We start from the raw sequence: 53,925 nt of genomic DNA on the forward strand, positions 1-53,925 counted from the left end.
GGCCTGTCCAACACGGATGCGCGGATCGCCGAGGGTAAGTCGGTCACGCCGGCCTTCCTCTACGCCGTGCTCTTGTGGGGTGAGGTGCGCGACCAGGCTCACGGCTGGATCGCCCAGGGCTTCGACGACAACGAAGCCTGGCAACGCGCCGCCGTCCACGTGGTGGGCGAACAGTGCCAGCGCGTCGCCATTCCGCGCCGATTTACCTTCACGATGGAAGAAATCTGGTCGCTGCAGCCGCGTTTCGAACAGATCCATCGCAAGCGTGTTTTCCGCCTGATGTCGCACCCGCGTTTCCGTGCGGCGTTCGACTTCCTGCTCCTGCGCGCCCATGAATCCGAGCGCATGCGCGAGTTGGGTGAATGGTGGGCTCATGCCCAGCAGCTTCCACCGGAAATGCTCGCCGCCGCACTCGGTGGTGGTGGTGTTCCTGTCCACGAAGCCACCGTCGCATCGACGGCACCGGCGCGTAAGCGTCGTCGCCGGCGTAAGCCGGGTGGTCGTGGCAAGGGCGATTCGGGCGGCGCGTGATCGTTCGCGCGCTGATCGGACTGGGCGGCAATCTTGGCGCGGTGGGTGAGCGGCTCGATGCCGCGATAACCTCGCTGGATGCGCTGCCCGGCATAGCCGTCGTGGCGCGATCGCGGTTCTACCGCACGCCGCCCTGGGGTAACGTCGAGCAGCCGGACTTCGTCAACGCAGCCATCGCCGTCGACACGAGCCTGCCGGCGATCGAACTCCTCGATGCCTTGCTCGCCACCGAGCGCGCCTTCGGCCGTGTGCGCGACGGTGAGCGATGGGGGCCCCGAACACTGGACCTCGATCTGCTCGCCTATGGTGACGAGGTGATCGACGACGACCGCCTGACCGTGCCGCATCCGCGAATCGCCGAGCGGGCGTTCGTGCTGTTGCCTCTGGCTGACATTGCCGGCGACGTGGCGCTTCCCGGGGTGGGGCGCGTCAGCGCGCTGCTCGGGGCGATCGACACGAGCGGATGCACACTGCTTTCCTGAGCCTCGGTTGAGCTAGCGCTCGTCAAGGCGGACAATTCCGGTTTCACCCAACGAGGCGACACAGCGTGTACGTGGAAAAAACGAGCGCGCCGGCGCGTAAGCCGGTGACCGTGCCGGGCCTGAAGGCGATGAAAGCCGAAGGCCGGAAGATCGTGATGCTCACCGCCTACGACGCGAGTTTCGCTGCCCAACTGGAATCCGCCGGGGTCGATGTCGCCCTCGTGGGCGATTCGCTGGGCATGGTGGTACAGGGGCGTTCGAGCACCTTGCCTGTCACGGTCGACGACATGGTCTATCACACCGCCGCGACGGCACGCGGCCTGTCGGCGACGCTGCTGGTCGCCGACCTGCCGTTCATGAGCGACCGCGATGTGCCCACCGCCATGGAAGCCGCCGCGCGTCTGGTCGGGCAGGGCGGCGCCGCCATGGTCAAGATCGAGGGTGCCGGTCGCATCTGCGAGGTCATCTCCGCGCTGGCCGAGCGTGACATTCCGGTGTGCAGCCACCTTGGCCTCACGCCGCAGTCGGTGAACAAATTCGGCGGCTACAAGGTGCAGGGCAAGACGCAGGATGCCGCCGACAAGCTGTTCGCCGACGCGAAGGCCGTCGAGGCTGCCGGTGCCGATCTGCTGGTGCTCGAGTGCGTGCCTTCGGCCCTGGCCGCGCGTATCACCGCTGAGCTCTCCATTCCGGTGATCGGGATCGGCGCCGGTCTGGATTGCGATGGCCAGGTTCTGGTCGTGTACGACCTTCTCGGCCTGACACCGGGCAAGCGCCCGAAGTTTTCCAAGGATTTCCTCGCCGGACGCGACTCCATTCAGGCCGCTATCGGGGCCTACGTCGCGGACGTGCGTGAACAACGCTTTCCCGGCGCCGAACACAGTTTCAGCTGAGGTTTTCCACCATGCAGACCGTTACCGATGCCGCCGCACTCCGCGCCGCCGTACGTGGCTGGCGCAGTGCCGGCCAGAACGTCGGCTTCGTGCCGACCATGGGCAACCTGCACGCCGGGCATCACTCCCTGCTGAAGCTTGCCCGCGCCCGCGCCGACCGTGTCATTGCCAGCGTCTTCGTCAATCCGACCCAGTTCGGCCCGGGTGAGGACTTCGAGCGCTACCCGCGCACGCTGGCGCAGGACCAGGCGGGTCTCGCCGAAGCCGGGTGCGACATCCTGTTCGCACCCGACGTGTCGACCCTGTACCCGTTCGGTGCCGCTTCCAGCGTCAGCATCCACGTGCCCGACCTGACCGAAACCCTTGAGGGCGCTCATCGGCCGGGGCATTTCGATGGTGTCGCTACCGTCGTCGCCAAGCTGTTCAGCCTGGTCCAGCCGGATCTCGCCGTATTCGGCCAGAAGGATTTCCAGCAGCTGAAGGTGATCGAGCGGATGGTTCGCGACCTGTCGCTGCCGGTGAAAGTGATGTCGGGGCCGACCTTGCGCGACGAGGACGGGCTGGCCATGAGCTCGCGCAACCAGTATCTGTCTGCCCAGGAGCGTGCCCGCGCGCCGCAGATCTACTCGACTCTCCAGCAGACCCGTGAGCTATTCCGCCAGGGCCACAGCTGGCAGGCGCTGGAGCAGGCCGCCAAGGCCCGCCTCGAGCGCGGCGGCTTCGTCCCCGATTACCTGGCCATACGCCGGGCCGAGGACCTCGCCGAGCCGGGTCCGGACGAGCGCGAAGGCCTCGTGGCGCTGGTTGCCGCCCGCCTGGGTGCAACCCGGCTGATCGACAACCTGCCTTTCGACTGAATCCCTTCACGAACGGGGACTTGCGTTTCGAAGCGCTGTCCCCCATAAAGCGCACCGACAGAGGAAGCCCATGCGACGGAGCGGGCAACCCTCCGTTAGAATGGGCGTTTTTGTAACCGCCAAACTCCAGAGACCGCCATGCACCTCAACATGCTCAAGTGCAAGATCCACCGGGCCACGGTGACTCACGCCGAGCTGAACTACGAAGGTTCGATCGCCATCGACGGCAACCTGCTGGACGCCGCGGGTATCCGCGAGTACGAGCAGATCCACGCCTGGAACATCAGCAACGGCGAACGCTTCGTCACGTACGCGCTGCGTGCGGAAGAGGGCTCGGGCATCATCTCCGTGAACGGTAGCGCCGCGCGCCGCGTGTCCACGGGCGACCTGGTGATCATCGCCGCCTTCGTCGGCCTGTCCGAGGCAGAGATGGCCAAGTACCAGCCAGACCTGGTCTACGTCGATGCCAACAACCGCATCACGCATACGAATCATTCGATTCCGAAACAGGCTGCGTAAACAGCCTGCTTTGTGTGGGCCGGCTTTGTGTGGGAGCCGATTTATCGGCGAAAGGACTTGCGGCATCTCCGCTCCGTTGGCTTTTCGCCGCTGAAGCGGCTCCCACATTCCTCATTCGCCGCTGAAGCGGCTCCCACATTCCTCATATCCATACAATCCGCCTACGCTGCACTGCGGTAAGATCGGGGTTCCCCTATCCGTCGCCGCCAAGTGGAAGCCATGGAATCAAAGCACGACCGTCTGCCCTCGTTCGAGGAGCACGCCTCCCGTCTCGCCGCCACCAACCTCCGCGCCCTCGTCCAGGACGAAGCCCGCGGTGAACGTTTGCGCCGACGCATGGGCCCGATCCTTCTCGACGCATCCCGCCAGAAGCTCGACGTCGCGGCGCTCGATGCCGTCGGCGAGTACATCGAAAGCACCGGCTGGAAAGCCGCGCGCGATGCGATGTTCGAAGGCAAGCACATCAACACCTCCGAAGACCGCGCCGTGCTGCATACCGCGCTTCGCGGTGGTGCGTCCCGCAACCCGGCAGCGCCGGCCGATGTCCGCAAGGAAGTCGCCGACGCGCTCGACAAGATGGAAACCCTCGTCAACGCCGTGCACAAGGGCGAAGGCGAGTCGGTCGGCCTGATCGGTCGCGTTACCGACGTCGTCAACATCGGCATCGGTGGCTCGGATCTCGGTCCCCGCCTGGCCGTGCACGCGCTCGAGCAGTTCCACGTCGACGGCATCAACAGCCACTTCCTCACCAACGTCGACGGCCAGGCCGCGACCGACCTGATGAAGAAGCTCGATCCGTCACGCACGCTGGTCATCCTGGTGTCGAAGAGCTTCAACACCCAGGAAACCCTGCTCAACGGCGGCGTGTTCCGTAACTGGATCCTCAAGGCCGAGGGTGGCGACGAGGCGAAGGCTTCGAAGCATTTCATCGCCGTCAGCTCGAACGACGAAGCCGTGCACAAGTGGGGCGCCTCGCAGGTGCTCCCGATGTGGGACTACGTCGGTGGCCGTTATTCACTGTGGTCTGCCGTCGGTGCATCGATCGCGTTCGCCATCGGCATGAAGGGCTTCCGCGAGCTTCTCGCGGGCGCCGCCGAGACTGACGACCATTTCCGCAGTGCGGAGTGGAAGGACAACCTTCCGGTCCTCCTGGCCATTGCCGAGATATGGAATCGCAACATCCTCGGCACCACCAGCCGCGCGGTTATCCCGTATGTGGATTCGCTGGTCGACCTGCCGTCCTACCTCCAGCAGCTGGAGATGGAAAGCCTCGGCAAGCATGTGCATCCCAGTGATGGCAGCGAAGTGAAGCAGGCGAGCGTCCCCGTGGTCTGGGGCAGCATCGGCACCAATGCGCAGCACGCTTATTTCCAGGCGCTGCACCAGGGTACCGATGTCGTGCCGCTGGAATTCATTGGCCTGGTCAAACCGGCGCATCCGCTGCGCGAGAACCAGGACGTGCTGACGTCGAACCTGCTCGCGCAGGCCGCTGCTCTTTCGCTGGGCAAGACCTACGAAGAAGCGCTGGCCGAAGCGAAGACCGGCACGGATGAAGAGCGCCACGCACTGGCCAAGCAGCGCACGTTCAAGGGCGATCGTCCGAGCACCGTGTTCATGCTCGACTCGCTTACCCCGCATTCGCTGGGTGCGCTTATCGCGCTGTACGAGCACAAGGTGTTCCTGCTCGGCCACCTGTGGGGCATCAACGCGTTCGACCAGTGGGGCGTGGAGCTGGGCAAGGTCATTGCCAAGCAGATCTACCCCTCGCTGGCGAACGACAAGGACGCTGGCGACCTGTCGCAGTTTGACGGGGCGACGCGCGCGCTGATCACGGCGATTCGTTCGCGTCGCTGAGCACATCGTTGCTGAAACAAAAAAAACCGGCTCACGCCGGTTTTTTTTGTCCCACATTGAACAGCGAGAAGGTTTTCAGACCTCGAGGGTGGCCAGGTCGCCCTTGTCTTCCAGCCATTGCTTGCGATCGCCGGCGCGCTTCTTGGCGAGCAGCATGTCCATCAGCTTGGCGGTGCCGTCGTCGGCTTCGATCGTGAGCTGCACCAGGCGACGCGTATCCGGGTGAACGGTGGACTCGCGCAACTGCGCGGGGTTCATCTCGCCCAGGCCCTTGAAGCGCGTGACGCTCACCGCGCCCTTCATTTTCTCGCGCTCGACTTTCTCCAGCATCAGGCGCTTCTCTTCCTCGTCGAGGCAGTAGAAGACCTGCTTGCCCACGTCCACGCGGAACAGTGGCGGCATGGCGACGAATACATGGCCCTGGCTGACCAGGGTGGGGAAGTGGCGCAGGAATAGCGCCGACAACAGGGTGGCGATATGCAGGCCGTCGGAGTCCGCGTCGGCGAGGATGACCACCTTGCCGTAGCGCAGGCCGCTGAGGTCGTCCTTGCCGGGATCGCAGCCGATCGCAACCGCGAGATCGTGCACTTCCTGCGATGCGAGCACGGCGGTCGATTCGACCTCCCAGGTGTTGAGGATCTTGCCGCGAAGCGGAAGGATCGCCTGGAAGTCCTTGTCACGAGCCTGCTTGGCCGAGCCGCCTGCCGAATCGCCCTCGACAAGGAAGATTTCCGTGCGGGTTAGGTCGGTGGAGGCGCAGTCGGCGAGTTTGCCGGGCAGGGCAGGACCCGAGGTGATCTTCTTGCGGACCACCTGCTTGGCAGCCTTGAGGCGCGCGCTGGCGCGTTCGATGGCGAGCTGGGCGATCTTCTCACCCGTTTCCACGTGCTGGTTCAGCCACAGGCTGAAGGCGTCGTGCACCACGCCTTCGACAATGCCGGCGGCAGCGCGGGAGGACAGGCGTTCTTTGGTCTGGCCGGCAAACTGGGCGTCCTGCAGCTTTACGCTGAGCACGAAGGCCAGGCGTTCCCAGACATCTTCCGGGGCCAGCTTTACGCCCCGCGGCAGCAGGCTGCGCAGGTCGCAGAACTCGCGGATGGCGTTGGTGAGGCCGGAACGCAGGCCGTTCACATGCGTGCCGCCCTGCGCAGTGGGAATCAGGTTGACGTAGCTTTCCTGGACCAGGTCGCCCTCCGGCAGCCAGGCGAGGGCAACGTCGAGTGCATCGGTTTCGCGGGCGAAATGCTTAACGAACAGGCCCGATGGCAGCGCTTCCGCCCCCTGCAACTCACCGCGCAGGTAGTCGGGCAGGCCGTCTTCGAAGTACCACTCGGTGGTTTCGCCGGAGGCTTCATCGAGCAGGCGCACGGTGAGGCCCGCGCAGAGCACGGCCTTGGCGCGCAGCAGGTGCTTGAGCTTGGAGACGAGGATCTTCGGTGTATCGAAGTACTTCGCGTCCGGCCAGAAACGCAACGTGGTGCCGGTCTTCTTCTTCGGAACGGTGCCGATGACTTCGAGCTCGCTGGAGCGGTCGCCATTGGCGAAGCTCATGCGGTATTCCTGGCCGTCGCGACGGATGGTCACGTCAACCTTGTGCGATAGCGCGTTCACCACCGAGACACCGACGCCATGAAGACCGCCGGAGAAGGCGTAGTTCTTGTTCGAGAACTTCCCGCCCGCATGCAGGCGCGTGAGGATCAGCTCGATGCCTGGGACGCCTTCCTCGGGATGGATATCCACCGGCATGCCGCGACCGTCGTCCGTCACTTCCACCGAGCCGTCGTTGAAAACGGTGACGTCGATGGTTTTCGCGTGGCCGGCGAGGGCTTCGTCGACCGAGTTGTCGATGACTTCCTGCGCCAGGTGGTTCGGTCGCGAGGTATCGGTGTACATGCCAGGGCGGCGCTTGACCGGGTCAAGGCCGCTGAGGACTTCGATGTCTGCAGCGTTGTAACGAGTATTCATTAGGTATCGAGGCCGTTCGTAGCCGGGCAGGATGGGGTCAGGTCACGTGGATGGTCAAGCCTGAGGCTTCCGGATATCAGCGGACGAGACTACGGGCCGGATTTCTGTGGGAACCGCTTCAGCGGCTCCCACATGTATTTTCAGATGGGGGCGCAGTGCCATTCGAGCCACTCGCGGTCGGCGCCTTCGAGCAAGGGCGACAGGGCGGCGCGTACGGTGGCGTGGTAATCGTCCAGCCAGGCCCGCTCGGACGGTTCGAGAAGGCGGGGTTCGAGGCCCCGGCGGTCGAACGGGCACAGGGTCAGCGTCTCGAAGGCAAAGAAGTCGCCGAACTCGGTGCTGTCCGCCTGGGTGACCACGGCGAGGTTTTCGTGGCGGATGCCGTAGCGACCGGGCTTGTAGAGGCCGGGCTCGATCGAGGTGATCATGCCGGTTTCCAGCGGGACCAGTCCGACGCCCGCCCGTGGCGGCCGGATGCTGTGAGGGCCCTCGTGTACGTTGAGGAAATACCCCACGCCGTGACCCGTCCCGTGGCCGAAGTCCATCCCGGCCGCCCACAGGGGTGCCCGGGCCAGCGCGTCGAGCTGCGGACCGCTGGCCCCCTTGGGGAAGCGCGCGCGGGACAGGGCGATCATGCCCTTGAGTACCAGAGTCGAGTCGCGCCGTTGCTCATCGGTCACCGGCCCCAGGGCGAGCACGCGCGTGATATCGGTGGTGCCGCCGAGGTACTGGCCGCCCGAATCGACGAGCAGTAGTCCCTTGGCAGCCAGGGGGCTGAAGTGATCTTCGGTCGCCCGATAGTGCGGAAGGGCCCCATTGGCCTGGTAGGCCGCGATGGTCGAGAAGCTCTCGCCCACGAAGCCCGTTTGCGCGGCCCGCGCCTCGCGCACGATCGTGTCGACGTCCAGTTCGGTCAGTGGCTCCCCGGCAACGAGGCCTGCCTCGATGCGGCGGAAGGCATGCGCCAGCGCCGCGCCGTCACGCCGCATGACGTCACGAACGTGGTCGAGCTCTTCGGTGGTCTTGCGGGCCTTCTGCGCCGTGGAGGGGAGTGCGGCGCGAATTTGCCGCACGGCCGGAGGCAGGCCTTCAAGCACGGATACGACCACGCGGCCGGCATCCAGCATGAGCACGGCATCGTCCGGCAGGGCCGCGATGGCCGAGGCGGCCGTCCCATAGTCGGCAAGCGCGATGCCGTCCGCGATCAGCGCCCGTTTCACCTCGGAGGGCACCTTGGCGGCATCGATGAAGAGGGTGGCCTTGCCTTCGTCGATAAGCAGGTGGGCCAGGAAGACCGGGTTGTACTCGACATCGGCGCCGCGCAGGTTGGTCAGCCAGGCAATATCGTCGAGGCTGGAAAGAAAGTGGTGGGTAGCGGCGGCGCGCAGCATCGCCGTGCGCACATGGCGCAGTTTCTCGGCACGGTCCACCACCGCGAACGGCGCCGCGTGCACGAAGATCGAGGCGTCGGGGCGACCGGGCCGTTCGGGCCAGATGCTCGAAGGCAGGTCGAGGTCCGTACGAAGCGAGGCGCCCGCCGCGCCAAGGCGCTTGCCGAGGTTTTCGGCGCCGGTAACGTCGAGGCTGTCGCCTGCGACCGAAACCACATCCCCCGGGCTGAGCTGTTCCGCCAGCCACGCGATATGTTCGGGCGTGTGCGCCACCCTCAGTCGCATCAGGGGCAGGCCGCTACCGGCAAGTTCTTGTTCCGCCTGGGAGAAGTACCGTGAATCGGTCCACAAGCCGCCACCGGAGGCGGTCACGACCAGGGTGCCGGAGGATCCGGTGAAGCCGGACAGCCACTCGCGGGCCTGCCAGCGCGGCGGCAGGTACTCCGAAAGGTGGGGGTCGGCGCTGGGGACGACGACGGCGGCAACGCCTTCGCGGGCCATGACGGCGCGAAGGGCTTCGAGACGGGCGGGGATGGTCTGGGCGGTCATTGCCTGATGGTAAAACGACAGCTCCGATTCGTGTAAAATACCGGTTTCCAGCACTGGCTGCTCGCATGACTCCCCTGATTTTCGTCACCGGCGGTGTGGTGTCTTCCCTAGGGAAGGGCATCGCAGCGGCGTCGCTTGCCTCCATTCTCGAGGCGCGCGGTCTCTCCGTCACCATGATGAAGCTCGATCCATACATCAACGTGGATCCGGGCACCATGAGTCCCTTCCAGCACGGTGAGGTCTACGTCACCGACGACGGTGCCGAGACCGACCTGGATCTGGGCCACTACGAGCGCTTCGTCCGCACGCGTCTCACCGGCAAGAATTCGATCACCGCCGGCAAGATCTACGAGTCGGTCATCCGCAAGGAACGCCGCGGCGATTACCTCGGCGCGACCGTGCAGGTCATCCCGCACATCACCGACGAGATCAAGCACTCCATCCACGAAGCGACGCGCGGTTACGACGTGGCGCTGGTGGAAGTGGGCGGCACCGTGGGCGATATCGAATCGCTGCCCTTCCTCGAGGCCATCCGCCAGCTGCGTATCGAGCACGGCGCGGAAAAGTGCATGTTCGTGCACCTCACCCTGGTCCCGTATATCAAGGCCGCCGGCGAGATCAAGACCAAGCCGACCCAGCACTCGGTGAAGGAACTGCGCTCCATCGGTATCCAGGCCGATGTACTCCTGTGCCGTTGCGAAGAACCGCTTCCGGATGCCGAGCGCCATAAGATCGCGCTGTTCACCAACGTGCCGAAGAACGCCGTCATCAGCACCATCGATGTCGACGTCATCTACAAGCTGCCGATGTGGCTGCACGAGCAGGGCCTGGATGACCTCGTCATCAAGCGCCTTGGTCTGGACGCCGGCCCGGCCGATCTCTCCAGCTGGATCCGCACGGTAGAAGCCGTCGAGCACCCGCGTGACGAAGTCAACGTGGCCATCGTCGGCAAGTACGTCGAACACAAGGATGCCTACAAGTCGCTGGCGGAAGCGCTGCGTCATGGCGGCATCAATCAATCCGCGCGCGTTAACCTCAACTGGGTGGATTCCGAGGACGTGGAGGCGCGCGGCGCACGCACGGTGCTCGGCGACGCCGATGCCATCCTCGTTCCGGGCGGCTTCGGCAAGCGCGGCTTCGAGGGCAAGATCCTCGCCGCTCAGTTCGCCCGCGAAACCGGCATTCCGTATTTCGGCATCTGCTATGGCATGCATGCGGCGGTCGTCGAGTTCGCACGCAATACCGCCGGCCTCAAGCAGGCGGATTCGAGCGAAAACGATCGCAACACGCCGGATCCGGTCATCGCGTTGATCACGGAATGGACCACCGCCACCGGCGAAACCGAACAGCGCACCGAGCGTTCCGACCTCGGCGGCACCATGCGCCTGGGTGCGCAGGAATGCCGCCTCAAGGCCGGTACGCTGGCGCGCGAGCTCTACGGCGAAGACGTGGTGCGCGAGCGCCATCGTCATCGCTACGAATTCAACAACCGCTATCGCCAGTCGTTCGAAGACCTCGGCATGGTTATCTCCGGCAAGTCGATGGACGACCTGCTGGTCGAGATCGTCGAGCTGCCGCGCCACGTGCATCCGTGGTTCCTGGGTTGCCAGGCGCATCCGGAATTCACCTCCACGCCGCGCGAAGGCCATCCGCTCTTCATCGGCTTCGTTCGCGCGGCCCGCGAGTACAAGGCCGTCCGCGACGGCGAAAAACTCGCCATCCGTTCCGAGGAGTCCGCTGCATGAAGCTTTGTGGTTTCGAAGTCGGCCTCGACCAGCCGCTGTTCCTGATCGCCGGTCCCTGCGTCATCGAGTCGATGCAGCTCCAGCTCGACGTCGCCGGCAAGCTGAAGGAGATCACTGATCGTCTCGGCATCAACTTCATCTTCAAGTCGAGCTTCGACAAGGCCAACCGTTCCTCCGGTGGCAGCTTTCGTGGTCCCGGCCTCGAAGAGGGCCTCAAGGTTCTCGAGGCCGTCAAGAAGCAGATCGGCGTGCCGGTGATTACCGACGTGCACGAATACACGCCGATGAACGAAGTCGCTGCCGTCGTCGACGTGCTGCAGACCCCCGCCTTCCTCTGCCGCCAGACCGACTTCATCCAGAACGTCGCCAAGGCCGGCAAGCCGGTGAATATCAAGAAGGGCCAGTTCCTCGCACCGTGGGACATGAAGAACGTCGTGCAGAAGGCCTTCGATGTCGGCAATCACGACATCCTGGTCTGCGAGCGCGGCGCCAGCTTCGGCTACAACAACCTCGTGTCCGACATGCGTTCGCTCGCCGTCATGCGCGAGACGAACTGCCCGGTCGTCTTCGACGCTACCCATTCGGTGCAGTTGCCGGGCGGGCAGGGCACCAGCTCTGGTGGCCAGCGCGAATTCGTCCCGGTGCTGGCGCGCGCGGCGGTCGCCGTCGGTGTCTCCGGCCTGTTCGCCGAGACCCATCCCGACCCGTCCAAGGCCCTCAGCGACGGCCCGAACGCCTGGCCGCTCGACCAGATGGAAGAGCTGCTCGAGACCCTCATGGAGCTCGACGGCGCCGTGAAGCGTCGCGGATTCAAGAACCACGCTTGATCGTTCCTCCGGAACGGTATGATTGACGGTATAGCGGGACCGCAAAGGTCCCGGGGAGACGGGCTGGATGGTCGAGGACAACGGGATCCATGTCGCGGGCGAGTCTCGCCCGCGTGCGGCGCGCCTGCCGCAGTCGGGTCACGGCATCGCCTCGTTCGTCATTGCCCTGGTTTCCGGGCTCGTCGTCCTCGCCGGTATTTCGTTCGCTGCCCTGATGGTCGCCTCGGGCGACCCCGAGCAGCACATGGACGTGTTCGGCGCCGTCGGCCTCGTTCTCTGTGTCTTTCTCATCCTTGCCCTCGTCGGCCTGGTGCTGGGCATCGTCGCCCTGCGCCGGCAGGACCGCCGCCGCACGTTCGGCGCGATCGGGCTGGGACTCAATGCTTTCATCCTGATCGGTACCGTGGGGCTTGCGCTCCTCGGTACTTTCTTTCGTCATTCCAACTCGTAACGGGAAGCGCATGACCACCGATATCACCAAGATCCACGCCCGCGAAATCCTCGATTCCCGCGGTAACCCGACTCTCGAAGCCGAGATCACCCTGGCGGACGGTTCGTTCGGCCGCGCCGCAGTGCCGAGCGGCGCTTCCACCGGTACGCGTGAAGCCGTCGAACTGCGCGATGGCGACAAGAAGCGCTACGACGGCAAGGGCGTGACCAAAGCCGTCGGTAACGTCAACACCACGATCGCCAAGTCGCTCGTCGGTTTCGATGCCGCAGACCAGAAGGGCCTCGATGCGAAGCTGATCGCCCTCGACGGCACCGACAACAAGGGCAACCTGGGCGCCAATGCGCTGCTCGGCGTTTCCATGGCCGCTGCCCACGCCGTCGCCGCTTCGAAGAAGCAGGCTCTGTGGCAGTACCTGATGGTCGACGGTGGCGGCACGCTGCCGGTGCCGATGATGAACATCATCAACGGCGGTGCGCACGCGGATAACAACGTCGACGTGCAGGAGTTCATGGTGCTGCCGGTCGGCGCGCCCAACTTCGCCGAGGCACTGCGTTACGGCGCCGAGATCTTTCACGCGCTGAAGTCGGTGCTGAAGGGTCGTGGCCTGAACACCTCGGTCGGTGATGAGGGCGGCTTCGCGCCGAACCTGAAGTCGAACGTGGAAGCGCTCGACACGATTCTCGAAGCCGTGAACAAGGCCGGTTACAAGGTCGGCAGCGACATCCTGCTCGGTCTCGACGTCGCTAGCTCGGAGTTCTTCAAGAACGGCAAGTACGACCTCGAAGGCGAGGGCAAGGTGTTCACGCCCGAGCAGTGGGTCGACACGCTGGCGTCGTGGTCGAAGCAGTATCCCATCGTCACCATCGAAGACGGCATGGCCGAAGGCGACTGGGCCGGTTGGGCGCACCTGACCACGGCCATCGGCGAGGGCATCCAGCTGGTCGGCGACGATCTCTTCGTCACCAACCCGAAGATCTTCCAGGAAGGCATCGACAAGAAGATCGCCAACGCCATCCTGATCAAGGTCAACCAGATAGGCACGCTGTCCGAGACGCTCGAAGCGATCGCCATGGCGCATCGCGCGAAGTACGCGGCCATCGTCTCGCACCGTTCCGGTGAGACCGAAGACACCACGATTTCGGACATCGCCGTGGCGACCACCGCGACCCAGATCAAGACCGGTTCGCTGTGCCGCACGGATCGCGTGGCCAAGTACAACCAGCTGCTTCGTATCGAGGAAGCCCTTGGTTCGAAGGCTCGCTACGCCGGCCGGGATGCCTTCCCGAGCCTGTCCAAGCTGCCCGGCTGAGTCCTGCCTTGAGCAACGCGGCAATCCTGCGGTGGATCGGCCTGATCCTCGTCATCCTCCTCATCGCCCTGCAGCTGAAGCTGTGGGTCGGCGGTGGGGGGATGGCCGAGGTCGATTCGCTGCGCGCGTCGGTGCAGAAACAGACCGAGGAAAACGCCACTTTGCTTAAGCGCAACCAGGCGCTGGCCGCGGACGTGGAAGATCTCAAGCATGGTGAGCAGGCCACCGAGGCTCGTGCGCGCCAGGAGCTTGGCCTGATCAAGCCGAACGAGACCTTCTACCAGATCGTCGAGCCGGGAGCGGCGACCAGTGCGCCGCCGCCTCCGCCGCCCGTCGGTCCCGGCACCCAGTGATGGATGCCCTGTGGTGTGTGGTCCCCGCCGCCGGTCGAGGTGTCCGGGCCGGTGGTGACCGGCCGAAGCAGTACCAGCTATTGGCTGGCCGGCCTTTGCTCGATCACACGCTTGAACGCCTGGCAGCGCATCCGCGCATCGCCGGGCTGGTCGTCGTCATCGCGGCGGACGACCCCCATTTCTCTTCCGTCGACTCGATCGGCGGAAAACCTCTCATCGCCGCGATCGGCGGCGGTGAACGTAGCGATTCCGTGCTGGCCGGCGTGCTCGCCCTGCCGGCCGTGGTGTCGCCGGATCACTTCGTTTTGGTGCATGACGCGGCGCGGCCTTGCGTGCGTGCCGACGACATCACCCGCCTGATCGACATGGCGGGCGCGGGCGAGGGCGGCCTGCTGGGCGCGCCCTTGCGCGACACCCTCAAGCGGGCGGACGCGGCCTCTCACAGCACCGCCACCGAACCGCGCGAAGGGCGATGGCGGGCATTCACCCCACAGATGTTCCGGCGCGGCCCGCTGGCGCATGCACTCGCCCTTGCCGCCGCAGAAGGTATCGTCGTCAGTGACGAGGCCATGGCGATGGAGCGCACGGGTGTCCTGCCACGGCTGGTGGAAGGTTCGGAAGACAACATCAAGGTCACGACGCCGGCGGATTTCGCGCTCGCGGAGTTTTTGCTCGGGAGAACGCGGTAATGCGTATCGGACAGGGATTCGACGTCCACGCCTTCGGTGAAGGCGACCACGTGATGCTCGGCGGTGTCCGCGTGGCGCACTCGCAGGGCGTGCTTGCGCACTCGGACGGCGATGTCGTTTTGCACGCGCTCTGCGATGCGCTGCTTGGCGCCCTGGCGTTGGGCGACATCGGCAAGCACTTTCCGCCATCGGACGAGAAGTGGCGCGGAGCGGATAGTCGCAGCTTCGTGCGCGCGGTCGCCGACATGCTCGCCGAACGCGGTTATGCGCTCGGTAATGCCGACGTCACCGTTATCTGCGAATCGCCCAAGGTCGGTCCCCACGCACAGGCCATGCGCGAAACGATCGCCGCTGATCTCGGCGTCGATATCGATTGCATCAGCATCAAGGCGACCACGACGGAGACCCTCGGGTTCACCGGTCGCCGCGAGGGCATCGCCGCCCTGGCGACGGTGCTGGTAGAGCGCACGTGAGCGAGGGCGAAACACGCGCCTCCACGCCGCGCCTCCACGACCGGCTTGAGGCGATCACCGACCTGCTTCGCCGCCGCGAAGGCTTGCTCGCGTTCGCCGGTGCGGCACCCGGTCGCGATGACTCGCCCCTCGGCGCAGCCGACGCGGAGTTGCAGGCGCTGCTCGATGGCCTGCATCCGGCTGATCTTGCCGACGTCTTCGAGTCCCTGCCGTTGCAGGACCGTCTCGCCGTCTGGCAGTTGATCCGCAGCGACCGCGACGGTGACATCCTGCTCGAAGTATCGGACTCGGTACGCGAATCGCTGATCGCGGACATGGACGATCGCGAAATCCTCGCCGCCGTGGAACCGCTGGATGCGGACGAACTCGCCGATCTCGTCGACGACCTGCCGACGGAAATGCTGCCCGAACTCATGGCCAGCTTGGACGCGCAGGATCGCGAGCGCGTGCAGGCCGCGATGTCCTACGAGGACGACCAGGTCGGCGCGTTGATGGACTTCGACATGGTCACCATTCGCGAGGACATCAGCCTCGAAGTGGTGCTGCGATACCTGCGTCGTTTCGACGAGCTGCCTGCGCAGACCGACAAGCTTTTCGTCGTCAACGCCGAACGAGTGCTCACCGGCGTCCTGCCGCTGCATTGGCTCCTTGTGAATTCGCCGGACAAGATGGTCCACGAGATCATGGCGCCGGACGTGAACACCTTCCGGCCTGAGGATGACGCCTATGACGTCGCCCAGGCTTTTGAGCGCTACGATCTGGTCACCGCGCCCGTGGTCGACGCCGGGATGCGGCTGATCGGCCGTATCGCCGTCGATGCGATGCTCGACTTCATCCGCGAAGAGAGCGAAACCGAAGCACTTTCACGGGGCGGCCTGCGCGAAGAGGAAGACATCTTTGCCTCCGTCTGGAAGTCCGTGCGCAATCGCTGGGCATGGCTGGCGATCAATCTCGTCACCGCCTTCGTTGCCTCGCGCGTGATCGGCCTGTTTGAACATTCCATCGAGAAGCTGGTGGCACTAGCCGCGTTGATGCCCATCGTCGCCGGTATCGGCGGCAATTCGGGTAACCAGACCATCACGATGATTGTCCGCGCCATGGCACTCGATCAGGTGGGCACCTCGCAGGTGCGCAGGCTGTGGCGCAAGGAACTGGGCGTTTCCCTCTTCAACGGTGTGGTCTGGGGTGGTGCCATCGGCATTGCTGCCTGGCTGCTCTATGACAACCCAGCGCTTGGCCTGGTCATGACGGCCGCCATGACGCTGAATCTTCTGCTCGCCGCCTTCATGGGCGTCGGCATTCCCATGCTGATGGTCAAGCTCGGTCGCGATCCCGCGCTGGGCTCCAGCGTGCTCATCACCGCCGTGACCGATAGCGGCGGTTTCTTCATTTTCCTGGGGCTGGCGACGATTTTCCTGCTCTAGAAGGCCGCGACAATGACAGACAACGAACTTCCCTTCGCCTTCGGCGCACCGCCGCTGCGCGGTCGCCTGCGCTCTGCACCCGAAGATTTCTTCGTCGAGGAAATCCTCGGCTACGAAGCCGATGGTGCGGGCGAGCATGCGTTTCTCCTGGTGGAGAAGCGCGGCACCAATACCGAATGGGCGGCGCGCGAGCTCGCGAAGTTCGCCGGCATCCAGCCGATGAATGTCGGCTACGCGGGCATGAAGGATCGCCACGCGGTCACCCGCCAGGTGTTTACCCTCCATCTTCCTGGCAAGGCGGATCCGGACTGGTCGGCCCTGGCGTCCGATGACCTGAAGATCATTTCGGCCGGCCGGCATTCGCGCAAGATCAAGCGCGGCGCATTGCGTGGCAATCGATTCGTGTTGGCCTTGCGCGAGGTGGAGGGCGACCGCGCCGCTGCGGAAGAGCGGCTTGCCGCGATCGCGAAGCGCGGCGTGCCCAATTACTTCGGTGAACAGCGTTTCGGTCTCGGCGGCAACAACGTGGCGCAGGCCAAGCAGATGTTCGGCGGCCGTCGTGTCGATCGGGACAAGCGTTCCATCCTGCTGTCGGCAGCGCGCTCGCATATCTTCAATGGCGTGCTGGCCGAGCGTGTGGGGGCAGGGCAGTGGGACACACCGATGGATGGGGAGATCTGGTCACTCGAAGGCTCGCGCTCATGGTTCGGTCCGGAGGACTTCAACGACACCCTGGCTGAGCGTCTCGGACGCTTCGATATTCATCCCTCCGGACCGTTGTGGGGCGACGGCGAGCCGCCGTCCGCCGCTGCCGTGGGCGAGCTCGAGCGTGCGGTAGCGGCACGTGACGAGGATCTGGCGAAGGGCCTGGCCGGGGCGCGTATGGACCAGGAGCGCCGTGCGCTGCGCTTGTTGCCGCGCGACCTCACGTGGCGCTGGCTGGACGACGGTGCGCTGGAAGTGTCGTTCGGTCTGCCAGCCGGCGCTTATGCGACCACGGTCCTGCGCGAAGTCGCCGCGACCCTGTAGGTCAGTAGCTCAGTGTGGGTGCTCAGTGTGGGAGCCGCTTCAGCGGCGAAAAGCCTACGGAGCGGCGAAGCTGCAAGGGCAATCGCCGATGAATCGGCTCCCACAATGAGCCGCTCAGCCCCTTCAGCCCTTCAGCCTTTCAGCAGGACGACGACCGCTCCTGTCCCGCCCTGCATCGGCCGCGCCGACGCAAACGCAACGACATCATCCCGTCGCCTGAGCAGCTTGTCCGTCAGCCCTTTCAACACCGGCCCTGCAGCCTTGGACCGCAAACCCTTGCCGTGAATGATCCGCACGCAGCGAATCCCGTCGTGGCGGCACTCGGCAAGGAAGTCGGCGATCGTCAACTGGGCCGCGGCGGCGTTCATCTGGTGAAGGTCCACCTCCGCCTGGATGCTGAACTGGCCGCGCTTGAGCTGTTTGAGGAGCTTCGGCGGGTAACCGTCGCGCAGGTAAGAGAGCTCTTCGCCTACCTCGAGATCGGCGGGGTCGTAGTCGAACAGCAGCGACTCCGCCGGCACGGCGGCCTCGTCGGCATCGCGCATATGGGGGTGCGGCGCGGGACGAGGGCGTTCCGGCAGCGACTCCACGGGCGCCATGGGCCGCACGTCGCCGATCGCCTCGCGAAACAGGCGGCTGTCGTCGTCGTGCAGGATCGGAGCGCGTCGTTTCATGGCCTTCATCCTAGCCGCGTTTCGTGAATCCCGCTGCCCGGTCCGGTAGACTTGGGTGGTCGGGCGGCCTTGTCGATATAGGGCCGCCGCACCCGTTTTTCGATCTGGATCAGCATGCAAGTTCTGGTTAGCAACGACGACGGCGTAGAGGCTCCGGGCATCCGGATCCTCGCCGGGCGTCTGGCCGAGTTCGGCACGGTGACCGTGGTCGCCCCCGACCGCGATCGCTCCGGCGCGAGCAACTCGCTCACCCTCGATGCCCCCATCCGTGCCCAGCGCATGGAGAACGGCTATTACCGCGTTTCGGGTACGCCGACGGACTGCGTCCATCTGGCGCTGGCCGGCATGCTCGATCACGAGACGGATATCGTCGTCTCCGGCATCAATAACGTCGCCAACCTGGGTGACGATGTCATCTATTCGGGCACGGTATCGGCGGCGATGGAAGGGCGTTTCCTTGGCCTTCCCGCCATCGCCGTTTCCCTGGTGACGAAGGAAGGCTCTGGCCGTCACTTCGACTCGGCGGCAAGCGCCGTACTCATGATCATGCGCCGCTTGATCGTGGATCCACTGCCCGCGGACACCATTCTCAACGTCAACGTCCCCGACCTGCCGTGGGCGGAGATTCGCGGTTTCGAGGTCACCCGTCTTGGCAAGCGCCATCGCGCGGCGCCGGCCATTCGCACGGAAGATCCGCGCGGCCGCACCATGTGGTGGATCGGCCCGCCGGGCGAAATCGACGACGCCGGCCCCGGCACCGATTTCAACGCGGTGAGCCGCGGCTTCGTGTCCGTCACCCCGATTCATACCGACCTGACACGCTTCCAGGCGCTGGAAAAAGTCAGCAGCTGGATGCTTCCGCTGTCGTCGGGCATGAGTGATGAGGAGGCAGCCTGAGGTGGTAAACCTGCATGCCCTTCCTGCTTCGGCCCTGCGCGGCGAAGGGATGACCTCGCAACGCGCACGCGATCGCCTCGTGACCAAACTGGTTGAGGAAGGCATTCGCGACGAGCGCGTGCTTGAAGTCATCCGGCAGCTGCCGAGGCATCACTTCATCGACCAGGCGTTGCATTCGCGTGCCTACGAGAACACGGCGCTGCCCATCGGGCATGGCCAGACCATCTCGCAGCCGTGGATCGTCGCTCGCATGACGGAAGCGCTGATCGAGCACGGCATCCCCGAGCGCGTGCTCGAAATCGGCACGGGCTCCGGCTACCAGGCCGCCGTGCTCGCCGGCATCGTCACCACGGTCTACACCGTGGAGCGAATCGAAGAGCTCCTGCGCCAGGCCCGCCGTCGCTTCCGCCAGCTCGGCATCGAAAACCTCCGCTCGCGTCACGACGACGGCAAGCTGGGTTGGGAATCGGACGCTCCGTTCGACGCCATCATCCTCACCGCAGCCGGCGATCGCGTGCCGCTGAAGTTGCTCGACCAGCTCAAGCCGGGTGGCGTGCTGGTGGCGCCGGTAGGCAGCCCCAGCCAGCAAGTGCTCCTGCGCCTGCGCAAGGGCGAAAACGGCGACGTCATTCGGGAAGAACTCGGTGCGGTCAGTTTCGTGCCGCTGCTGGGCGGCATCGGTTGATGCGCCTTCACAAAAGGGAAAACCGCTGAATGCGGATGTTTGCTTCGCTATACGAGCGCGCCATCGTCTGGGCTCGCCACCGCCACGCGGTCCGCTACCTCGCGGGGCTTTCTTTCGTCGAAGCCTTCATCTTCCCGATCATGCCGGAAGTGATGCTGGCGCCGATGATGCTGGCCGAGCCGCGCAAGGCGTTTCGTTTTGCGAACTGGAGCCTGCTGTTCTCGCTGCTGGGTTCCCTGGTCGGTTACATGCTCGGGCACTACGCGTACGAAGCGCTGAAGCCGCTGCTCGAGTCGATGCACCTGCTCGCGTCGATCGAGAAGGGGGTCGCCAGCCTGCGCGCCGATATGGCGGCACATTCGTTCGCCCTCTATGTCGTGCTGGCCATGGCGGCATTGCAGCCTGTGGTGCCGATGAAATTCGTCACCTGGGCCTCCGGTATCGTCGGCGTTCCGATCCTGCCTTTCCTGCTGTGCATGCTGATCGGCCGTGGCAAGCGGGTCTGGCTGCTGGCCCTGCTTGTCCGGCTGTTCGGTGAACGCGCTGAGCGGATCCTCCGTAAACACATAGAGTGGATAGGTTGGGCTGCTATCGTTGCAGTCGTCCTCCTGGCCGTGTGGTGGTTCGTACTGCGATGAGTGCCCGTGAACGGAAACCCGCGATGCTCATGATCCGCCCGCTCGCCCTGGCTGGCGTGCTGTCGGCTGCCGTGGTCCTGGCCGGCTGCGATGTCACGCGTAGTTCCGTCGTCGTCACCCGCAGCCCGGGTAGCTATACGCCGTCGCACACGGCGACGCCTCCCCCGGCACCGCCCGGAGGCAGCTACCGGGTCATGAAGGGCGACACGCTCTACAGCATTGCCTTCCGGAACAAGGTGGACTTCCGCGATCTCGCGGGCTGGAACGGCATCGCTTCGCCGTACACCATCTGGCCCGGTCAGGATCTGCGTCTCTCGCCGCCGGGCCATGACAACAAGCCGGCACCCTCGCATACCGCTGCTCCGGTCATCGTGGCAGCGCCGCCCCCCGGCGGAGCCGCGCCACACGCCGCGCCACCAGCCCAGCCCGCTCAACCGGCTTTCCAGAGCGTGACCGACGCTGACGTGGCGCCACCCGCCGTGCCGGCGCCGGCAACCACGACGAATACGCCCGTGGTTGTCGCCGGCAAGCCCGCGGAATCCGTCGTGCCCGTCCCGGTTGCGGTGCCACCGCCTGGTACACCGAACTCCGTCACTCCGGCACCGGCGCCCGCGCCGGTGGAGAACCCGTCGGCCGCCACGCCGATCGTTACCAGCGGGGCTTCGCGTAGCGCCGGCGGTATCGCCTGGCGCTGGCCTGCCGATGGCACCATGCTGAAGAAATTCTCGTCGTCCGACGCCATCCCCGGCATCGAGATCGGCGGCAAGGCCGGAGATCCCGTGCGCTCAGCCGCCGACGGCGTCGTCGTCTACAGCGGCAACGGCCTGGTCGGTTATGGCGAGCTGGTCATCATCAAGCACAGCGACAGCTTCCTCTCGGCCTACGGTCACAACCGCAAGCGACTGGTCAAGGAAGGCGAGAAGGTGAAGGCAGGCCAGACCGTGGCCGAAATGGGCTCGAGTGGCGCGACCCGCGACGAACTCCAGTTCCAGATCCGCCGCGACGGCAACCCCGTCGACCCCCTGCAGTACCTGCCGGCAAAATAAAGACATGTAGGGGCCGATTCATCGGCGAATGGCAGACAAGCCCGCTGCGCGGCAGCGGCTCCTCGCAGGTCGCTTGCCTAGCTCGGGCCGCTTCTCAGCGTTTGCTGCGAGCTTCGAACGCTTGCAGATGCGCGAAGGCCACCTCGAGCATCGGCGCCATGATCCCGGCATCCCGCGCGCGGCGAAGCATGTCCCCGACGATATGATCGGCTTCGATCCGCTGACCAGATTCCAGGTCGCGCAGCATGGAGGCGGTAAGCGGGGAGCCTTCCTGCGTCAGGGTTTTCCAGGCAAACGCGCGAGCGTTGTCCGGTACGGCGTGACCGGAAGCGCGGGCCACTGCCAGGCATTCCTCATACATCTGCTCGGTAAGCTGCCGGCCGTCGTTCGTCGCGACGATGTCGCCCACGCTGGCGCGGAACAGGCATGTCGCACCCGCGAGGGTGGCAAGGAATGAGAACTTCGCCCATAGGTCGCGCTCGATGTCCGCCGAGTGCGTATGGTCGACCTTCGCTTTTGCGAACGCTTCTGCGATGGCGGCGCATCGGTCGTCGTGCGCGGCACCGTCCCGTTCACCGAACGTCACCGACGCCCCGTTGCCGAAGTGCAGAATTTCACCGGCGGGGCCCTTGGCCGCACTGATGACGCACATGCCGCCAATGATGCGATCCGGCCCGAAACGCTTGTCGAGGATCGGGTAGTGCGCCAGTCCGTTAAGGATCGGCAGGATCGCGGTGTTCTCACCGACGGCGGGATCGATCGCCTCGATGGCCGAATGCAGGTCGTAGGCTTTGCAGGAGAGCAGCACGAGGTCGAAAGCGCCCGCGCCCGCGACGGTGTCGGCCGTGACGTGTCTGACGGCAAGGGTGGCGTCACCGAACGGGCTCCTGATCACCAGGCCGGTCGCATCCAGCGCCGCCGCCCGTTCCGGCCGGACCAGGAAAGTGACGTCAACGCCGCCTTCGCTCAAGCGGCCGCCGAAGTAACCGCCGGTGCCACCGGCACCGAGAACGAGGATGCGCATCGCAGGCTTATCCCTGGGGAAGGATGAAGGCGGCCAGGACCTTGCGGCCCTCGCCAGCCAGGAGGCTATAGGTGCGAGCGGCCGAACCGTTGGTCATGGCTTCGACGCCGATGCCCTGGCGCAGGAAACCCGCCATGACTTCGGCTGGCGGGAATACCTGGCGTTCACCGGTGCCGATGAGGACCAGTTCAGGCTTGAGGTCGGCGATGAGAGCCACATCGGCCAGCGTGAGCTGCTTTGCGTCCGTCACCGGCCAGTCCTCGACCACCTTTTCAGGCGTCAGCAGGAGGCTCTTGTGGAAGTCGCGGTCGACGATGGTGACCGTGTCCGCGCCCACCCGGCGCACGAAGAGGTACTCGCCAGGGTGCTCGAACGAGAGGTCCATGGCCGGTTACCGGGGCAGGGCGAGCTTCGGGTCCTGCTCGTTCCGGCGGAACAGGACGACGATATGGCCGATTTCCTGGACCTTTTCGGAGCCGGTCTGGCTGGTCAGGAAGTCGATCTGGGCCTGGCGCTCGTCCTTGTCGCCTCCGGAGAGCTTGACCTTGACCAGCTCATGGATATCCAGGGCCTGGGCGAGTTCCTTGGCCACGGCCTCGGTCGCGCCCTTGTTACCGAGCAGGACGACCGGCTTGAGATCGTGGGCCATGCTGCGGAGATAGCGGGACTGTGTAGGGGAAAGCGACATTGCGTTCAGGTTCGATGTGCGGCTGACAGGCGTCAAAGGGTATCATGCAAGGCCTGCTCCTTATTAAGACTCTGGTCGAAAGCCATGGCACGCAGCAAGACCAGCTCCCAGTGGCTGAAAGAGCACTTCGACGATCCTTACGTCAAAAGGGCTCAGGCCGAAGGTGCGCGCTCCCGGGCCATCTACAAGCTCGAGGAGCTGATCGAGCGCGATCGCCTGATCAAGCCGGGCATGACCATTGTCGACCTTGGCGCCGCCCCCGGCGGGTGGTCCCAGCTGGCCCGCCGCCGCCTGGGTGACACCGGCAAGGTTATCGCCATGGACATCCTGCCCATGGCCAGCCTGGCCGGCGTGGAGTTCATGCAGGGCGATTTCCGCGAAGAATCCGTGCTTCGCGAGCTCGAAGCCATGCTCGGTGGCCAGAAGGTCGATCTTGTCCTGTCGGACATGGCCCCCAATATGTCCGGTGTGGCACTGGCCGATCAGATCCGTGCCATGGACCTTTGCGACCTCGCCCGGCAGTTCAGTCTCGACTGGCTCAAACCTGGCGGGTCGTTCCTGGTAAAGCTGTTCCAGGGCGTGGGGTTCGACGAATACCTTAAGAGCTTGCGCGCTGACTTCAGTCGCGTGACGATGCGTAAACCGAAAGCCTCCCGCGCACGTTCGGCAGAGGTCTATGCACTGGCGACCGGCCTCAAGTCGGCGTCCCGGTAACCTGGCGAGAACACCGCATGAATGAGATGGCAAAAAATCTGTTGCTCTGGCTGGTCATCGCGGTGGTCCTACTAACCGTGTTCCAGACCTTCAACCCCCATGGCGGTTCGTCGCAGGACATGTCCTACACGACGTTCGCGCAGAACATCGATAACGGGAACGTTGCGAGCGGCACGATCACCTCCACGGCCCCGCCGACGATCACCGGCAAGCTGAAGGATGGCGGCGCGTACCGCACCGTCGTTCCCATGGTCGGCATGTCCAGCAGCGACCTCGTCAAGCAGATGCGCGACAAGGGCGTCGAGCTCCGCCAGGAGCCGGCCGACAACGGCTTCTCGCTCCTGGGCCTGCTGTTCAACTGGCTGCCCATCATCATCTTCGTCGCCGTGCTGATCTGGTTCATGCGCCAGATGCAGGCAGGCTCGGGTGGTCGTGGCGCCATGAGCTTTGGCCGCTCGCGCGCCAAGCTTCAGGGCGAGGACCAGGTAAAGGTCAACTTCACCGACGTTGCCGGTTGCGATGAAGCAAAGGAAGAAGTCGGCGAGCTCGTCGAATTCCTGCGTGACCCGGGCAAGTTCCAGAAGCTCGGCGGCAAGATTCCTCGCGGCGTATTGATGGTCGGCCCTCCGGGTACCGGTAAGACGCTGCTCGCCAAGGCGATTGCCGGCGAAGCCAAGGTGCCGTTCTTCTCCATCTCCGGCTCTGACTTCGTCGAGATGTTCGTCGGCGTCGGCGCAAGCCGCGTGCGCGACATGTTCGAGCAGGCCAAGAAGCACGCTCCCTGCATCATCTTCATCGACGAAATCGACGCCGTCGGCCGCCATCGTGGCGCCGGCATGGGCGGCGGTCACGACGAGCGCGAGCAGACGCTGAACCAGCTGCTGGTCGAAATGGACGGCTTCGAGGGCACCGAGGGCATCATCGTCATCGCCGCCACCAACCGTCCCGACGTCCTTGACCCGGCCCTGCTGCGTCCGGGTCGCTTCGATCGTCAGGTCGTCGTCGGCCTGCCGGACGTCAAGGGTCGTGATCAGATCCTCAAGGTGCACATGCGGAAGGTGCCTACCGCGGCCGATGTCGAGCCGATGGTCATCGCGCGTGGTACGCCGGGCTTCTCGGGTGCGGATCTCGCCAACCTCGTCAACGAGGCGGCGCTGTTTGCGGCACGCGAAAACGCCCGCGAAGTGCGCATGAGCCACCTGGACCGCGCACGCGACAAGATCCTCATGGGTGCGGAGCGTCGCTCCATGGCCATGAACGACGAAGAAAAGAAGCTCACTGCTTATCACGAGGCGGGCCACGCGATCATCGGTCGCCTGGTTCCCGAGCACGATCCGGTCTACAAGGTCACGATCATCCCGCGCGGTCGCGCGCTGGGCGTCACCATGTACCTGCCGGAAGGCGATCGTTACAGCATGAACAAGGTGGCGATCGAATCGCAGCTCTGCTCGCTGTACGGCGGCCGCGTGGCGGAGGAGCTGATCTTCGGTCATGACAAGGTCACCACCGGTGCGTCCAACGACATCGAGCGCGCCACCAAGATGGCCCGCAACATGGCCACGAAGTGGGGCCTGTCCGACGAACTCGGTCCGGTCACGTACGGCGAAGAAGAAGACGAGGTCTTCATCGGTCGCTCCGTGACGCAGCACAAGAGCGTCTCCAACGAGACCGCACGCAAGATCGACGAAGTGGTGCGCACCATCCTTGACCGCGCTTACGCGCGCAGCAAGGAGCTACTGACGACGAACATCGACAAGCTGCACATCATGGCCGAGACCCTGCTGCAGTACGAGACGATCGACGCGCGCCAGATCGACGACATCATGAATGGTCGCGAGCCCGGCCCGCCGATCGACTGGACCAAGCCTGGTTCGCCGCCTCCGCCGCCCCCGCGTGGCGACGCTGGGTCAGCACCGGATAAGGTCGGCAAGCCCGCCACACAGCTGTAAGAAGAGAAGGGCGGCCACTGGCCGCCCTTCTTCATTGCCGGTCCAGAAAGCCCTGCTCCTGTGGGGTCCTGTGGGAGCCGCTTCAGCGGCGATGCTCATGCAGGAGCCGATTCATCGGCAATGCTGATGTGGGAGCCGCTTCAGCGGCGATCGGGTACTAGCGAACACGTCGCCCGTTACCCAACAACACGCCTGATTACCCACTTGTTACCAATTCGAGAAAAAAACTTTCAGAAAAGTGTTGACGCCCACGCTCGATATCTGAATAATTCCGCTTCTCGACACGGCGCCAACGCTTCACAGCGGCAGGCAACGAGTCAAAGGTTTAAAGTGTGCGCCCGTAGCTCAGTTGGATAGAGTACCAGGCTACGAACTTGGTGGTCGGGAGTTCGAATCTCTCCGGGCGCACCATCTTTAAAAAGCGGTTGAAAGTGTGGTGTGTTCATACGGATTGACGGGCTCGAGCTTGACCCGTAACATTTGAAGGCTTCACCAGGTTGTCGGTGGATACTTTAAGTTTCGGGGTATAGCTCAGTCTGGTAGAGCGCCAGCTTTGGGAGCTGGATGTCGGGGGTTCGAATCCCTCTGCCCCGACCAGTTGGCGTTCTACGTACAGTGCCTGCGCCTGTAGCTCAACCGGATAGAGCATCGGCCTTCTAAGCCGACGGTTGCAGGTTCGATTCCTGTCGGGCGCGCCAGATGGTGTTTTATGGTGGGCGTAGCTCAGCTGGTTAGAGTACCGGATTGTGATTCCGGATGTCGTGGGTTCGAGTCCCATCGTCCACCCCACTTACAACGTGCGATGTGTTTCAAAATGGGCCGTTAGCTCAGTTGGTAGAGCAGTTGACTCTTAATCAATTGGTCGTAAGTTCGAATCTTACACGGCCCACCATTTTGGAAGGCGCTTAGGGAAACCTAAGCGCCTTTTCTTTTTGCCCTCACTTTTCCCGCGGGTGCAGCGATGGATACCGGCAAACCTGGCAAGCCGAGAACGCCGCGACGAGATGGCCGTCCGGGCTCCGGCCTGTTGATCCGGCCGCATGTCGGTGCGGAGACGCGGGTGAAGTCGGGAGGGCGGGCTGAGCGTGGTTCTATGGCGCCGGCAGCGCCTGAGGAAGACGTCTCAGACGTTGCCGGCGGCGACGAGGATCGCGAGAGTTCAGAGCTCGTCGACGGAAGCTGATCGTCCCCGCGATCAGAAGACGCTGAACGAGTTCGCGTCGCTAGCGCACTGGCCTCCGCCGCAGGTGGACATGCGAGTGGGCGCCGTGCCTGGGCGAGGCATGAAGCAAGAGACATAGACCTCGCTAAAGCCAGATATCGCGCCGGGCGTAGGGTCGCTGGCGGAGCCCCGGCAGCGATTGTCCACGATGAGATCGCTGCTGATCGTTCCGGCCGCATCGAGGCGGTATGTCGATGTGCCTCGGTGGACGGAGTTCTGATTCGCCGGGACGACATAATTTCCGGGGGCCGTCGCCTGCAAGTAGGGTGCGCGAACAGCAGGCTCCAGGCCTGCGCCGGGTTCAAAGGGGGTCTCGCGATGGCACGAGCCCGCACCCAGAGTTTCGGGGCTGATTCTCACAATGGCACCCTTGGACACTGTCATGCCGAAGCTGGCACACATGCGTGCGTCCAGATCCTGCGTCGCACTCGGCTGAGATCCGTGCAGGTAGATGTAGTCGCCGTTTTCCAGTTCGATGAGATGCTGCTCGACGAGCGTGTTTCTTCCTAGCTCATCCTTGATCATGACCTGCCGGACAACGCGTTTCTCGCCCTCGGGCGAGTTGGTGACGCTTTGTTGAGTGACTTGTGCGGTTGCTAGAGCCGGCAGTGCAAGTGCGCAGAGCGCGGAGAGATATCGCATGGGTTTGCCTCCTTGATGGGTAGGCTCAGGATCGGTTCCCTTGCGATCCGTTTACATACGCTTATTCTGAAAATAGGCCTACAAGACAATTCGTAGCCTACGCGGCCGTCTCTCAAACCTCTTCGGTCATGCCAGACGATGGACCTGAGCCGGCGTGAGACCTAGAATGGCCCCGCGAGCGAGAGTGGCGGAATTGGTAGACGCACCAGATTTAGGTTCTGACGGGTAAAACCGTGCGGGTTCGAGTCCCGCCTCTCGCACCAACCAGCGTCCCGACAGGGTGGTCGTTTTGAATTCAACGCCGCGAACTGCCGCGAGACTCTGGTGGTCGAAACTCACAGGCGTTGCGGCATTGGCCGGCTTATGCACCGCGCTATTTGTCCATCTGCGCAGTGTTCTTCACCTGCCGGTCCCGGCGGATGCGTGGCCTGGGTGTCCGCTTTCCTTCGCCCTCTTTGCCGGCGCGGCGCTTGTGTGCATGTCCATGATCCGTGACGCGAGCGATGGCCGAGTCGGCAGCGTATCGAATTCGCGAATCGTCGCCGGCATGTCCACGTGGGTGCGTTTTGCGATCGGCGCGTGCGCCGTCTACGTTGCCCTCAACTTCGCCTGGGGCTTAGTCGGTCATGGCGAAAAAGTGTATGTCACCGATGGAAAGGCTATCGCCTATGCGTCAGGCGTCTCGCACGCTCTCAGTGAGGGAGAATACCGGGATTATCTGGAATGGCAGGTCCGTATCTGGTCCGGCCATTGCCTGATCTTCTACCTCGTCCCGGCGTTCTATTTTCTTCTTGGCCCGGGCGCGAAGAGGCGAGTGACGTTGATCGCGTCTTGATCTCTGGCTGGCGCTTAGCGTTATGCAGATTCGCCCTTACGCGAGCATCAACTGGATCATAGTGACGACGAATGCCGCGCCTCCCGCAACGGCGCAGATCAACATGACGCACTGGATCGTTCTGAAGTAGATGCGTCCTTCGGCTGCGATTTTCGCGTTCTCTGCCTCCAGCTCTTTATGTTTTAACCTGCGTGCTGCCTGATCTTCCAATGCATGGATCATTGCGGTTCGGAACAGCTCACTTTCTCTGGAAGTCATGGGATTGTCTCCTTGGCGTGGACTCATTGGGCGGGCTGGAGCGTAACCGTCTTGTTCGCTCGCGTCATGAGAATGCGAGGGGCATGAAGCTGGATGGTCATCTCGGCGTTCACTCCTGGCGCCATAGCTTGATGATTGCGACGGCTGCCCCTACAGCACCGACCAGGAATGCTCCGATGGTCACCTTCGGGTAGTACCGGTGTTCTTGCAGAATTTTCGTAGTTTCGGCCTCAATTTTTTTTGTTTCGGCCTCGGCTTTCGTGGTCTCTGCCATGGCCTTGAAGGCTTGCGCGCAGATCAGGTCTGGTTCCTCGAGGTGCATGAAAATCACTCCATTCATGGGTGCTTTCATTAGCGTCGAGTTGCGTCCTTCGCGCCTTCAGCGAAGAGAGCTTCTGCAGGTAAGATCGAGCCGTCGTCTTCGTCAGTTCGTCAGGCGCGCACGTGCGTCCGCCGGGCAACGACCGTCCCCAGCAAAGCCAACACCACCGTGATCGCAAAGTTCGCCGCAAACGCTGCCGTATGCGAAACATTCAACAACGCGGCGAACAACGTGCCGCCGATCGCCAGCGTCGTCGCCACCATCATCGATTCGCAAAGCTGCAGCGCCGAACTGTTGCTGCCTTGCTCGTGCTCACCCGACATGGAAAGTGCGAGAACGGCGACAGTGCCGTAGAGCATGCCCATGCCGAGGCCGGTCAAGAGCCAACCGAGTACAGCGGCATACACCGGCATCCATGGAAACGTGGCGAGCGATGCTGTGATGACACCGATCACCATAAGCGCCGTGCCACGCGTAAGCAGGGCTTGTCGCGAAATGGTCGCGTAGTGGCCCTGGTACCAAGAGCCCGAAAACCACCCAATGGCGCCGACGCTGATCGCGAGGCCAGACCATGTCGGCGACAGACCATGTTGCTGCGAGAACACGAGTGGCAGGAAGGCTTCGGCGCCGAAGAAGGCGGAGGCAGCGACACCACGTAGCGCGATGACAGCCGGAAGCCCGCGCGCCGCGCGTAACGTCCCCACAGGAAGCAGCCGGCGTCCACATCCGATGAGCAGCGCGACAGCCGGTACGAAGAGGGCGACGGCGAGCCACCCCTGTTCCTGCCCGGCGACGAACAGCAGGCACGTACCGACGGATGCACCGATGGCATTCACCATACGGCCGGGCTTCTCTTCCTGGATGTGCGTGGGCGGGGCGAGGGTGCGCAGTGCGCCACGAAGCGCCGCGGCGGCGGGCAGGGCAAGCAGGGGCACCGCAAGGAACACCCAGCGCCAACCGAAGTGCTCGACGATCGCGCCGCTGATCGCGGGGCCGATCAGGGCGGGTACGACCCATCCTGCGGAAAACGAGGCGAAGACCTTCGGCCTCAGGTGGTCCGGATACAAGCGAGCAACGATCACGTAGAGGGCAGGCGACAGGCAGCCCGCTCCGAGGCCCTGTACGAGTCGGCCAATGATCAGCGTAGGCATGTTGTGTGCGAAGCCGGCGATCAGCAGGCCGGCGACGAAGCCGACCAGGCCCGTCCACACGGCAGGGGCGGGCCCCTTTCGGTCGCTCCACCGGCCCGAGAGAGCCATGCCGATGACGCTGGTCGCGAGGAGGCCGCCGAAGGCAAGGGCATAAACGCGAAGGCCGTCCAGCTCACGGGCGACAGTGGGCATGGCGGTGGTCACCGCCAGCGCCTCGAAGGCGAGCAGGGAGATCAGCGCGACCATGCCGATCGTGGCGGCGCGATAGGTGGGGGAGAGGATGCCCTCGGCGCGGGGATTCGCCATTTTTTCTTCCTTGGGGGGGAGGGAGTTTCGCACGCTTGCGTGCGCTGACCGGGACGCGCAGGATGGGACCTCAACTTTGGTTGAGGTCAAGCGATGCGGGAATTGAGCGTGGGTGACGCGGCGAAACGCGCTGGTGTGGCGGTCTCGGCACTGCATTTTTATGAACGAAAAGGGCTGATCCGCAGCCTGCGAACGGCCGGAAACCAGCGGCGCTATGCCAGCGACGTGCTTCGGCGTATCGCGGTGATCCGGGTCGCCCAGCGGGTCGGCATCCCGCTGGAGGCCGTGCGGCGGGCCTTTTCGGCCCTGCCGGACGAACGAACGCCCAGTCGCGAGGAGTGGGCGAGCATGTCGGCGGCGTGGCAAGAGGAGCTCGATGACCGGATCAACCAGCTGGTGAACCTGAAGGACAAACTGACCGAATGCATCGGCTGCGGATGCCTTTCGCTGACCGCGTGCGCCCTGGCCAATCCGGGGGATACGCTGGCGGCGGATGGTGGTGGCCCGAGGCGTTGGACGCCCGCCTGACGCCTGTTGCGGGGGCAGAGGGGCAAAACGTAGAATGGGCAGTCATTTGCGGGGTTTTTCACCCCATCGCGCCACGACTCGTGGTGGTTTCAGGAGAGGTCATGCAGGTTTCGGTTGAGAATGTTGGCAAGCTCGGGCGCAAGCTCACGGTGAAGTTCCCGGCTGAGCGCCTCGAGTCGCAGGTCAGCCAGCGCATCGCGGAGATGGGTCGCACGGTGCGTTTGAAGGGCTTCCGCCCCGGCAAGGTTCCCACCAACGTGATCAAGCAGCGCTTTGGCGCGCAGGTCCGTGGCGAGGCGCTGTCCGAGCTGATCGGCTCCACGCTGCGCCAGGCTGTCGAGCAGGAAAAGCTCCAGCCGATCGCCAACCCGGCGGTGGACACCACCGGCAACCCCGAGAACGGTGAGATCGCCTACACCGCCACCTTCGAGATCATGCCGGAGTTCCCGGTGATCGACGTCGCGGCGCTCGAAATCGCGCGTCCTAAGGCGGAAGTGAAGGATTCGGACATCGACAAGATGATCGAAACCCTGCGCACGCAGCGCCGTAGCTTCGACGAAGTGGCCCGCGCCTCCCAGGACGGCGATTTCGTCATGTTCGAATACGCCGCTGAAGCCGGTGACTACCGTTTCCCGGCGGAAGGCCTGGAGCGCGCTGGCAGCGTCCTCGGCTCCGGCACCCTGTTCAAGGCGCTCGATGAAGCCCTGACGGGCCGTTCGGCCGACGAAGACCTGGTCCAGGACGTCGCCTTCCCGGAAGATTTCCGTAACCCGGATCTCGCCGGCAAGACCGCCAAGGTCACCTTCAAGATCATCAAGGTGCAGGCGCCGAACCTCCCGGCCGTCGATGCCGAGTTCGTGCAGCTGTTCGGCGTTGCCGATGGCGATATCGAAACCTTCCGCAAGGAAGTCCGCGCCAACCTCGAGCGCGAGCTCAAGGCAACCGTGATGGCCCGCCTCAAGTCGGAAGTCGCCGAAAAGCTGGCCGACGCCTACCCGGACATGGACGTACCCGACCTCATGGCCGATGCCGAGGCCCGCAGCCTCGCCGCCGGCAACCTGCCGCGCGGCCAGGAGCCGAGCCCGCAGATGGTCGCCGAGGCCACGCCGTTCGCCCGCAAGCGCGTGCTCGCCGCGCTGCTGATGGGTGAAATCGCACGCAAGAATGAGATCCGGATCGATCGCAAGCGTATGGCGGAAATGCTTTCCGCGATCGCTTCGACCTATGAAGAACCGGAGAAGGTCATTGAACTGTATAACGGCGATCCCCAACTGATGTCGGGACTGCAGAACCGCGTTATGGAAGATCAGGTGGCCGAGTGGGTGGCGGATAACGCCAAATCCACCGACCAGGAACTGAGCTTCGACGAGGTGATGCGACCGATCGGTGCCTAATCGCATCGATCACTTGCAACAGCCGGGCCCCACACGAAGGAGAGACCGCATGTCCATGGCTCCGATCCAGAACCTCAACCTGGTGCCCATCGTCGTCGAACAGACCTCACGCGGTGAGCGTTCGTACGATATTTATTCGCGTCTCCTCAAAGAGCGCATCATCTTCGCCGTGGGGCCGGTCGACGATTACATGGCCAATGTGATCGTCGCCCAGCTGCTGTTCCTTGAATCGGAGAACCCGGACAAGGACATCAACCTGTACATCAACAGCCCGGGCGGTTCGGTCACGGCCGGCATGGCGATCTACGACACGATGCAGTTCGTGAAGCCGGACGTCAGCACCATGTGCATCGGCCAGGCCGCCTCGATGGGCGCCCTGCTGCTGGCTGCTGGTGCGGCGGGCAAGCGTTACTCGCTGCCGCATTCGCGCATCATGATCCACCAGCCCTGGGCTGGCGGCATCTCGGGTCAGGCCACGGACATTGAGATTCACGCCCGTGAAATCCTGACCATGCGTGAGCGTCTCAACGCCATCCTTGCCCACCACAGCGGCAAGACGGTCGACGAGATCGCCCGGGACACCGAGCGCGACCGCTTCATGAGCGGGGCCGAGGCCCAGGCCTATGGCCTGATCGACTCGATCCCCGAAAAGCGCACGGTCGATACCGTCCGTTCAGCTTGATTTGAACGTTTTCGCTTGTGAAAACCGGCACTTCGTCCCTGATTCCAGGGGCGAAGTGCTGTGCTATTCTCAAAGCGTACCTGGATTCTCAGTAGGGCCCAAAGCATGAGCGACGAGCGGCAGAGCCGTTCCAACGACGGCGGCAAGATTCTTTACTGCTCCTTCTGCGGCAAGAGCCAGCATGAAGTGCGCAAGCTGATCGCCGGCCCCAGCGTGTTCATCTGCGACGAATGCGTTGAGCTGTGCAACGACATCATCCGCGAGGAACTGGAAGAGAAGGCGGCCTCCGGCCGTACCCAACTTCCGAAGCCCCGCGAAATCATGGAAGCCCTCGACCAGTACGTGGTTGGCCAGACGCGCGCCAAGAAGGCGTTGTCCGTCGCGGTCTACAACCACTACAAGCGCATTGAATCGCGCCAGAAGAACGACGAAGTCGAGCTTGGCAAATCCAACATCCTCCTGATCGGTCCGACCGGTTCGGGTAAGACGCTGCTGGCCGAAACGCTGGCGCGCCTGCTCAATGTGCCGTTCACGATCGCCGATGCCACGACTCTCACCGAGGCGGGTTATGTCGGTGAGGACGTAGAAAACATCATCCAGAAGCTTCTGCAGAAGTGCGACTACGACGTCGAGAAAGCGCAGAACGGCATCGTCTACATCGACGAAATCGACAAGATCTCGCGTAAGAGCGAGAACCCGTCGATCACCCGTGACGTGTCCGGCGAAGGCGTGCAGCAGGCTCTCCTCAAGCTCATCGAGGGCACGCTCGCCTCGGTGCCGCCGCAGGGTGGCCGCAAGCATCCCCAGCAGGAATTCCTGCAGGTAGACACGCGCAATATCCTGTTTATCTGCGGCGGTGCGTTCTCGGGTCTGGAGAAAGTCATCCAGCAGCGTTCCGAGACCACGGGCATCGGCTTCGGCGCCGAGATCCGTTCGAAAGAACGTACGGAGAACGTCGGCAAGCAGCTTTCGGACGTCGAACCGGCGGATCTCGTCCGTTTCGGTCTGATTCCCGAGTTTGTCGGCCGTCTGCCGGTGGTTGCCACGCTCGACGAACTCGATGAAGCTGCCCTGGTGCAGATTCTCACCGAGCCGAAGAACGCGGTCACCAAGCAGTTCAAGAAGCTGTTCGACATGGAAGGCGCCGAGCTGGAATTCCGCCCGGAGGCCCTGGCCGCCATCGCCCGTCGCGCGCTCAAGCGCAAGACCGGCGCCCGCGGACTGCGTACCATTCTCGAACAGGTGCTGCTCGACACGATGTTCGAACTGCCCTCGCTGGAACATGTCAGCAAGGTCGTGGTCGACGACGCCGTGATCGACGGCCAGGCCGAGCCGTATCTCATCTACCGTGGGAACCTGCAGCAGCAGCGGATCGCGGGTGAGGGCGGCGACGCAGCCTGATCGTTACGTAAGAAAGCAATCGCGGCCCCGGCGTCCAGCACGCCGGGGCCGTTTTTCTTTGGGGTGGCGGCTCTTGATCGTCCCGCTGCGAACCACCACTTGACGTGTATGGCGGCTCCGGCGCAGTGTCGGGGCGAACCCCAAATTCTCTGAGGGAAACCCCAAGCACATGGCGAAGAATCGCAGCCAAACCACGAGCGGATCCGAGCTGGACCTGTTGCCGGTCCTGCCCCTGCGTGACGTCGTCGTCTACCCGCACATGGTTATTCCGCTGTTCGTGGGTCGCGACAAGTCCATGCGCGCGCTGGAGCGGGCGATGGAAGGCGAACGACAGATCCTGCTCGTCGCCCAGAAGAGCCCCGATATCGACGATCCGTCGATCGGCGACCTGCACTCGGTCGGTACGCTCGCCGGCGTCCTGCAGCTGCTGAAGCTGCCCGATGGCACCGTCAAGGTGCTCGTCGAAGGACAGTCGCGCGTACAGATCGATGCCTTCGAAGACGAAGCCGGCATGATGAGCGGCAAGGCCCGCGTCATCGAGCCCATCTACAGCAGCAACGAACGCGAACTCGACGTCGTGTCGCGCTCGCTCGTCTCGTTGTTCGAGCAGCTGGTCAAGCAGAGCCGCAAGCTCCCGCCGGAAATCCTCGCGACGCTCTCGGGCATCGACGATCCGTCGCGCCTGGCCGACTCGATCGCCGCGCATCTTTCCGTCCGCATGGGCGACAAGCAGCGCGTGCTCGAGGCCGCCGATGTCGGTCAGCGGCTCGAGTTGCTCATCGGCCTCGTCGACGGCGAGATGGACCTGCAGCAGGTTGAGAAACGCATCCGCGGCCGCGTCAAGTCGCAGATGGAAAAGAGCCAGCGCGAGTACTACCTCAACGAGCAGATGAAGGCCATCCAGAAGGAGCTGGGTGAGGGCGAAGAGGGCGCGAACGAAATCGAAGAACTTCAGAAGAAGATCGACGCTGCCGGTATGCCCAAGGCCGTGCTCGCGAAAGCGCGTAACGAATTCAACAAGCTCAAGCAGATGTCGCCGATGTCCGCCGAGGCCACCGTGGTCCGCAACTACCTCGACTGGGTGGTGGGCGTGCCGTGGAAGAAGCGCAGCAAGGTCCGCAAAGACCTCGCTCTCGCGCAGGAGACCCTCGACGCTGACCACTTCGGTCTGGAGAAGGTCAAGGAGCGCATCCTCGAGTACCTCGCTGTGCAGCAGCGCGTGAACACGATGAAGGGTCCGATCCTCTGCCTCGTCGGTCCGCCCGGCGTGGGCAAGACTTCGCTCGGCCAGTCGATCGCCAAGGCGACCAATCGCAAGTTCGTCCGCATGAGCCTGGGTGGCGTGCGCGACGAGGCTGAGATTCGTGGTCATCGTCGTACCTACATCGGTTCGATGCCCGGCCGTATCGTCCAGAACCTCAACAAGGTCGGCACGAAGAACCCGCTCTTCGTCCTGGACGAAATCGACAAGATGTCGATGGACTTCCGTGGCGATCCGTCGTCGGCCCTGCTCGAAGTGCTCGATCCGGAACAGAACAACGCGTTCAATGACCACTACCTTGAAGTCGATCTCGACCTCTCGGAAGTGATGTGGATCGCTACCGCGAACTCGCTCAACATTCCGGGTCCGCTGCTCGACCGCATGGAAGTCATCCGTATCCCGGGTTACACCGAGGACGAGAAGCTCAACATCGCGCTGAAGTACCTGGTGCCCAAGCAGCTGAAAGCGAACGGTCTCAAGGCTGAAGAGCTTACCGTCGGCGAAGATGCGCTGCGTGACATCGTGCGTTACTACACGCGTGAATCCGGCGTGCGTAACCTCGAGCGCGAGATCTCCAAGATCTGCCGCAAGGTCGTCAAGGAAATCGCGCTGGGTACCGTGCCGGCGAAGGCCAAGGCCAAGGTGAAGAAGACCGCCGCGAAGGCCGTCAAGGGCAAGGTGCTCGCGCCGGACCAGGTGCGTGTGGATGGTGAGAACCTCGACCACTTCCTCGGCGTGCGCCGCTTCGACTTCGGTCGTGCGGAACTGCAGAACGAAGTGGGTCTGGTCACCGGTCTGGCATGGACCCAGGTCGGCGGTGATCTGCTCAGCATCGAGGCCTCGGTGGTTCCGGGCAAGGGTCGTCTCCTCCAGACGGGTCAGCTCGGCGACGTGATGAAGGAATCGATCCAGGCCGCGCTCAGTGTCGTTCGCGCCCGGGCGGAATCGCTGGGTATCGACCCCGAATTCCACCAGTCGCTCGACATCCATATCCATGTGCCTGAAGGCGCAACACCGAAGGACGGTCCCAGTGCCGGTATCGCTATGTGCACCGCGCTCGTCTCGGCGCTGACCAAGGTGCCGGTACGTTCCGAGGTTGCCATGACCGGCGAGATTACCCTTCGCGGTCGTGTGCTGCCGATCGGTGGCCTGAAGGAGAAGTTGCTGGCGGCGCATCGTGGCGGCATCACCACGGTGATCATTCCGGACGAGAACAAGAAGGACCTGATCGACCTGCCGGAAAACATCACCAGCTCGCTGGCCATCCATCCGGTGAAGTGGATCGACGAGGTGCTGAACCTCGCCCTCGAGCGTCCGCCGTCACCAAAGAAAGCCGGAGACGGTGGTGAGGCGGTCGAGGTGCCCCTCGAAGAGCCGAAGGCGGGGAAGGGCAAGGGCAAGGCACCGCCGTCGCTCACGCACTGATTCACGCCCATCGCTCCACATGACGAACAAGGGTGCACGCAAGTGCACCCTTTTCGTTTTCGCCGTCCTGTCATTGTTGGTTCGCGATAATCGTTTTTCTCTCCCCATGCAAGCCTCCGTGAAGGATGCATACGCGCTGAAAGCGTTGGTATTGCTCGTATTGCGATGGGGGGAGGGCACTGGTATAAAGGCGGCTCCGCAATCGTCCGCGCCGCAAGGGCGCCACGTATCGCGGCTCGTCGAACGGTGCCGAAAGCTCGCGTTCGAAGATCTACCGTCTTCTCGTACAGGATCGCTGTCCGGCGATTCGAATTACCTTTGAAAGGGAGTCACGTAATGAATAAAACCGACCTGATCGCCGCCATTGCTGAAAAGGCTGAACTGTCGAAGGCTGACGCTGGCAAGGCGCTCGAAGGCCTGATCGAGGCAGTGAAGGACACCCTCAAGAAGGGTGAAGACGTCGCCCTCGTCGGCTTCGGTACCTTCAAGCTGCGCAGCCGTGCTGCCCGCACCGGTCGCAACCCGCGCACGAACGAAGAGATCAAGATCCCGGCGTCCAAGGTTCCGGCCTTCACGGCTGGCAAGGCGCTCAAGGATCACGTAAACTAAGTAGTCTTGCCGTAGCGGGTGCTTAGCTCAGCGGTAGAGCGTCGCCTTTACACGGCGCTGGTCGGGGGTTCGATCCCCTCAGCACCCACCACGGGAAGTGGAGTGGTAGTTCAGTCGGTTAGAATGCTGGCCTGTCACGCCGGAGGTCGCGGGTTCGAGTCCCGTCCACTCCGCCAATCTGCAAAGGCGCCCGTGTGGCGCCTTTGTTTTATCTACCGTCGGTAAGGATTTGCCGACGCCACCTGTGCGAGTCGCATCATGCTGCAAGCCCTGCGTAACAAGATCCACGGTTGGCCCGCGGCCATCGTCCTCGGCGTTTCGGTGTTCGCCGTTGCCTTCTTCGGCATCGAGTCGTACTTCGTATCGCGTGTCGACACCTACGTCGCGAAAGTGGGTGACCACGAGATCTCGCAGCAGGACTGGCAAAACAGGATGAACGAACTGCGCCAGCAGATCGCCGCCAATCCGAATTCCCCGTTCACCGTTGCCGACCTCGAGAAACCCGAGCTCAAGCAGCAGGTGCTCGACGGCATGATCGGTCGCGCGCTTCTTGAGAAGGCCAATACGGATCTCGGCCTCCAGGTGGCCGACGCCAGCGTGCGCGAGACCATCGGCTCCGACCCCGGCTTCGCGGTGAACGGGCAGTTCAGCCCGGACGCGTACAAAGCCATTCTTTCCATGCAGGGCATGAGCCCGGCAATGTACGAAGCCAAGGTCCGTGGCGACCTCGGCAACCAGATCATCCCGCAGGCGATCTACACGACCACCCTGGTCAGCGATGCGGATGTCGATGCGTTCTTCCGCCTTCAGCTCCAGCAGCGCGACCTGCGTTTCGTCGAGCTGCCGCGTCCGTCGCTGACGGATGCCAACGTGGCCGACACCGATATCGACGCGTTCTACAAGTCGCATCTCGCCGACTACACCACGCCCGAGCAGGTCTCGGTGCAGTACCTCGAAGTGAAGCAGGCGGACCTCAAGATCGGCGAGCCGACCGACGCCCAGCTCCACGAGTTCTACGACAAGTTCAAGCAGCGCTATGCGCAGCCGGAACAGCGTCAGGTGTCGCATATCCTGATCGACGTACCCAAGAACGCCACGCCTGACCAGCAGAAGGCCGCACTCGAGAAAGCGAAGAAGATCGCCGCTGAAGCCACGCCGGAAAACTTCGCCAAACTCGCCGCCGAGAACTCCGAAGATCTGGGTTCCAAGCGCACGGGTGGTGACCTCGGCTGGCTGGAAAAGGGCGTAGCCAATGCCGCCTTCGATACCGCGCTTTTCAGCATGAAGAAGGGCGAGATCTCGAAGGAACCGGTGCTTTCGCCGGAAGAGGGCTATCACATCATCTGGGTGCGCGATGCCCGCGAGGGTGACGCCAAGCCGTTTGCCGACGTGCGTGCGCAGCTCGCCGCCGATTGGGCGAAGGGCGAGGGCGAGCGTCTCTATAACGAGCGCGCCGGTCAGCTGGCCGACCTTGCCGAGCGCAATCCGGGCTCGCTCGACGCCGCCGCCAAGGAACTCGGTGTCGAGATCCGCACCACGCCGATGTTCGGTCGCGAGGGTGGCGAAGGTCTCACCGCCGATCCGAAGTTCAAGGCCGCTGCGTTCGCGGACGACGTGCTCAACCAGGGCAACAACTCGTCGCTGGTCCAGGTCGACAAGGGCGATGCCGTCGTCATGCATCTTTCCAAGCATGCCGCCGCCGCTCCGAAGAACCTGGCCGACGTGCGTGACGTGGTCCGCCAGCGCATCCTCGACGAGCGCGTCGACGCGATGGCGAAGAAGCAGGCCGATGAACTCGTCGCACAGCTGGCCAAGGGTGGCGATATCGCAGCGCTCGCCAAGGCGCCTGTCCGTACCGTAACCGCCCTCGAGCGGAGCAAGCTCGCCGCGACGAAGGACGTCCCGCAGCCCATCCTGCAGCGCGCCTTCACCCTCCCGCACCCCGTCGACGGCAAGGCGAGCTGGTCGGTCGTGCAGACCGGCGGCGGCACCTATGCCGTGGTCGCCGTGGACAAGGTCGCCGATGGCGATCTTTCGAAGGTTGCCAAGGCCGACCGCGACGGCCTCCGTGGCCAGATGACCGACGCCATGGCCAAGGCCGCGACGATCGAATACATCGACGCGCTGAAGGCTCGCGGTGAGATCAAGATCGCGCAGGATCGTATGTAACGCTGCGAAGCATTCGTCGCTTCGTCGAAAGGCCCCTTCCGAGGGGCCTTTTTTTGTCTGCCGTCCGTGCGGAAGCGCATGGTGCGTCGGGACGATTACAATGGGCGCCTTACTGCGTCAAAGGGACAACCCGTGATCATTACCCCCAAGGTTCGTGGCTTCATCTGCACCACCGCCCACCCGGTCGGCTGCGAGAAGAATGTGGAAGAGCAAATCGCCATCACCAAGGCCAGCGGCAGCTTTGCCGATGGCCCGAAGCGCGTGCTCGTGATTGGTGCCTCCACCGGCTACGGCCTTGCCTCGCGCATCACGGCCGCCTTCGGCCAGGGTGCCGCGACGCTGGGTGTGTTCTTCGAGAAGCCGTCGAGCGAAACGAAGACGGGCACGGCCGGCTGGTATAACTCCGCCGCGTTCGACAAGCTCGCTGGAGAGGCTGGCCTCTACAGCCGCTCGATCAACGGCGATGCGTTCTCCAACGAGACCCGCGCGAAAGCCATCGAGATCATCAAGGCCGACATGGGCGGGAAGATCGACCTCGTCGTCTATTCGCTTGCCTCGCCCGTGCGCAAGCTGCCGGGGACCGATACCGTCGTTCGCTCCGCGCTGAAGACGATCGGTGAGACGTTCACTGCCTCGTCCGTCGACACAAACAAGGATGCCGTGATCCAGGCATCGGTCGACCCGGCGACGGATCAGGAGATCCAGGACACCGTAACCGTCATGGGCGGTGAGGACTGGGCACTGTGGATCGAAGCCCTTACCAATGCTGGCGTGCTCGCGGATCACGCTACGACGGTGGCGTATAGCTACGTCGGTACGTCGATCACCTGGCCCATCTACTGGGACGGCACTCTGGGCAAGGCCAAGCAGCACCTGGATCGCACCGCGAAAGAACTCGGCGCGAAGTACAAGGGCCTGCGCGCCTACGTTGGTGTGATGAAGTCGGTCGTCACCCAGGCCAGTTCGGCCATTCCCGTGATTCCGCTCTACGTGTCCATGGTGTTCAAGATCATGAAGGCGAAGGGCATTCACGAGGGTACGATCGAGCAGATCAACCGTCTGTTCCATGAGCGTCTCTACCGCGCGGACGGCAAGGCGCCGGAAGTCGATGCGGAAGGTCGCCTGCGCCTGGACGATTGGGAGCTGCGTGACGACGTGCAGGACGAGTGCAAGGCGCTGTGGCCGACGGTGACCACGGAGAACCTGTGGACCGATACGGACTACGCCGGCTACAAGCACGACTTCATCAAGCTGTTCGGCTTCGACCGGAAGGATGTCGACTACGCGGCCGACGTGAGCCCGGACGTCCGCTGGAACGTCGTAGAAATGTAATTTGATGCTGTTGTGGGAGCCGCTTCAGCGGCGATGCTCTCGCCCGGTAGGGGCCGATTTATCGGCGATCCCTGACGGGGTCGCGAGCACCCATCGCCGCTGAAGCGGCTCCCACAGAGAGCGGCTCTTCCGCAGAGAGCGGGTCTCACTGATAGCGGGGTTACATCAGTCCGACGATGTTGAAGCCTGCGTCGACGTACGTGACCTCGCCGGTCACGCCGGATGCCAGGTCCGAACACAGGAAGGCGGCGACATTGCCGACTTCTTCCTGTGTCACGCCGCGCCGCAAGGGTGCAACGTTGTCGACCTGCTCGAGAATCCGCCGGAAGTTGCCAACGCCTGACGCCGCGAGTGTCTTGATCGGTCCTGCGGAAATCGCATTCACGCGCGTTCCTTCCGGCCCGAGGTTGTAGGCGAGATAACGCACATTCGCTTCGAGGCTGGCCTTGGCCAGGCCCATCACGTTGTAGTTGGGCAGGGCGCGCTCGGCGCCGAGATAACTCAGCGTGAGGATGGCGCCGCCGCGACCGGTCATCAGTGGGCGAGCCGCCTTTGCCAGGGCGGCAAGGCTGTAACTGGAAATGTCGTGCGCCACCGCGAAGTTCTCGCGCGTGAGGTTGTCGAGGAACTCGCCTTGCAGCGCCTCGCGAGGCGCAAACCCAACCGAATGCACCAGCACATCGAGCCCGTCCCAATGCTGGCCAAGTTCGGCGAACACACGGTCGATATGCGCATCGATACCGACATCGCATTCGAGCACGAGGTTGGAACCGAATTCCGCGGCCGCTTCCTCGACACGATCTTTCAGACGTTCGTTCTGGTAGGTGAACGCGAGCTCCGCACCTTCACGATGCATCGCCTCGGCAATACCCCAGGCGATGCTGCGACGGCTGGCAATGCCAACGATCAGGACTCGCTTGCGATGCCAGGAAGCCCATGGCCTCAGCGCGACGCGGTAAGGCGCAACACCTGGCCGGGCTTCACGGCCTGCGTCTGCAAATCGTTCCACTTCATGAGCTGCTCGACGCTCACCTGGTGACGGCGCGCGATCGTCCACAGCGACTCGCCGTCGTTCACCTTGTAAACGATGTTGACGGCGGGGGCCGCGCTGGGCTTGCTGCCCTTGCCGGACTTCGACGTGCTCGCAACAGCGTCCGTCTTGCGCGACTTCGAAGCCTTCTCCGCCTTGGCCGCCTTGGCCAGTTCCGCCTTCGAGAGCTTCGCGCCCTTACCGTTCTTGCCAGCCTTGCCACTCTTCGCGACAGGCGCATCGGCGACAGCGTCGTCCTTGTCCGACGAAGCAAACGAAGGGTCTTCGACCACGGCAGCCACCGGTCCGAGGTTGTACTGATCCGCCGCCGTCTTCGGCAGCAGCAGCGACGATGACACCGTGCCCTTGGTAGTGCGATACGCCGGATTGAAATCGCGCAGGTCGTTCATCGACAGGCCCGACTGCTTCGCCGCCTGGGCAAGCGACTGCGGATTCGACACCTGCACGACCTGCAGCGCCTCTTCGCCGTCCTGACGAGGGAGCCGCACGTTGAAGCGGGCGGGATCTCGCACGATGCAGGCAATCGCCATCAGCTTGACCAGATGCTCCCTGGTATTCGCTTTCATCGGGACATCCGGCAGGCCTTCTTCGCCGCTGGGGCCGCCGTGCTTGTCGATGGTCTTCTTCAGGCCGAATTCGCCGGCGTTGTAAGCAACGTCGACCAGGCGCCAGTCGCCGAGGTCGTCGTAGTAACGGCGCATCATGTTCATCACGGAGTCGGTGGACTTGGTGATGTCCATGCGCTCGTCGTAATTCTTCTCGACGCGAAGGCCGAGCGTGTGTGCCGTCTGCGGCATGATCTGCCACATGCCGGCCGGGCGGTTCTTCACGCCGGGAACGTGGCGATACTGGCTCTCGACCCACGGCAACAACGCAAACTCACCCGCGACACTGTGTTGCATCGCCGACTTGTGTGCGTAGACGATCAGCGGCAGCACTTCATTGACCTGCTGCTCGAAGCGGTTCGGCATCTTCGTATAGGTGCGTGCCCAGGCGACCACTTCGGGGCCGGCTTCGCAGCCCGGCATCGCGAAGCTGTCGCGCATACCCGACCAGAAATCAGGCGCCGTCGCCGGACGCATGAGCTTCGGCGACATCGAGACATCCTGTACCGGGGTAACAGCGGGCGCGGGCGTCAGCGACACAGGCACAGGTCGTTGCGGCGCGGCGGCGCATGCCGTCAGTACAAGCGGAATAAGCGCGGGAAGGATGCGTCGGGTGAGAGCCATCATGCGGTGAATGTGTCCTTGGCCCGACGTAACGCGGCGAAGCGTTCCGTCCGCGTGGCGGATTCCTTGCCCTGGGCTTCGACCCAGCGACGAATAGCGTCGCTGTCCACGCGCAGGAAGGGGTTGGTGGCGAACTCATCCGCGAGTCGGCTCGGCACGGAGGGCCGTCCTTCATCGCGCAGGCGCGCCACCTCGTCACGACGGAGGCGCAGGGGGCCGTTGTCCGGATCCACGCTGAGCGCGAAACGGATATTGGCCGCGGTGTATTCATGCGCGCAGCAGACCAGGGTCTCCGGCGGCAGATCGTTGAACCGCTCCAGCGAGGCCAGCATCTGCTCGGGCGTGCCTTCGAAGAGGCGGCCGCAGCCGACACTGAAAAGGGTGTCGCCGCAGAACAGGAAGCCTTCGCCGAAATACGCGATGTGCGAGCTGGTGTGGCCGGGGACGGCGATGACCTTGAAGGTTGCCGCCGGCGATTCCAGGGTGATGACGTCGCCATCTTCGACAAAATGGTTCTTCGGCTGGATGCGCGGATCCGCCGTGGCGTACACCTCCACGTCGTGGTCGCGGACCAGGTCCGAGACGCCACCGATGTGGTCGTTATGGTGGTGGGTGAGCAGGATCGCCTTCAGCCGCCAGCCTCGCTCGTCGAGCGCGGCCTGGACAGGGGCGGCTTCACCGGGATCCACGACAAAAGCATTGCCTTCGTCGTCGGCGACCAGCCAGATGTAGTTGTCGCTCAGAGCCGCGACGGGAACCCAATGCATCGGGCAGTACTCCGTAACCAGTTGGGCGGGGCGGCCGGACTATATCAGCCGGGTATATCCCACTCGTTAGGAGGTCGTTAACCCGTGCGGGCCCCATTCAAGATCACTACACTGGTCACACATGCCCACCCTGGCCCCCGACATCTATGCGACGCCGCAGATCGGCAAGCTGCTGGCCGATGAGGCTCGCGTGCTCTCGCCCCTGCTGACACGCTGCACCGGGGAGCACGGGCTGCACCTCACCGCGTCTCTCCAGGCTGATCCGCCCGCACTGCCCCTGCTGGGCCACTGGGCGACTGTCCGGGTCGCTGGGGCGTACCTGGGCGGCGATGTCCGCGCGAGTGGCCTGGAAGCCCTGCCATTCGCCGACGACGCCTTCGGGGTAGTGCTGCTCCGGCACGCCCTGGAAACCACCGCCCGCCAGGACAATCTCCTCGACGAAGCGATTCGCGTCCTCGCACCCGGCGGCATGCTCGCCATCACCGGCATACATCCGGTGGGATTCTGGTCGCCCTGGGTAGCCCGGCAGGCCCGTGGCACCCGCCCGCGCCTGACGTGGCCGTGGTGGTGGAGCCAGCGCCTGGTGCGCGACGATTTCGAGCTATCCATGCCGCGCCGGCTAGGCAGCGCATGGCCCCGGGCGGGCGGTTCGCCGATCGGCGAGTCCATGGTCGGTGGCGGATACATGCTTATAGCGCGCAAAAAGCGCCCGGCAGCGGTACCCTTGCGCCCCCGCACGGCGGCGGTCGAGGCTCCCATGCCCGGCACGCTCGCTTCTGGCGCCCGTCGTAACGCACGTGAGTCCCTGCCTTGACCGAAATCACCACCGAAACCGTAGAAGTCTTCACCGATGGCGCCTGCCTGGGTAATCCCGGCCCCGGCGGCTGGGCGGCCCTGCTGAGAGCCAAGGGCATCGAGAAGATGCTTGCCGGCGGCGAAGCCGACACCACCAACAACCGCATGGAAATGATGGGCGCGATCTCGGCCCTCGAAGCGCTGACGCGCCGCTGCCATGTGCACCTCATGACCGACTCCAAGTACGTCATGCAAGGCGTGCAGGAGTGGGTGCCGAAGTGGCGCCGCAACGGCTGGAAAACCGCCGACAAGAAGCCGGTGAAGAACCAGGATCTGTGGATCCGTCTCGATGCCGCGGCCGCCGCGCACACCGTCACCTGGGAATGGGTGAAGGGTCACGCCGGTCACGTCGAGAACGAGCGCGTCGACGTCGCCGCGCGCGACCAGGCCATCATTTATAAGTCGAAGGGGAAAGTGGCATGAGGCAGATCGTCCTCGATACCGAAACCACCGGCCTCGAAGCGCACCTCGGCCACCGCCTCGTCGAAATCGGCGCGGTCGAGATGATCGAGCGGCGTCGCACGGGCAGTCACTTCCATACCTACCTCAACCCGCAGCGCGCCATCGACGAAGAGGCGAGCAAGGTCACGGGTATCAAGGACGAACACCTCGTCGATAAACCGCTGTTTATCGAGAAGGTGGACGAGTTCCTCGATTTCATCCGTGGCGCCGAGCTGATCATCCATAACGCGGCGTTCGACGTGGGCTTCCTCAATGCCGAGCTGAAGCGGGCAGGGGAGCACTACGGACAGATTGCGGATTACGCCACGGTGCTCGATACGCTGCTGATGGCGCGCCAGATGTATCCGGGCCAGCGCAACAGCCTCGATGCGCTATGCAAACGTCTTAGCGTCGATAACACCAAGCGCGACGTCCATGGCGGCCTGCTCGATGCGCAGCTGCTGGCGGACGTCTATATCGCAATGACCACGGGGCAGGGCGGTCTCGAGTTTGCGTTCGACGCGAACGACGAGCGGGGTCGCACCAGCGTGCTGCAGGACATCGTGATCAAGCGCCGGCCGCTCGTGCGTCACGCCGATAGTGAAGAACTCGCACGGCATGCCAAGCGCATTGAAGCGCTGGACAAGTCAGCCGGTGGGCAGAGCGTGTGGCGGAAGATGGAAATGTCCGACACGATCCACTGACGTTCGGTGTTTGCGTGCTGCCGCTCAGGCAGCAGCGCGCAGCAGGATCGCCGTGATGTTGTCGCGTGCGCTGCCCGAGAGAGCAGCGAGGATGAGGTGGTCGACACCTTCCTGGGCCGCGATATCCGTCCGCGAGACGATGGCGCCGATGCGCGCGTCGTCCACTTCATCGGTAAGGCCGTCGGTGCACAGCAGGAGGCGTGCGCCGGAAGGAATTTCGCCCCGGGCCAGGCCGATGTGCAGCTGGTCCGGCGAGGTGATGCCCAGGGCCTGCGTCAGCACGCTGCGCTGCGGATGGGTCCGTGCCTGTGCCTCGGTCAGTTCGCCGGCTTCGACTAGTGCCTCGACGATCGAATGGTCGTGGGAGAGCCGCTTGAGCTCGCCGTCCCAGATATAGATGCGGCTGTCGCCGACCCAGGCCGCCTCGTAGGCGCGGCCGACCAGGCGCACGGCGGCGATGGTGGTGCCCATGGGGCGGGACTCGGAAAGGCCGCTGGAGCGGGCGATCAGCGCCTCGTTCACCCGCTGGATCGCGTCCACCAGCGACTGGCCGGCGGTCACCTGAGCCACCACGCCATCGCGCGCCGTGGCCGAGGCCACCTCGCCGTGCTTGTGGCCGCCCATGCCGTCCACGACCAGGAAAAGCCCGAGCCCGGCGTCGGCGTAATAGGTGTCCTCGTTACGCGTGCGGCGGAGGCCCGTGTGCGTGCCGTGTCCGAACTCGATCATGGGTGCCTTCGGGTCAAAATCTCACCAGAGAATGCCCCATCAAAAGTCGGTTGTCACGGCAGAAAAGACCCACTATCATTGCGGGCCCGGCAGAGCGAAAGCCCTGCCGACGACCGTTCCCGGAGAGGTGGCAGAGTGGTCGAATGTACCTGACTCGAAATCAGGCGTTGGTGAAAGCCAACCGTGGGTTCGAATCCCACCCTCTCCGCCATTTCGCAGAAAAGCCCGCCAAAAGCGGGTTTTTTTGTGAGCGGAGAAAAAGCCTCGGGGCACAAATCGGGACACGCGAGGCCCCGATGAGACTCCCGCATTATCTTGTTTGTTCGCCGTCCGGTACCTGGCATTTCCGCCAACGGGTGCCCACCGCGTCCATGCTGTGCTCGGGACGAAGTGTCTCAAGCGTTCCCTGCGGACCCGCGACCCTCTAAACGCCCAACGGCTCGCCCTCGACATGGCAGAGCGCTATGCTCGGGTCATCAGACAGGCAAGGGGAATGCACGTGTCAGGGGAAGGGAATCCGTCGGTGGCGACTGCTGTCGAATCCGCGAAGGACAGTGAGGGATACACGCTCACCATCAAGCCCGACGGCACTTTTCAGCTGCAAGCTGAGTCCGGCCCCGACCATGTCGATGCCATGGATGTGTTATGGCAAATACAAAGCTAATTTAGCCTTGTAAGGGCGGCCTGCTTCCCCTCCACGCTTGCCAAAAAACGCCCCCTTGACGGCCCGAAAATCCAGGGTAGACAGAATGTCGCACTGACGCTTTTTCGTCAGCCAGAACCCTGGGCAGGGAGGCCCCATCTATGAACTATCAACTTCAACGCGCCCTCGAAGACGCCGCCTGGCACGGTGACCACATCGCTGTTGCCGCCCTCATGTCGAACCTGCTGGTGCGCGCTCCACCGCACTGCGTCACGCCGCCCATCGGGGGCACTGGCGGTGTGTCCAACTTTCCCTGCCAGTCAGTGACCCCAATGAGCGGAATGCAGAGGCGCTTTGGCGGGCCGCCGAACACGGCCATGCCAAGGTCGTCCGGTTACTGGCGCCGGTGTCTGACGTCAGCTGCTGGGAAGACTGGATGTGGATGGACCTTCCGTCCCGGAGCGTCACCCTCCTGAACTCCTGAAAGCGGGCTGGCAGCCGGGTGAGAACTCGCCCACAATGTCGCATGGGACGAGACGGGGAGCAGGTATGAAGGACAAGCCAGGCCAGAAATATCGACGCAAGGCTTATGGCTATGCTTTCATCACCGGAGTTGCCATCTTGGGACTGTTTTTTCAGGCCTGGCGCGTTCATGCCTTCGACGTGCAGGACGCTGTCCGGCATATGCCGCATCACGCCGCTCATTCCAAGGACGCGGCTCCAGTGCCTGCGTCGACGGTCACGGCGGCGGTTGCCACGAGAATGCCGGTCACCGCATCGTCGGCCCCGCAAGAGAACCGTTGGAGCGACGGGGACGTCGTGTCCGCGCTCAGCAGCTTTTACCAGACCATCATTACCTTCATGGGGATTCTCATCGCATTGATGGGAGGTTTTTCCGTCCTCACCTTGCGGTTCTTCTCGAAGGCAGCCGCTGAAGATATGGCGCACGAAGCAGCGCAAAAGGCGATGTTCCATTACCTTGAAACGAACAAGTTCCGGGAGGACGTGACCTACGCGGTTCAGGAAATTGGCCTATCGGGTCAGATGGAATCGGTTGAAAAAGATTTGGTCGAAATCAAGAAGCTGCTGAAAACGAAACAGCCATCTTCGGTTGATACCAGCGAAGATGAAGAAGGCACCATTGGTTTTCCTCCTGACCCAGGGGCGACCTGATGGCGATTGTCCGAAAGAAAACTGTACAGGTACCCGCCGCTGGTGCTGTCGCGAGGATGACCGGGCCGGAACTGGTGTCGCGTCTCAAATCTGCGGGCCTTATGCGCCTGCCCCTCAATGTGCGGGGCGTTGCCGAATATCTCGGGCTTGAGGTCGTAGAAGAACCCATGGACGATGACATGTCCGGGTTCCTAGAAATCCGCAGCGGACGTTGGGTCGTGGGCGTCAATGCTTTCCATCACGTCAACCGGAAAAGGTTCACCATTGCCCACGAAATTGCCCACTTCCTGCTGCACTCGGATGGGCAGGTAGAGTTTCGGGACAGGACTTTTGCCCCGCCGCACGAACGACCCGAGCCGGATGGAGCGCGAGGCAGACCAGTTTGCAGCCGAGCTTTTGATGCCGGCAGACGATGTCAAACAGAAGATTGCAGCAGGCGAGACTTCCCTGTCTGCCCTCGCCGCCCAGTTCGGTGTCTCTGCGCTGGCAATGAAGTACCGCGTCCAAAATCTCGGATACCTGGTTAACCAATGACGGACTACCTTCCCATCCTTCGCTCACGTGCGGCAGAACTTCGTGGCCTTCGTGAGTTACCCCGTGATGCCCGGAAAAAGCTTTTCCCGGTCGTGGAGTTGACGCGCTCCCGGCGAACCCCAAAAAACACGGGCGCAGTTGTCAGCAAGAGTGTGGAACTGGTCTGCGAAATCCTCGAAGACACTCCATTCGTCGCCGACCTCACGTCTCTCGAGAGTTTGCAAAACTCCGAATTCGACCGGTTGCTGGATGACAGCAACGACTTCAGGACTTGGACTGATTTTGCACACGCCAATCTCCCGGACCACTGCGTTCCTGTCGTCCACCTTCTTGAGCCCTTCGAATTGCAGCCATTTCTGGCGCAGGTCGGCCGTCTTAGGGAAAAGTTTCAGCGCGTCGCCGTTCGGATTCCCACGTCCTATCGTGATTTCGAGGTGTTCACGGCAGCCCTGAAGGGCTTGGCCGATTTTCAGGATGTCGTTCTCATCCTAGATGCCGGTTTCATCACTCGCGCCACCATCAATGGTGCTGCCGCGCGACTGGTAGAAATGCTGAACCTCGTGGGCAATCTCGGCCTTCGCCACCTGTCCGTTGCGTCCAGCTCCTTCCCGAATAGCGTCGTCTCGGCAGGCGGGGGTGATGACACGGGCGAATTCCGCCTGCTGGAAGTCGACCTTGGCAAGTGGTGCAAGGGCCAATTTCCCAGCTTGTCTTACGGGGACTACGGGGCAATCCATCCGATGGACTTCAAGGGAACGGTAACGAACTGGGTTCCCCGGGTGGACGTCATGCTGGATGACAGCTTTTATTACTACCGATATCGACGCTCAGACGGCGGCTATATCCGGGCAGCCAAGGATGCGCGCATGGATGGCAGGTATGTGTCATTGCCCTGCTGGGCGCACGACAACATCGACGCGGCGGCGGCGGGCAATCCTCCCGGCCGCAGTCCGTCGTTTTGGATTGCCAACCGTGTCAATTTTCATCTGGCGCGCCAGATTTCCCGTCTGGGTCTGTAATCCGGTCGCCGAGCGTGAGCATTCTCACGTCGTCCAGGGTGACCGTATTTCCAAGCTCCTGCCGAAACGCCTCAAAGCGGAGCTGGAGCCGGTCGTGGACGGAAGCAAGGGCAAAGTCTGAAAGAGCCATCTGTGGGACCGCTTTCCTGACTAGGTCGGCAAGTCCCTCGTAATGACCTCCGCCCGCTCGCCCCTGAGCGCGCAAGAGAGCCTTCAGGTCCTCGGTTCTCAACCACCGCAATGCCGCTTCAGGGGTAAGGCGTGTCCGCGTCCGGGGCTGGCGGATGCGGATGAGACTGGACCCTTCGAGGGTCAACAATCCTGCTGAGCGGGGGAGCCTTGTTCGAAGCGCATCCAGCCAAGCAGCATCCGCGACCACCGAAAAATCCAGAAACATCGCGTTGTAGCCTTCCGCCTGGCCCGCCAGTTTGTCCAGATTGTCGCGGGGGCCCTTTATTTCGAGCGCGCTGAGGCGTGTCGGTGACGCAATCACCAAGTCCGCCCTGAACTGACCCTCCCCAAACCTTACCTCGGTCCCAATGACCTCATCGAGGGTCAGGGACGGAAGAAGGGCGGAGATGACCAAGGCTTTGAGGTCGTCGGCGTACGTCATTTGCGCGAAATCAGGGAACCGGTCGGCCATTCTGGCATACCACGTTCTCCTTGCCTTGAGCCCTCACCGGGACCGCATAGCGGTTGCGGCCATCGCCTGGTCCAGGGCACCGGAAAGCTCCAGCGCGGCCAGTGCATACCCGTCGTTGGGCGGCTTGCCTGGCTCGCCGAGGAGCTGGACGACATCCACAGCCGCCTCCTGCACATCACACAGGTGCGGACCGGATGCGCGGCGTGCAATCAGGTGGGCGCGGAAGGGGGCTTCTGTCAGGTCGCCACCCAACAACGCCTCGCTCAGTGCGACCCCGTCCGCCGTGAGCCCTGCAACGTCCAGGATGGCTTGTTCGTTCGGAATGGTTGGCCTCGACAATGCGACATTGTAGTGGCGGGCACCTTGCCGATGCAGCAGGGGGGGGCGACCCGAACCGGCAAGGGGAGCTTTTGCCGGTTCAGGCCGGCCTGTGGAGAGGCTCGCGCGAGACCGCTCCTGTTACCCGTCAAGATGCGACAATCGGTGTCATTGGGTCGCCCACCTTGGTCGCCCTGAAACTCTCGATAAAAACATCCGGCGGGAAGCCAAAGGAGTGGGTGTGGAAGAGGAAATCAGGCCGTTGCTAAAAGCAGGGCCGAAATCAGAACAGAAAGACCTGCAATTTACGGGGGACGTCTCCGGGGACACTTACGCGAACACCATCTTCATCCGGCTGACGGCGGTCAAGCGCCGTTTTGTGAGCGTTGATTTCAAATATTGCACGTTCGACACATGCTACCTCCGCAACTGCACGTTTGACTCGTGCGATTTCACCGGTTGCCGATTCGTTGGCAGCAACTTGTCTGGGTCAAGCTTTTCGGGCTGCAACTTCGAGTACGCCACGTTCGAAAGAACGGACATCGACAGTGACATCCTTCGTGTGGGGTGCCCTTCACGCGAGAATCTGGCCATGCGGTTTTCCCGGTCCTTGAGGCTGAATTTTCAGCAGATGGGCGACGTGGACGCCGTCAACCGTGCTATCCGTGTCGAACTGGATGCAACGCGAGTCCATCTTGAGAAGGCATGGAAAGCCAAGTCTTCATATCACTCGAAAAAATACCAGGGCTGGGTGCGGGTCAAGTATTTTTTCCGTTGGTTCCGCTTCCGGATATTCGAAATCATTTGGGGTAACGGTGAGAGCGTGTTGCGGCTCTCAGTCTCTCTCGCGGTTGCGATGATTCTGGTGGCAGCAGCGGAGGTGTTCGCCGGAGCAACAGTGGGCAACGCACTCGCAGACTCTCCTCAGGTGTTCCTGGGGGTTGCCAACCCCATGAATTTCCCGGGATGGGTGATGGCCCTCATCGTCTTGGTCCGTCTCGTGTTCTTCGGCATGTTCACGTCGACTCTCATCAAACGCCTGAGCAGGAGGTGAGGGATGCACCTGTATGCCTTCGGTTCTATTTGCCGTGGTGAAATCGAGCCGGCGTCTGACGTGGACCTGCTGGCCCTGGTCGACGGCATGGATGCCCGCTTTGACCCCATGGTTTACTCAATTTATTCCTACAAGCGGATAAGCAAACTCTGGGAAGAAGGAAGTCCCTTCGCCTGGCACCTGTGGCGCGAGTCTCGGCTCATTCATGCGGACGGCGGTAAGGACTGGCTCCGGGAGCAAGGCTCCCCAGCTGCATATGCCAGCGCCACAAAACACTGCTTGCGTTTTTACAGCATTTTTTCGGGAGCTAGTGCCGCCTTGAACGGCCAGACCCCCAGCGTGGTGTTCGAGCTGTCAACGGTGTTTCTTGCCATGCGGAACTTTGCGACCTGTTACAGCCTGGGTTTTTTGGAGGTGCCTGATTTTTCACGGCGCTCTCCGCTGCGTATTGGCGCGATGAGCGTTGGGATATCCGAGGAGGAATTTCGGGTATTCGAGCGGGCAAGGCTGCTCTGTACGCGTGGCTTCGGCAGGGTGCTGCTAATTGAGGAAGTGCAACTTGCCCGGGTTGCATTGGCAAGGATTGAACTGTGGATGGTTACCCTGCTGGAGAGGGCAGGAATACATGAATGATTTCATCAACCGGGTTGACGCCCAACGGACGGTACTGAATCTGGCCAACGCCCACACCCGTGAGCGGGAGGAGCTCTTCGGGCTTTCGGAGAAGGCTATTCACCGCTGGGAGTCAGCCAACAGTCTTGACCCCGGGCAGCCCTTGTCTGTCGCACTGAGGGACGTCTCCATTGCCTTGCAGTTCTTAGCCAACAAAAGCCAAGAGGCGGTGACGGAGGAATATCAGGCCAAGTCCTCCCAAGTCTTCCTGCTTATAGACCGGGTCCGGGCGATACTTCTGCGGACCAACGGTTGACCCTGGTGCCGGTTTAGATTCCTTGTGGGGATGTGGACGGGGGCTTGCCGTCTTGGCACCTACCGTTCAACATGCGACGCACATATCAGTCCACCGATTTGGGCCTGCAAGGCTCGTGAGAGTAGCGGGCAACTGTCTCCCGCCCTCTCCGCCAGTGAACCTAGAAAAGCTCGCTAAATGAATGCGGGCTTTTTTACGTCTTGCCGAAGTCCTACCCATCTTTCTGCTCACCTATGGAAACGATGCCAAGTACGACGCGGTGTTACTTAATGAGACTCTTTCCAGCCTGACGGCACAGCGACGTCATGCCCAATCGCCGTTTTCCGTTGGGTGGATGTCATCGCCTTCCAGACGCGGGTCCGCTGATAGTCCGGCATCGTCCGGAGGTCCTCGACGCGACGCGCCTTTTTCAGGTCAGCGCGGAAGAAAGATGGATGATATTCGATGGCCGCCTCGTCGAGCCGCCAGAACGCGATTTGGATCTGCTTCGGTGTAAGTGGCTTGTCGGCAAGGTAGGCATCGAGCGCGCCCTGCAGGACAGGATGAGGCTCCTTCGCCAGGATTTCGCGAAGAGCTCGCTCACACGCATCGCGCTGCATGCGTTTCACCGCGGCATTGATTCTTGCCTTTGCGGCAGCTGGCGC

The 53,925-nt window shown here is 63.3% G+C and carries 58 protein-coding genes, 9 tRNA genes and 1 pseudogene (2 of these 68 only partly in view); 51 read left to right on the forward strand and 17 right to left on the reverse strand.

Annotated features, from left to right (window positions below):
• The 6 genes from pcnB to pgi all read left to right on the forward strand — a co-directional run.
• On the forward strand, positions 1-531 hold the 3' portion of the coding sequence (gene pcnB, locus ACVWWJ_RS07645) for a polynucleotide adenylyltransferase PcnB (protein ID WP_456967296.1). The gene continues 837 nt to the left of window position 1, outside the view; 531 of the gene's 1,368 nt are visible here — the last part of the coding sequence; its start codon lies beyond the left edge, outside the window; the stop codon is at positions 529-531.
• The gene (gene folK / locus ACVWWJ_RS07650) at positions 531-1,013 is read left to right on the forward strand and encodes a 2-amino-4-hydroxy-6-hydroxymethyldihydropteridine diphosphokinase (RefSeq protein WP_456969677.1); all 483 of its coding nucleotides are present in this window, start codon (positions 531-533) and stop codon (positions 1,011-1,013) included. Before pcnB ends, folK begins: the two co-directional genes overlap by 1 nt.
• 65 nt (positions 1,014-1,078) lie before the next feature.
• Positions 1,079-1,906 carry a 3-methyl-2-oxobutanoate hydroxymethyltransferase gene (gene panB, locus ACVWWJ_RS07655; protein WP_456967297.1) on the forward strand — a complete coding sequence of 276 codons (828 nt, stop codon included), beginning with the start codon at positions 1,079-1,081 and terminating at the stop codon, positions 1,904-1,906.
• 11 nt (positions 1,907-1,917) lie between these two features.
• A complete protein-coding gene (gene panC, locus ACVWWJ_RS07660) occupies positions 1,918-2,763 on the forward strand; it encodes a pantoate--beta-alanine ligase (protein WP_456967298.1) in 846 nt (281 codons plus the stop codon).
• Positions 2,764-2,901: 138 nt separating this feature from the next.
• Positions 2,902-3,282 carry an aspartate 1-decarboxylase gene (panD, locus tag ACVWWJ_RS07665; protein ID WP_046967327.1) on the forward strand — a complete coding sequence of 127 codons (381 nt, stop codon included), beginning with the start codon at positions 2,902-2,904 and terminating at the stop codon, positions 3,280-3,282.
• A gap of 219 nt (positions 3,283-3,501) precedes the next feature.
• Positions 3,502-5,136, forward strand: coding sequence for a glucose-6-phosphate isomerase (pgi, locus tag ACVWWJ_RS07670; RefSeq protein ID WP_456967299.1), 1,635 nt, complete (start codon positions 3,502-3,504; stop codon positions 5,134-5,136).
• A 75-nt stretch (positions 5,137-5,211) separates the two neighbouring features.
• On the opposite strand, the gene parE is transcribed toward pgi, so the two are convergent.
• Entirely contained in the window at positions 5,212-7,101 is a 1,890-nt protein-coding gene (gene parE / locus ACVWWJ_RS07675) for a DNA topoisomerase IV subunit B (RefSeq protein WP_456967300.1), read from the reverse strand.
• Between the two features lie 140 nt (positions 7,102-7,241).
• Complete coding sequence (locus ACVWWJ_RS07680) at positions 7,242-9,041, reverse strand: aminopeptidase P family protein (RefSeq protein WP_456967301.1); 1,800 nt, start codon at positions 9,039-9,041, stop codon at positions 7,242-7,244.
• 65 nt (positions 9,042-9,106) lie between these two features.
• Between ACVWWJ_RS07680 and ACVWWJ_RS07685 the strand changes: the two genes are divergently transcribed.
• The 9 genes from ACVWWJ_RS07685 (at position 9,107) to truD (ending at position 17,341) form a co-directional block, all read left to right on the forward strand.
• A complete protein-coding gene (locus ACVWWJ_RS07685) occupies positions 9,107-10,786 on the forward strand; it encodes a CTP synthase (RefSeq protein ID WP_159890454.1) in 1,680 nt (559 codons plus the stop codon).
• Positions 10,783-11,613: a 3-deoxy-8-phosphooctulonate synthase gene (gene kdsA / locus ACVWWJ_RS07690; RefSeq protein ID WP_159890456.1), complete on the forward strand. Its 831-nt coding sequence runs from the start codon at positions 10,783-10,785 to the stop codon at positions 11,611-11,613. Before ACVWWJ_RS07685 ends, kdsA begins: the two co-directional genes overlap by 4 nt.
• A gap of 67 nt (positions 11,614-11,680) precedes the next feature.
• A complete protein-coding gene (locus ACVWWJ_RS07695) occupies positions 11,681-12,064 on the forward strand; it encodes a hypothetical protein (RefSeq protein ID WP_159890458.1) in 384 nt (127 codons plus the stop codon).
• A 10-nt stretch (positions 12,065-12,074) separates the two neighbouring features.
• On the forward strand, positions 12,075-13,373 hold the full coding sequence (eno, locus tag ACVWWJ_RS07700; protein ID WP_159890460.1) for a phosphopyruvate hydratase: 1,299 nt from the start codon (positions 12,075-12,077) through the stop codon (positions 13,371-13,373).
• A 23-nt stretch (positions 13,374-13,396) separates the two neighbouring features.
• Positions 13,397-13,726, forward strand: coding sequence for a cell division protein FtsB (gene ftsB / locus ACVWWJ_RS07705; RefSeq protein WP_456969678.1), 330 nt, complete (start codon positions 13,397-13,399; stop codon positions 13,724-13,726).
• On the forward strand, positions 13,726-14,415 hold the full coding sequence (gene ispD / locus ACVWWJ_RS07710; protein ID WP_456967302.1) for a 2-C-methyl-D-erythritol 4-phosphate cytidylyltransferase: 690 nt from the start codon (positions 13,726-13,728) through the stop codon (positions 14,413-14,415). Before ftsB ends, ispD begins: the two co-directional genes overlap by 1 nt.
• Positions 14,415-14,888 (forward strand): 2-C-methyl-D-erythritol 2,4-cyclodiphosphate synthase, encoded by a 474-nt coding sequence (gene ispF / locus ACVWWJ_RS07715; RefSeq protein WP_159890464.1) that lies wholly within the window; start codon positions 14,415-14,417, stop codon positions 14,886-14,888. The genes ispD and ispF overlap by 1 nt, the downstream gene beginning before the upstream one ends.
• The gene (mgtE, locus tag ACVWWJ_RS07720) at positions 14,885-16,312 is read left to right on the forward strand and encodes a magnesium transporter (protein WP_159890466.1); all 1,428 of its coding nucleotides are present in this window, start codon (positions 14,885-14,887) and stop codon (positions 16,310-16,312) included. Before ispF ends, mgtE begins: the two co-directional genes overlap by 4 nt.
• A gap of 12 nt (positions 16,313-16,324) precedes the next feature.
• Complete coding sequence (truD, locus tag ACVWWJ_RS07725; protein ID WP_456967303.1) at positions 16,325-17,341, forward strand: tRNA pseudouridine(13) synthase TruD; 1,017 nt, start codon at positions 16,325-16,327, stop codon at positions 17,339-17,341.
• A gap of 131 nt (positions 17,342-17,472) precedes the next feature.
• Here the strand turns inward: truD and ACVWWJ_RS07730 are convergent, their stop codons facing one another.
• Complete coding sequence (locus tag ACVWWJ_RS07730) at positions 17,473-18,015, reverse strand: Smr/MutS family protein (RefSeq protein WP_159890470.1); 543 nt, start codon at positions 18,013-18,015, stop codon at positions 17,473-17,475.
• Positions 18,016-18,129: 114 nt separating this feature from the next.
• Between ACVWWJ_RS07730 and surE the strand changes: the two genes are divergently transcribed.
• The 4 genes from surE to ACVWWJ_RS07750 all read left to right on the forward strand — a co-directional run bounded on the left by surE (position 18,130) and on the right by ACVWWJ_RS07750 (position 21,281).
• Positions 18,130-18,912 carry a 5'/3'-nucleotidase SurE gene (gene surE / locus ACVWWJ_RS07735; protein WP_159890472.1) on the forward strand — a complete coding sequence of 261 codons (783 nt, stop codon included), beginning with the start codon at positions 18,130-18,132 and terminating at the stop codon, positions 18,910-18,912.
• On the forward strand, positions 18,896-19,597 hold the full coding sequence (locus tag ACVWWJ_RS07740; RefSeq protein WP_456967304.1) for a protein-L-isoaspartate(D-aspartate) O-methyltransferase: 702 nt from the start codon (positions 18,896-18,898) through the stop codon (positions 19,595-19,597). The genes surE and ACVWWJ_RS07740 overlap by 17 nt, the downstream gene beginning before the upstream one ends.
• 29 nt (positions 19,598-19,626) lie before the next feature.
• Positions 19,627-20,235, forward strand: coding sequence for a YqaA family protein (locus ACVWWJ_RS07745; RefSeq protein ID WP_159890476.1), 609 nt, complete (start codon positions 19,627-19,629; stop codon positions 20,233-20,235).
• A gap of 194 nt (positions 20,236-20,429) precedes the next feature.
• On the forward strand, positions 20,430-21,281 hold the full coding sequence (locus ACVWWJ_RS07750; RefSeq protein ID WP_456969679.1) for a peptidoglycan DD-metalloendopeptidase family protein: 852 nt from the start codon (positions 20,430-20,432) through the stop codon (positions 21,279-21,281).
• A gap of 94 nt (positions 21,282-21,375) precedes the next feature.
• On the opposite strand, the gene panE is transcribed toward ACVWWJ_RS07750, so the two are convergent.
• From panE to yhbY, 3 genes are read right to left on the reverse strand one after another with little or no spacing between them, the layout of a single operon-like run.
• The gene (gene panE, locus ACVWWJ_RS07755; RefSeq protein WP_456967306.1) at positions 21,376-22,305 is read right to left on the reverse strand and encodes a 2-dehydropantoate 2-reductase; all 930 of its coding nucleotides are present in this window, start codon (positions 22,303-22,305) and stop codon (positions 21,376-21,378) included.
• 7 nt (positions 22,306-22,312) lie between these two features.
• Positions 22,313-22,690: an Mth938-like domain-containing protein gene (locus ACVWWJ_RS07760; RefSeq protein WP_456967307.1), complete on the reverse strand. Its 378-nt coding sequence runs from the start codon at positions 22,688-22,690 to the stop codon at positions 22,313-22,315.
• Positions 22,691-22,696: 6 nt separating this feature from the next.
• Positions 22,697-22,993: a ribosome assembly RNA-binding protein YhbY gene (gene yhbY / locus ACVWWJ_RS07765; protein ID WP_046968793.1), complete on the reverse strand. Its 297-nt coding sequence runs from the start codon at positions 22,991-22,993 to the stop codon at positions 22,697-22,699.
• 84 nt (positions 22,994-23,077) lie between these two features.
• Between yhbY and rlmE the strand changes: the two genes are divergently transcribed.
• From rlmE to ACVWWJ_RS07800, 7 genes are all read left to right on the forward strand, one after another.
• Entirely contained in the window at positions 23,078-23,707 is a 630-nt protein-coding gene (gene rlmE / locus ACVWWJ_RS07770) for a 23S rRNA (uridine(2552)-2'-O)-methyltransferase RlmE (protein ID WP_159890482.1), read from the forward strand.
• A gap of 17 nt (positions 23,708-23,724) precedes the next feature.
• The gene (gene ftsH / locus ACVWWJ_RS07775; RefSeq protein ID WP_456967308.1) at positions 23,725-25,656 is read left to right on the forward strand and encodes an ATP-dependent zinc metalloprotease FtsH; all 1,932 of its coding nucleotides are present in this window, start codon (positions 23,725-23,727) and stop codon (positions 25,654-25,656) included.
• Between the two features lie 334 nt (positions 25,657-25,990).
• Positions 25,991-26,067: transfer RNA gene (locus ACVWWJ_RS07780), tRNA-Arg, on the forward strand.
• Positions 26,068-26,176: 109 nt separating this feature from the next.
• Positions 26,177-26,253, forward strand: a tRNA-Pro gene (locus ACVWWJ_RS07785).
• A 24-nt stretch (positions 26,254-26,277) separates the two neighbouring features.
• Positions 26,278-26,354, forward strand: a tRNA-Arg gene (locus tag ACVWWJ_RS07790).
• A gap of 14 nt (positions 26,355-26,368) precedes the next feature.
• Positions 26,369-26,445 (forward strand) — tRNA-His (locus ACVWWJ_RS07795).
• Positions 26,446-26,472: 27 nt separating this feature from the next.
• Positions 26,473-26,548 (forward strand) — tRNA-Lys (locus ACVWWJ_RS07800).
• Positions 26,549-26,851: 303 nt separating this feature from the next.
• On the opposite strand, the gene ACVWWJ_RS07805 is transcribed toward ACVWWJ_RS07800, so the two are convergent.
• The gene (locus ACVWWJ_RS07805) at positions 26,852-27,520 is read right to left on the reverse strand and encodes a hypothetical protein (protein ID WP_456967309.1); all 669 of its coding nucleotides are present in this window, start codon (positions 27,518-27,520) and stop codon (positions 26,852-26,854) included.
• A gap of 178 nt (positions 27,521-27,698) precedes the next feature.
• On the opposite strand from ACVWWJ_RS07805, the gene ACVWWJ_RS07810 reads away from it, so the two are divergent.
• Positions 27,699-27,783 (forward strand) — tRNA-Leu (locus tag ACVWWJ_RS07810).
• A 215-nt stretch (positions 27,784-27,998) separates the two neighbouring features.
• Positions 27,999-28,355: a hypothetical protein gene (locus ACVWWJ_RS07815; protein WP_456967310.1), complete on the forward strand. Its 357-nt coding sequence runs from the start codon at positions 27,999-28,001 to the stop codon at positions 28,353-28,355.
• A gap of 36 nt (positions 28,356-28,391) precedes the next feature.
• Here ACVWWJ_RS07815 and ACVWWJ_RS07820 read toward each other — a convergent pair whose 3' ends face one another.
• From ACVWWJ_RS07820 to ACVWWJ_RS07830, 3 genes are all read right to left on the reverse strand, one after another.
• Positions 28,392-28,613 (reverse strand): hypothetical protein, encoded by a 222-nt coding sequence (locus ACVWWJ_RS07820; protein ID WP_456967311.1) that lies wholly within the window; start codon positions 28,611-28,613, stop codon positions 28,392-28,394.
• Positions 28,614-28,722: 109 nt separating this feature from the next.
• Positions 28,723-28,953 carry a hypothetical protein gene (locus tag ACVWWJ_RS07825; RefSeq protein ID WP_456967312.1) on the reverse strand — a complete coding sequence of 77 codons (231 nt, stop codon included), beginning with the start codon at positions 28,951-28,953 and terminating at the stop codon, positions 28,723-28,725.
• A gap of 92 nt (positions 28,954-29,045) precedes the next feature.
• Entirely contained in the window at positions 29,046-30,392 is a 1,347-nt protein-coding gene (locus ACVWWJ_RS07830; protein ID WP_456967313.1) for an MFS transporter, read from the reverse strand.
• A 93-nt stretch (positions 30,393-30,485) separates the two neighbouring features.
• On the opposite strand from ACVWWJ_RS07830, the gene soxR reads away from it, so the two are divergent.
• The 10 genes from soxR to fabV all read left to right on the forward strand — a co-directional run bounded on the left by soxR (position 30,486) and on the right by fabV (position 41,193).
• The gene (gene soxR, locus ACVWWJ_RS07835) at positions 30,486-30,920 is read left to right on the forward strand and encodes a redox-sensitive transcriptional activator SoxR (protein WP_159890488.1); all 435 of its coding nucleotides are present in this window, start codon (positions 30,486-30,488) and stop codon (positions 30,918-30,920) included.
• A gap of 101 nt (positions 30,921-31,021) precedes the next feature.
• Complete coding sequence (tig, locus tag ACVWWJ_RS07840) at positions 31,022-32,314, forward strand: trigger factor (RefSeq protein ID WP_159890490.1); 1,293 nt, start codon at positions 31,022-31,024, stop codon at positions 32,312-32,314.
• A gap of 55 nt (positions 32,315-32,369) precedes the next feature.
• A complete protein-coding gene (clpP, locus tag ACVWWJ_RS07845; RefSeq protein ID WP_107914007.1) occupies positions 32,370-32,996 on the forward strand; it encodes an ATP-dependent Clp endopeptidase proteolytic subunit ClpP in 627 nt (208 codons plus the stop codon).
• A gap of 105 nt (positions 32,997-33,101) precedes the next feature.
• Positions 33,102-34,397 carry an ATP-dependent Clp protease ATP-binding subunit ClpX gene (gene clpX / locus ACVWWJ_RS07850; RefSeq protein WP_159890492.1) on the forward strand — a complete coding sequence of 432 codons (1,296 nt, stop codon included), beginning with the start codon at positions 33,102-33,104 and terminating at the stop codon, positions 34,395-34,397.
• 169 nt (positions 34,398-34,566) lie between these two features.
• Positions 34,567-37,083, forward strand: a complete 2,517-nt coding sequence (gene lon / locus ACVWWJ_RS07855) for an endopeptidase La (RefSeq protein WP_456967314.1) — start codon at positions 34,567-34,569, stop codon at positions 37,081-37,083.
• A gap of 336 nt (positions 37,084-37,419) precedes the next feature.
• Positions 37,420-37,692, forward strand: a complete 273-nt coding sequence (locus tag ACVWWJ_RS07860) for an HU family DNA-binding protein (protein WP_036112061.1) — start codon at positions 37,420-37,422, stop codon at positions 37,690-37,692.
• 16 nt (positions 37,693-37,708) lie between these two features.
• Positions 37,709-37,783 (forward strand) — tRNA-Val (locus ACVWWJ_RS07865).
• 8 nt (positions 37,784-37,791) lie between these two features.
• A tRNA-Asp gene (locus tag ACVWWJ_RS07870) sits at positions 37,792-37,868 on the forward strand.
• A gap of 82 nt (positions 37,869-37,950) precedes the next feature.
• A complete protein-coding gene (locus tag ACVWWJ_RS07875; RefSeq protein ID WP_456967315.1) occupies positions 37,951-39,861 on the forward strand; it encodes a SurA N-terminal domain-containing protein in 1,911 nt (636 codons plus the stop codon).
• A gap of 132 nt (positions 39,862-39,993) precedes the next feature.
• Positions 39,994-41,193 carry an enoyl-ACP reductase FabV gene (gene fabV, locus ACVWWJ_RS07880; protein ID WP_456967316.1) on the forward strand — a complete coding sequence of 400 codons (1,200 nt, stop codon included), beginning with the start codon at positions 39,994-39,996 and terminating at the stop codon, positions 41,191-41,193.
• 160 nt (positions 41,194-41,353) lie between these two features.
• On the opposite strand, the gene ACVWWJ_RS07885 is transcribed toward fabV, so the two are convergent.
• The 3 genes from ACVWWJ_RS07885 to gloB are packed head-to-tail and all read right to left on the reverse strand — an operon-like array spanning position 41,354 to position 44,240.
• Positions 41,354-42,202 (reverse strand): enoyl-ACP reductase FabI, encoded by an 849-nt coding sequence (locus ACVWWJ_RS07885; RefSeq protein ID WP_456967317.1) that lies wholly within the window; start codon positions 42,200-42,202, stop codon positions 41,354-41,356.
• Positions 42,136-43,476, reverse strand: coding sequence for a transglycosylase SLT domain-containing protein (locus ACVWWJ_RS07890; RefSeq protein ID WP_456967318.1), 1,341 nt, complete (start codon positions 43,474-43,476; stop codon positions 42,136-42,138). The genes ACVWWJ_RS07885 and ACVWWJ_RS07890 overlap by 67 nt, the downstream gene beginning before the upstream one ends.
• Positions 43,473-44,240: a hydroxyacylglutathione hydrolase gene (gene gloB, locus ACVWWJ_RS07895; RefSeq protein WP_159897029.1), complete on the reverse strand. Its 768-nt coding sequence runs from the start codon at positions 44,238-44,240 to the stop codon at positions 43,473-43,475. Before gloB ends, ACVWWJ_RS07890 begins: the two co-directional genes overlap by 4 nt.
• A gap of 121 nt (positions 44,241-44,361) precedes the next feature.
• Between gloB and ACVWWJ_RS07900 the strand changes: the two genes are divergently transcribed.
• The 3 genes from ACVWWJ_RS07900 to dnaQ are packed head-to-tail and all read left to right on the forward strand — an operon-like array spanning position 44,362 to position 46,240.
• Positions 44,362-45,054: a methyltransferase domain-containing protein gene (locus ACVWWJ_RS07900; RefSeq protein WP_456967319.1), complete on the forward strand. Its 693-nt coding sequence runs from the start codon at positions 44,362-44,364 to the stop codon at positions 45,052-45,054.
• The gene (gene rnhA / locus ACVWWJ_RS07905) at positions 45,051-45,518 is read left to right on the forward strand and encodes a ribonuclease HI (protein ID WP_456967320.1); all 468 of its coding nucleotides are present in this window, start codon (positions 45,051-45,053) and stop codon (positions 45,516-45,518) included. Before ACVWWJ_RS07900 ends, rnhA begins: the two co-directional genes overlap by 4 nt.
• Positions 45,515-46,240, forward strand: coding sequence for a DNA polymerase III subunit epsilon (gene dnaQ, locus ACVWWJ_RS07910; RefSeq protein ID WP_159895727.1), 726 nt, complete (start codon positions 45,515-45,517; stop codon positions 46,238-46,240). The genes rnhA and dnaQ overlap by 4 nt, the downstream gene beginning before the upstream one ends.
• A 24-nt stretch (positions 46,241-46,264) precedes the next feature.
• On the opposite strand, the gene ACVWWJ_RS07915 is transcribed toward dnaQ, so the two are convergent.
• On the reverse strand, positions 46,265-46,969 hold the full coding sequence (locus ACVWWJ_RS07915) for a protein phosphatase 2C domain-containing protein (RefSeq protein ID WP_159895729.1): 705 nt from the start codon (positions 46,967-46,969) through the stop codon (positions 46,265-46,267).
• A gap of 121 nt (positions 46,970-47,090) precedes the next feature.
• Here ACVWWJ_RS07915 and ACVWWJ_RS07920 point away from each other — a divergent pair.
• The 7 genes and pseudogenes from ACVWWJ_RS07920 to ACVWWJ_RS07950 all read left to right on the forward strand — a co-directional run bounded on the left by ACVWWJ_RS07920 (position 47,091) and on the right by ACVWWJ_RS07950 (position 50,338).
• Positions 47,091-47,180: transfer RNA gene (locus ACVWWJ_RS07920), tRNA-Ser, on the forward strand.
• Between the two features lie 165 nt (positions 47,181-47,345).
• Complete coding sequence (locus ACVWWJ_RS07925; protein ID WP_456967321.1) at positions 47,346-47,633, forward strand: DUF6538 domain-containing protein; 288 nt, start codon at positions 47,346-47,348, stop codon at positions 47,631-47,633.
• 244 nt (positions 47,634-47,877) lie between these two features.
• Positions 47,878-48,096, forward strand: a complete 219-nt coding sequence (locus ACVWWJ_RS07930; RefSeq protein ID WP_456969680.1) for a hypothetical protein — start codon at positions 47,878-47,880, stop codon at positions 48,094-48,096.
• A gap of 65 nt (positions 48,097-48,161) precedes the next feature.
• A complete protein-coding gene (locus tag ACVWWJ_RS07935; RefSeq protein ID WP_456967322.1) occupies positions 48,162-48,785 on the forward strand; it encodes a hypothetical protein in 624 nt (207 codons plus the stop codon).
• A gap of 179 nt (positions 48,786-48,964) precedes the next feature.
• Positions 48,965-49,060 (forward strand): annotated as a pseudogene (locus ACVWWJ_RS07940) (hypothetical protein); the annotation flags it as partial.
• A gap of 55 nt (positions 49,061-49,115) precedes the next feature.
• Entirely contained in the window at positions 49,116-49,319 is a 204-nt protein-coding gene (locus ACVWWJ_RS07945; protein WP_456967323.1) for an ImmA/IrrE family metallo-endopeptidase, read from the forward strand.
• Entirely contained in the window at positions 49,316-50,338 is a 1,023-nt protein-coding gene (locus ACVWWJ_RS07950) for a beta family protein (protein WP_456967324.1), read from the forward strand. The genes ACVWWJ_RS07945 and ACVWWJ_RS07950 overlap by 4 nt, the downstream gene beginning before the upstream one ends.
• On the opposite strand, the gene ACVWWJ_RS07955 is transcribed toward ACVWWJ_RS07950, so the two are convergent.
• A complete protein-coding gene (locus tag ACVWWJ_RS07955; RefSeq protein WP_456967325.1) occupies positions 50,295-50,951 on the reverse strand; it encodes a hypothetical protein in 657 nt (218 codons plus the stop codon). The two genes, ACVWWJ_RS07950 and ACVWWJ_RS07955, sit on opposite strands and share 44 nt — an antisense overlap.
• Before the next feature lie 63 nt (positions 50,952-51,014).
• The gene (locus ACVWWJ_RS07960) at positions 51,015-51,320 is read right to left on the reverse strand and encodes a hypothetical protein (RefSeq protein WP_456967326.1); all 306 of its coding nucleotides are present in this window, start codon (positions 51,318-51,320) and stop codon (positions 51,015-51,017) included.
• A gap of 220 nt (positions 51,321-51,540) precedes the next feature.
• Here ACVWWJ_RS07960 and ACVWWJ_RS07965 point away from each other — a divergent pair, with 220 nt between their 5' ends.
• The 3 genes from ACVWWJ_RS07965 to ACVWWJ_RS07975 are packed head-to-tail and all read left to right on the forward strand — an operon-like array spanning position 51,541 to position 53,281.
• The gene (locus ACVWWJ_RS07965; RefSeq protein ID WP_456967327.1) at positions 51,541-52,353 is read left to right on the forward strand and encodes a pentapeptide repeat-containing protein; all 813 of its coding nucleotides are present in this window, start codon (positions 51,541-51,543) and stop codon (positions 52,351-52,353) included.
• Between the two features lie 3 nt (positions 52,354-52,356).
• Positions 52,357-52,986, forward strand: coding sequence for a nucleotidyltransferase domain-containing protein (locus ACVWWJ_RS07970; RefSeq protein WP_456967328.1), 630 nt, complete (start codon positions 52,357-52,359; stop codon positions 52,984-52,986).
• The gene (locus ACVWWJ_RS07975) at positions 52,979-53,281 is read left to right on the forward strand and encodes a hypothetical protein (RefSeq protein ID WP_456967329.1); all 303 of its coding nucleotides are present in this window, start codon (positions 52,979-52,981) and stop codon (positions 53,279-53,281) included. Before ACVWWJ_RS07970 ends, ACVWWJ_RS07975 begins: the two co-directional genes overlap by 8 nt.
• A 266-nt stretch (positions 53,282-53,547) precedes the next feature.
• On the opposite strand, the gene ACVWWJ_RS07980 is transcribed toward ACVWWJ_RS07975, so the two are convergent.
• Positions 53,548-53,925 carry the 3' portion of a hypothetical protein gene (locus tag ACVWWJ_RS07980; RefSeq protein ID WP_456967331.1) on the reverse strand. Its footprint extends 267 nt past the window's final position, so 378 of the gene's 645 nt are visible here — the last part of the coding sequence; its start codon lies beyond the right edge, outside the window — the gene reads right to left on this strand; it ends in the stop codon at positions 53,548-53,550.

Source organism: Luteibacter sp. HA06 (genome assembly GCF_054061215.1).

Coding starts and splice junctions, on each gene's coding strand:
- panC (WP_456967298.1), top strand. CDS start 1,918: ATGCAGACCGTTACCGATGCCGCCGCACTCCGCGCCGCCGTACGTGGC.
- panD (WP_046967327.1), top strand. CDS start 2,902: ATGCACCTCAACATGCTCAAGTGCAAGATCCACCGGGCCACGGTGACT.
- pgi (WP_456967299.1), top strand. CDS start 3,502: ATGGAATCAAAGCACGACCGTCTGCCCTCGTTCGAGGAGCACGCCTCC.
- parE (WP_456967300.1), bottom strand. CDS start 7,101: ATGAATACTCGTTACAACGCTGCAGACATCGAAGTCCTCAGCGGCCTT.
- ACVWWJ_RS07680 (WP_456967301.1), bottom strand. CDS start 9,041: ATGACCGCCCAGACCATCCCCGCCCGTCTCGAAGCCCTTCGCGCCGTC.
- ACVWWJ_RS07685 (WP_159890454.1), top strand. CDS start 9,107: ATGACTCCCCTGATTTTCGTCACCGGCGGTGTGGTGTCTTCCCTAGGG.
- kdsA (WP_159890456.1), top strand. CDS start 10,783: ATGAAGCTTTGTGGTTTCGAAGTCGGCCTCGACCAGCCGCTGTTCCTG.
- ACVWWJ_RS07695 (WP_159890458.1), top strand. CDS start 11,681: ATGGTCGAGGACAACGGGATCCATGTCGCGGGCGAGTCTCGCCCGCGT.
- eno (WP_159890460.1), top strand. CDS start 12,075: ATGACCACCGATATCACCAAGATCCACGCCCGCGAAATCCTCGATTCC.
- ispD (WP_456967302.1), top strand. CDS start 13,726: ATGGATGCCCTGTGGTGTGTGGTCCCCGCCGCCGGTCGAGGTGTCCGG.
- ispF (WP_159890464.1), top strand. CDS start 14,415: ATGCGTATCGGACAGGGATTCGACGTCCACGCCTTCGGTGAAGGCGAC.
- truD (WP_456967303.1), top strand. CDS start 16,325: ATGACAGACAACGAACTTCCCTTCGCCTTCGGCGCACCGCCGCTGCGC.
- ACVWWJ_RS07730 (WP_159890470.1), bottom strand. CDS start 18,015: ATGAAACGACGCGCTCCGATCCTGCACGACGACGACAGCCGCCTGTTT.
- surE (WP_159890472.1), top strand. CDS start 18,130: ATGCAAGTTCTGGTTAGCAACGACGACGGCGTAGAGGCTCCGGGCATC.
- ACVWWJ_RS07740 (WP_456967304.1), top strand. CDS start 18,896: ATGAGGAGGCAGCCTGAGGTGGTAAACCTGCATGCCCTTCCTGCTTCG.
- ACVWWJ_RS07745 (WP_159890476.1), top strand. CDS start 19,627: ATGCGGATGTTTGCTTCGCTATACGAGCGCGCCATCGTCTGGGCTCGC.
- ACVWWJ_RS07750 (WP_456969679.1), top strand. CDS start 20,430: ATGAAGGGCGACACGCTCTACAGCATTGCCTTCCGGAACAAGGTGGAC.
- panE (WP_456967306.1), bottom strand. CDS start 22,305: ATGCGCATCCTCGTTCTCGGTGCCGGTGGCACCGGCGGTTACTTCGGC.
- ACVWWJ_RS07760 (WP_456967307.1), bottom strand. CDS start 22,690: ATGGACCTCTCGTTCGAGCACCCTGGCGAGTACCTCTTCGTGCGCCGG.
- yhbY (WP_046968793.1), bottom strand. CDS start 22,993: ATGTCGCTTTCCCCTACACAGTCCCGCTATCTCCGCAGCATGGCCCAC.
- rlmE (WP_159890482.1), top strand. CDS start 23,078: ATGGCACGCAGCAAGACCAGCTCCCAGTGGCTGAAAGAGCACTTCGAC.
- ftsH (WP_456967308.1), top strand. CDS start 23,725: ATGAATGAGATGGCAAAAAATCTGTTGCTCTGGCTGGTCATCGCGGTG.
- ACVWWJ_RS07805 (WP_456967309.1), bottom strand. CDS start 27,520: ATGCGATATCTCTCCGCGCTCTGCGCACTTGCACTGCCGGCTCTAGCA.
- ACVWWJ_RS07815 (WP_456967310.1), top strand. CDS start 27,999: ATGTCCATGATCCGTGACGCGAGCGATGGCCGAGTCGGCAGCGTATCG.
- ACVWWJ_RS07820 (WP_456967311.1), bottom strand. CDS start 28,613: ATGACTTCCAGAGAAAGTGAGCTGTTCCGAACCGCAATGATCCATGCA.
- ACVWWJ_RS07825 (WP_456967312.1), bottom strand. CDS start 28,953: ATGAATGGAGTGATTTTCATGCACCTCGAGGAACCAGACCTGATCTGC.
- ACVWWJ_RS07830 (WP_456967313.1), bottom strand. CDS start 30,392: ATGGCGAATCCCCGCGCCGAGGGCATCCTCTCCCCCACCTATCGCGCC.
- soxR (WP_159890488.1), top strand. CDS start 30,486: ATGCGGGAATTGAGCGTGGGTGACGCGGCGAAACGCGCTGGTGTGGCG.
- tig (WP_159890490.1), top strand. CDS start 31,022: ATGCAGGTTTCGGTTGAGAATGTTGGCAAGCTCGGGCGCAAGCTCACG.
- clpP (WP_107914007.1), top strand. CDS start 32,370: ATGGCTCCGATCCAGAACCTCAACCTGGTGCCCATCGTCGTCGAACAG.
- clpX (WP_159890492.1), top strand. CDS start 33,102: ATGAGCGACGAGCGGCAGAGCCGTTCCAACGACGGCGGCAAGATTCTT.
- lon (WP_456967314.1), top strand. CDS start 34,567: ATGGCGAAGAATCGCAGCCAAACCACGAGCGGATCCGAGCTGGACCTG.
- ACVWWJ_RS07860 (WP_036112061.1), top strand. CDS start 37,420: ATGAATAAAACCGACCTGATCGCCGCCATTGCTGAAAAGGCTGAACTG.
- ACVWWJ_RS07875 (WP_456967315.1), top strand. CDS start 37,951: ATGCTGCAAGCCCTGCGTAACAAGATCCACGGTTGGCCCGCGGCCATC.
- ACVWWJ_RS07890 (WP_456967318.1), bottom strand. CDS start 43,476: ATGATGGCTCTCACCCGACGCATCCTTCCCGCGCTTATTCCGCTTGTA.
- gloB (WP_159897029.1), bottom strand. CDS start 44,240: ATGCATTGGGTTCCCGTCGCGGCTCTGAGCGACAACTACATCTGGCTG.
- ACVWWJ_RS07900 (WP_456967319.1), top strand. CDS start 44,362: ATGCCCACCCTGGCCCCCGACATCTATGCGACGCCGCAGATCGGCAAG.
- dnaQ (WP_159895727.1), top strand. CDS start 45,515: ATGAGGCAGATCGTCCTCGATACCGAAACCACCGGCCTCGAAGCGCAC.
- ACVWWJ_RS07915 (WP_159895729.1), bottom strand. CDS start 46,969: ATGATCGAGTTCGGACACGGCACGCACACGGGCCTCCGCCGCACGCGT.
- ACVWWJ_RS07935 (WP_456967322.1), top strand. CDS start 48,162: ATGAAGGACAAGCCAGGCCAGAAATATCGACGCAAGGCTTATGGCTAT.
- ACVWWJ_RS07950 (WP_456967324.1), top strand. CDS start 49,316: ATGACGGACTACCTTCCCATCCTTCGCTCACGTGCGGCAGAACTTCGT.
- ACVWWJ_RS07955 (WP_456967325.1), bottom strand. CDS start 50,951: ATGACGTACGCCGACGACCTCAAAGCCTTGGTCATCTCCGCCCTTCTT.
- ACVWWJ_RS07970 (WP_456967328.1), top strand. CDS start 52,357: ATGCACCTGTATGCCTTCGGTTCTATTTGCCGTGGTGAAATCGAGCCG.
- ACVWWJ_RS07975 (WP_456967329.1), top strand. CDS start 52,979: ATGAATGATTTCATCAACCGGGTTGACGCCCAACGGACGGTACTGAAT.